The 57,671-nt window shown below is 35.9% G+C and carries 63 protein-coding genes and 2 tRNA genes (2 of these 65 running past the window's edge); 24 read left to right on the top strand and 41 right to left on the bottom strand.

Annotated elements, in window-relative coordinates:
• A protein-coding gene (locus tag PK943_03660) for a hypothetical protein (protein ID HRN78310.1) crosses the window boundary here: on the bottom strand, positions 1–329 show its start. The gene continues 952 nt to the left of window position 1, outside the view; only the first 329 of its 1,281 coding nucleotides appear in the window; its start codon is at positions 327–329; its stop codon lies beyond the left edge, outside the window.
• A 283-nt stretch (positions 330–612) separates the two neighbouring features.
• Here PK943_03660 and PK943_03655 point away from each other — a divergent pair, with 283 nt between their 5' ends.
• The gene (locus PK943_03655; GenBank protein ID HRN78309.1) at positions 613–1,626 is read left to right on the top strand and encodes a hypothetical protein; all 1,014 of its coding nucleotides are present in this window, start codon (positions 613–615) and stop codon (positions 1,624–1,626) included.
• A 60-nt stretch (positions 1,627–1,686) separates the two neighbouring features.
• On the opposite strand, the gene PK943_03650 is transcribed toward PK943_03655, so the two are convergent.
• Both PK943_03650 and PK943_03645 read right to left on the bottom strand, forming a co-directional pair.
• A complete protein-coding gene (locus PK943_03650) occupies positions 1,687–2,679 on the bottom strand; it encodes a hypothetical protein (protein HRN78308.1) in 993 nt (330 codons plus the stop codon).
• A 32-nt stretch (positions 2,680–2,711) separates the two neighbouring features.
• Entirely contained in the window at positions 2,712–4,250 is a 1,539-nt protein-coding gene (locus PK943_03645; protein HRN78307.1) for a hypothetical protein, read from the bottom strand.
• Between the two features lie 204 nt (positions 4,251–4,454).
• Between PK943_03645 and hisS the strand changes: the two genes are divergently transcribed.
• The gene (gene hisS, locus PK943_03640; protein ID HRN78306.1) at positions 4,455–5,711 is read left to right on the top strand and encodes a histidine--tRNA ligase; all 1,257 of its coding nucleotides are present in this window, start codon (positions 4,455–4,457) and stop codon (positions 5,709–5,711) included.
• Here the strand turns inward: hisS and PK943_03635 are convergent, their stop codons facing one another.
• The 3 genes from PK943_03635 to bamD are packed head-to-tail and all read right to left on the bottom strand — an operon-like array spanning position 5,712 to position 7,629.
• Positions 5,712–6,371, bottom strand: coding sequence for a phosphatidate cytidylyltransferase (locus tag PK943_03635; protein ID HRN78305.1), 660 nt, complete (start codon positions 6,369–6,371; stop codon positions 5,712–5,714).
• Between the two features lie 2 nt (positions 6,372–6,373).
• Positions 6,374–6,724 (bottom strand): YraN family protein, encoded by a 351-nt coding sequence (locus tag PK943_03630; protein HRN78304.1) that lies wholly within the window; start codon positions 6,722–6,724, stop codon positions 6,374–6,376.
• Positions 6,724–7,629 (bottom strand): outer membrane protein assembly factor BamD, encoded by a 906-nt coding sequence (bamD, locus tag PK943_03625; protein HRN78303.1) that lies wholly within the window; start codon positions 7,627–7,629, stop codon positions 6,724–6,726. The genes PK943_03630 and bamD overlap by 1 nt, the downstream gene beginning before the upstream one ends.
• 127 nt (positions 7,630–7,756) lie before the next feature.
• Here bamD and gspE point away from each other — a divergent pair, with 127 nt between their 5' ends.
• Positions 7,757–9,463 (top strand): type II secretion system ATPase GspE, encoded by a 1,707-nt coding sequence (gspE, locus tag PK943_03620; protein HRN78302.1) that lies wholly within the window; start codon positions 7,757–7,759, stop codon positions 9,461–9,463.
• Positions 9,417–9,950: a prepilin-type N-terminal cleavage/methylation domain-containing protein gene (locus PK943_03615; GenBank protein ID HRN78301.1), complete on the top strand. Its 534-nt coding sequence runs from the start codon at positions 9,417–9,419 to the stop codon at positions 9,948–9,950. Before gspE ends, PK943_03615 begins: the two co-directional genes overlap by 47 nt.
• A 4-nt stretch (positions 9,951–9,954) precedes the next feature.
• Here PK943_03615 and PK943_03610 read toward each other — a convergent pair whose 3' ends face one another.
• Both PK943_03610 and PK943_03605 read right to left on the bottom strand, forming a co-directional pair.
• A complete protein-coding gene (locus PK943_03610) occupies positions 9,955–10,665 on the bottom strand; it encodes an ankyrin repeat domain-containing protein (GenBank protein HRN78300.1) in 711 nt (236 codons plus the stop codon).
• On the bottom strand, positions 10,640–11,470 hold the full coding sequence (locus tag PK943_03605; protein HRN78299.1) for an ankyrin repeat domain-containing protein: 831 nt from the start codon (positions 11,468–11,470) through the stop codon (positions 10,640–10,642). Before PK943_03605 ends, PK943_03610 begins: the two co-directional genes overlap by 26 nt.
• A 79-nt stretch (positions 11,471–11,549) precedes the next feature.
• Here PK943_03605 and PK943_03600 point away from each other — a divergent pair, with 79 nt between their 5' ends.
• On the top strand, positions 11,550–12,281 hold the full coding sequence (locus PK943_03600) for a phospholipase D-like domain-containing protein (protein HRN78298.1): 732 nt from the start codon (positions 11,550–11,552) through the stop codon (positions 12,279–12,281).
• Positions 12,282–12,411: 130 nt separating this feature from the next.
• On the opposite strand, the gene PK943_03595 is transcribed toward PK943_03600, so the two are convergent.
• From PK943_03595 to PK943_03585, 3 genes are all read right to left on the bottom strand, one after another.
• Positions 12,412–13,152 (bottom strand): ankyrin repeat domain-containing protein, encoded by a 741-nt coding sequence (locus tag PK943_03595; GenBank protein HRN78297.1) that lies wholly within the window; start codon positions 13,150–13,152, stop codon positions 12,412–12,414.
• Between the two features lie 33 nt (positions 13,153–13,185).
• The gene (locus PK943_03590) at positions 13,186–14,058 is read right to left on the bottom strand and encodes an ankyrin repeat domain-containing protein (protein ID HRN78296.1); all 873 of its coding nucleotides are present in this window, start codon (positions 14,056–14,058) and stop codon (positions 13,186–13,188) included.
• 66 nt (positions 14,059–14,124) lie between these two features.
• Positions 14,125–15,108, bottom strand: coding sequence for an RluA family pseudouridine synthase (locus PK943_03585; GenBank protein HRN78295.1), 984 nt, complete (start codon positions 15,106–15,108; stop codon positions 14,125–14,127).
• 214 nt (positions 15,109–15,322) lie between these two features.
• Between PK943_03585 and mgtE the strand changes: the two genes are divergently transcribed.
• The 6 genes from mgtE (at position 15,323) to PK943_03555 (ending at position 18,832) form a co-directional block, all read left to right on the top strand.
• Positions 15,323–16,684: a magnesium transporter gene (gene mgtE, locus PK943_03580; protein ID HRN78294.1), complete on the top strand. Its 1,362-nt coding sequence runs from the start codon at positions 15,323–15,325 to the stop codon at positions 16,682–16,684.
• A 119-nt stretch (positions 16,685–16,803) separates the two neighbouring features.
• Positions 16,804–16,879: transfer RNA gene (locus PK943_03575), tRNA-Lys, on the top strand.
• A 110-nt stretch (positions 16,880–16,989) separates the two neighbouring features.
• Positions 16,990–17,066, top strand: a tRNA-Glu gene (locus PK943_03570).
• 170 nt (positions 17,067–17,236) lie between these two features.
• On the top strand, positions 17,237–17,647 hold the full coding sequence (locus PK943_03565) for a hypothetical protein (protein HRN78293.1): 411 nt from the start codon (positions 17,237–17,239) through the stop codon (positions 17,645–17,647).
• A gap of 53 nt (positions 17,648–17,700) precedes the next feature.
• A complete protein-coding gene (locus PK943_03560; protein HRN78292.1) occupies positions 17,701–18,057 on the top strand; it encodes a hypothetical protein in 357 nt (118 codons plus the stop codon).
• A gap of 169 nt (positions 18,058–18,226) precedes the next feature.
• Positions 18,227–18,832 carry an OmpW family outer membrane protein gene (locus PK943_03555; protein ID HRN78291.1) on the top strand — a complete coding sequence of 202 codons (606 nt, stop codon included), beginning with the start codon at positions 18,227–18,229 and terminating at the stop codon, positions 18,830–18,832.
• A 4-nt stretch (positions 18,833–18,836) separates the two neighbouring features.
• Here PK943_03555 and PK943_03550 read toward each other — a convergent pair whose 3' ends face one another.
• Together PK943_03550 and PK943_03545 are read right to left on the bottom strand one after the other, a co-directional pair.
• Positions 18,837–20,243: a hypothetical protein gene (locus PK943_03550; protein HRN78290.1), complete on the bottom strand. Its 1,407-nt coding sequence runs from the start codon at positions 20,241–20,243 to the stop codon at positions 18,837–18,839.
• Between the two features lie 8 nt (positions 20,244–20,251).
• Positions 20,252–21,262, bottom strand: a complete 1,011-nt coding sequence (locus PK943_03545) for a hypothetical protein (protein ID HRN78289.1) — start codon at positions 21,260–21,262, stop codon at positions 20,252–20,254.
• Positions 21,263–21,441: 179 nt separating this feature from the next.
• On the opposite strand from PK943_03545, the gene PK943_03540 reads away from it, so the two are divergent.
• From PK943_03540 to PK943_03530, 3 genes are read left to right on the top strand one after another with little or no spacing between them, the layout of a single operon-like run.
• Entirely contained in the window at positions 21,442–22,830 is a 1,389-nt protein-coding gene (locus tag PK943_03540; protein HRN78288.1) for a YncE family protein, read from the top strand.
• A 20-nt stretch (positions 22,831–22,850) separates the two neighbouring features.
• The gene (locus PK943_03535) at positions 22,851–23,447 is read left to right on the top strand and encodes an outer membrane beta-barrel protein (GenBank protein HRN78287.1); all 597 of its coding nucleotides are present in this window, start codon (positions 22,851–22,853) and stop codon (positions 23,445–23,447) included.
• A gap of 22 nt (positions 23,448–23,469) precedes the next feature.
• The gene (locus PK943_03530; GenBank protein HRN78286.1) at positions 23,470–24,405 is read left to right on the top strand and encodes a hypothetical protein; all 936 of its coding nucleotides are present in this window, start codon (positions 23,470–23,472) and stop codon (positions 24,403–24,405) included.
• Between the two features lie 11 nt (positions 24,406–24,416).
• Here the strand turns inward: PK943_03530 and PK943_03525 are convergent, their stop codons facing one another.
• Genes PK943_03525 through PK943_03510 form a run of 4 tightly spaced genes read right to left on the bottom strand, consistent with a single transcriptional unit; the run spans position 24,417 to position 27,069 of the window.
• On the bottom strand, positions 24,417–25,130 hold the full coding sequence (locus PK943_03525; protein ID HRN78285.1) for an ATP-binding cassette domain-containing protein: 714 nt from the start codon (positions 25,128–25,130) through the stop codon (positions 24,417–24,419).
• Positions 25,117–25,773, bottom strand: coding sequence for an amino acid ABC transporter permease (locus PK943_03520; protein ID HRN78284.1), 657 nt, complete (start codon positions 25,771–25,773; stop codon positions 25,117–25,119). Before PK943_03520 ends, PK943_03525 begins: the two co-directional genes overlap by 14 nt.
• On the bottom strand, positions 25,773–26,609 hold the full coding sequence (locus PK943_03515) for a transporter substrate-binding domain-containing protein (GenBank protein HRN78283.1): 837 nt from the start codon (positions 26,607–26,609) through the stop codon (positions 25,773–25,775). Before PK943_03515 ends, PK943_03520 begins: the two co-directional genes overlap by 1 nt.
• A gap of 1 nt (position 26,610) precedes the next feature.
• On the bottom strand, positions 26,611–27,069 hold the full coding sequence (locus PK943_03510; GenBank protein ID HRN78282.1) for a hypothetical protein: 459 nt from the start codon (positions 27,067–27,069) through the stop codon (positions 26,611–26,613).
• A gap of 667 nt (positions 27,070–27,736) precedes the next feature.
• Here PK943_03510 and PK943_03505 point away from each other — a divergent pair.
• Entirely contained in the window at positions 27,737–28,267 is a 531-nt protein-coding gene (locus PK943_03505; protein HRN78281.1) for a phosphoribosyltransferase family protein, read from the top strand.
• Between the two features lie 44 nt (positions 28,268–28,311).
• A complete protein-coding gene (locus tag PK943_03500) occupies positions 28,312–28,833 on the top strand; it encodes a methylated-DNA--[protein]-cysteine S-methyltransferase (protein ID HRN78280.1) in 522 nt (173 codons plus the stop codon).
• On the opposite strand, the gene PK943_03495 is transcribed toward PK943_03500, so the two are convergent.
• The 15 genes from PK943_03495 to PK943_03425 all read right to left on the bottom strand — a co-directional run bounded on the left by PK943_03495 (position 28,830) and on the right by PK943_03425 (position 38,927).
• Complete coding sequence (locus PK943_03495; GenBank protein ID HRN78279.1) at positions 28,830–29,000, bottom strand: DUF1328 domain-containing protein; 171 nt, start codon at positions 28,998–29,000, stop codon at positions 28,830–28,832. The two genes, PK943_03500 and PK943_03495, sit on opposite strands and share 4 nt — an antisense overlap.
• 85 nt (positions 29,001–29,085) lie before the next feature.
• A complete protein-coding gene (locus tag PK943_03490) occupies positions 29,086–29,529 on the bottom strand; it encodes a DUF305 domain-containing protein (protein HRN78278.1) in 444 nt (147 codons plus the stop codon).
• Between the two features lie 38 nt (positions 29,530–29,567).
• The gene (locus tag PK943_03485) at positions 29,568–30,863 is read right to left on the bottom strand and encodes a hypothetical protein (protein ID HRN78277.1); all 1,296 of its coding nucleotides are present in this window, start codon (positions 30,861–30,863) and stop codon (positions 29,568–29,570) included.
• Entirely contained in the window at positions 30,860–31,552 is a 693-nt protein-coding gene (locus PK943_03480) for an MBL fold metallo-hydrolase (GenBank protein ID HRN78276.1), read from the bottom strand. The genes PK943_03485 and PK943_03480 overlap by 4 nt, the downstream gene beginning before the upstream one ends.
• Positions 31,549–32,574 (bottom strand): non-homologous end-joining DNA ligase, encoded by a 1,026-nt coding sequence (gene ligD, locus PK943_03475; protein HRN78275.1) that lies wholly within the window; start codon positions 32,572–32,574, stop codon positions 31,549–31,551. Before ligD ends, PK943_03480 begins: the two co-directional genes overlap by 4 nt.
• Positions 32,571–33,404, bottom strand: a complete 834-nt coding sequence (locus PK943_03470) for a DNA-formamidopyrimidine glycosylase family protein (protein HRN78274.1) — start codon at positions 33,402–33,404, stop codon at positions 32,571–32,573. The genes ligD and PK943_03470 overlap by 4 nt, the downstream gene beginning before the upstream one ends.
• Positions 33,405–33,427: 23 nt before the next feature.
• On the bottom strand, positions 33,428–33,637 hold the full coding sequence (locus PK943_03465) for a hypothetical protein (GenBank protein HRN78273.1): 210 nt from the start codon (positions 33,635–33,637) through the stop codon (positions 33,428–33,430).
• Between the two features lie 133 nt (positions 33,638–33,770).
• Complete coding sequence (locus tag PK943_03460; GenBank protein HRN78272.1) at positions 33,771–33,968, bottom strand: ChaB family protein; 198 nt, start codon at positions 33,966–33,968, stop codon at positions 33,771–33,773.
• Positions 33,969–34,174: 206 nt separating this feature from the next.
• Positions 34,175–34,423 carry a glutaredoxin family protein gene (locus PK943_03455; GenBank protein HRN78271.1) on the bottom strand — a complete coding sequence of 83 codons (249 nt, stop codon included), beginning with the start codon at positions 34,421–34,423 and terminating at the stop codon, positions 34,175–34,177.
• Between the two features lie 12 nt (positions 34,424–34,435).
• A complete protein-coding gene (locus PK943_03450; GenBank protein ID HRN78270.1) occupies positions 34,436–34,984 on the bottom strand; it encodes a superoxide dismutase family protein in 549 nt (182 codons plus the stop codon).
• A complete protein-coding gene (pip, locus tag PK943_03445) occupies positions 34,981–35,997 on the bottom strand; it encodes a prolyl aminopeptidase (GenBank protein HRN78269.1) in 1,017 nt (338 codons plus the stop codon). Before pip ends, PK943_03450 begins: the two co-directional genes overlap by 4 nt.
• Positions 35,998–36,014: 17 nt before the next feature.
• On the bottom strand, positions 36,015–36,440 hold the full coding sequence (gene arfB / locus PK943_03440) for an alternative ribosome rescue aminoacyl-tRNA hydrolase ArfB (protein HRN78268.1): 426 nt from the start codon (positions 36,438–36,440) through the stop codon (positions 36,015–36,017).
• Positions 36,441–36,443: 3 nt separating this feature from the next.
• Positions 36,444–37,727, bottom strand: coding sequence for an FAD-binding oxidoreductase (locus PK943_03435; protein HRN78267.1), 1,284 nt, complete (start codon positions 37,725–37,727; stop codon positions 36,444–36,446).
• A gap of 37 nt (positions 37,728–37,764) precedes the next feature.
• Complete coding sequence (locus PK943_03430; GenBank protein ID HRN78266.1) at positions 37,765–38,286, bottom strand: cytidine deaminase; 522 nt, start codon at positions 38,284–38,286, stop codon at positions 37,765–37,767.
• 8 nt (positions 38,287–38,294) lie between these two features.
• The gene (locus PK943_03425; protein HRN78265.1) at positions 38,295–38,927 is read right to left on the bottom strand and encodes a hypothetical protein; all 633 of its coding nucleotides are present in this window, start codon (positions 38,925–38,927) and stop codon (positions 38,295–38,297) included.
• A gap of 231 nt (positions 38,928–39,158) precedes the next feature.
• Here PK943_03425 and recJ point away from each other — a divergent pair, with 231 nt between their 5' ends.
• Complete coding sequence (recJ, locus tag PK943_03420) at positions 39,159–41,435, top strand: single-stranded-DNA-specific exonuclease RecJ (GenBank protein HRN78264.1); 2,277 nt, start codon at positions 39,159–39,161, stop codon at positions 41,433–41,435.
• Between the two features lie 65 nt (positions 41,436–41,500).
• On the opposite strand, the gene PK943_03415 is transcribed toward recJ, so the two are convergent.
• Positions 41,501–41,704: a hypothetical protein gene (locus PK943_03415; GenBank protein ID HRN78263.1), complete on the bottom strand. Its 204-nt coding sequence runs from the start codon at positions 41,702–41,704 to the stop codon at positions 41,501–41,503.
• Positions 41,705–41,963: 259 nt separating this feature from the next.
• On the opposite strand from PK943_03415, the gene PK943_03410 reads away from it, so the two are divergent.
• Positions 41,964–43,223 carry an urea ABC transporter substrate-binding protein gene (locus tag PK943_03410; GenBank protein ID HRN78262.1) on the top strand — a complete coding sequence of 420 codons (1,260 nt, stop codon included), beginning with the start codon at positions 41,964–41,966 and terminating at the stop codon, positions 43,221–43,223.
• Complete coding sequence (locus tag PK943_03405) at positions 43,208–46,327, top strand: cache domain-containing protein (protein ID HRN78261.1); 3,120 nt, start codon at positions 43,208–43,210, stop codon at positions 46,325–46,327. Before PK943_03410 ends, PK943_03405 begins: the two co-directional genes overlap by 16 nt.
• A 5-nt stretch (positions 46,328–46,332) precedes the next feature.
• Here the strand turns inward: PK943_03405 and PK943_03400 are convergent, their stop codons facing one another.
• A complete protein-coding gene (locus PK943_03400) occupies positions 46,333–46,554 on the bottom strand; it encodes a hypothetical protein (protein HRN78260.1) in 222 nt (73 codons plus the stop codon).
• Positions 46,555–46,628: 74 nt separating this feature from the next.
• Complete coding sequence (rnhB, locus tag PK943_03395) at positions 46,629–47,378, bottom strand: ribonuclease HII (GenBank protein ID HRN78259.1); 750 nt, start codon at positions 47,376–47,378, stop codon at positions 46,629–46,631.
• A gap of 459 nt (positions 47,379–47,837) precedes the next feature.
• Between rnhB and PK943_03390 the strand changes: the two genes are divergently transcribed.
• Genes PK943_03390 through PK943_03375 form a run of 4 tightly spaced genes read left to right on the top strand, consistent with a single transcriptional unit; the run spans position 47,838 to position 51,571 of the window.
• Entirely contained in the window at positions 47,838–48,041 is a 204-nt protein-coding gene (locus PK943_03390; GenBank protein ID HRN78258.1) for a hypothetical protein, read from the top strand.
• A 4-nt stretch (positions 48,042–48,045) separates the two neighbouring features.
• Entirely contained in the window at positions 48,046–48,837 is a 792-nt protein-coding gene (locus tag PK943_03385; GenBank protein ID HRN78257.1) for a mechanosensitive ion channel family protein, read from the top strand.
• Between the two features lie 11 nt (positions 48,838–48,848).
• Entirely contained in the window at positions 48,849–50,705 is a 1,857-nt protein-coding gene (locus tag PK943_03380) for an ABC-F family ATP-binding cassette domain-containing protein (GenBank protein HRN78256.1), read from the top strand.
• 26 nt (positions 50,706–50,731) lie between these two features.
• Positions 50,732–51,571, top strand: a complete 840-nt coding sequence (locus PK943_03375; protein HRN78255.1) for a hypothetical protein — start codon at positions 50,732–50,734, stop codon at positions 51,569–51,571.
• Between the two features lie 64 nt (positions 51,572–51,635).
• Here PK943_03375 and mutL read toward each other — a convergent pair whose 3' ends face one another.
• The 5 genes from mutL to PK943_03350 are packed head-to-tail and all read right to left on the bottom strand — an operon-like array spanning position 51,636 to position 56,480.
• A complete protein-coding gene (gene mutL / locus PK943_03370) occupies positions 51,636–53,456 on the bottom strand; it encodes a DNA mismatch repair endonuclease MutL (protein HRN78254.1) in 1,821 nt (606 codons plus the stop codon).
• 45 nt (positions 53,457–53,501) lie between these two features.
• Positions 53,502–54,032, bottom strand: a complete 531-nt coding sequence (locus PK943_03365; protein HRN78253.1) for a hypothetical protein — start codon at positions 54,030–54,032, stop codon at positions 53,502–53,504.
• Positions 54,019–54,738, bottom strand: a complete 720-nt coding sequence (locus PK943_03360; GenBank protein HRN78252.1) for a hypothetical protein — start codon at positions 54,736–54,738, stop codon at positions 54,019–54,021. Before PK943_03360 ends, PK943_03365 begins: the two co-directional genes overlap by 14 nt.
• Positions 54,713–55,630 (bottom strand): peptide chain release factor N(5)-glutamine methyltransferase, encoded by a 918-nt coding sequence (gene prmC, locus PK943_03355; GenBank protein HRN78251.1) that lies wholly within the window; start codon positions 55,628–55,630, stop codon positions 54,713–54,715. The genes PK943_03360 and prmC overlap by 26 nt, the downstream gene beginning before the upstream one ends.
• Positions 55,593–56,480, bottom strand: a complete 888-nt coding sequence (locus PK943_03350; protein HRN78250.1) for a DUF2608 domain-containing protein — start codon at positions 56,478–56,480, stop codon at positions 55,593–55,595. The genes prmC and PK943_03350 overlap by 38 nt, the downstream gene beginning before the upstream one ends.
• Before the next feature lie 82 nt (positions 56,481–56,562).
• Here PK943_03350 and PK943_03345 point away from each other — a divergent pair, with 82 nt between their 5' ends.
• A complete protein-coding gene (locus tag PK943_03345; protein HRN78249.1) occupies positions 56,563–57,351 on the top strand; it encodes an ankyrin repeat domain-containing protein in 789 nt (262 codons plus the stop codon).
• Here PK943_03345 and ftsY read toward each other — a convergent pair.
• A protein-coding gene (ftsY, locus tag PK943_03340; protein ID HRN78248.1) for a signal recognition particle-docking protein FtsY crosses the window boundary here: on the bottom strand, positions 57,334–57,671 show its end. Its footprint extends 562 nt past the window's final position; the window shows 338 of its 900 coding nt (coding positions 563–900); its start codon lies beyond the right edge, outside the window — the gene reads right to left on this strand; the stop codon is at positions 57,334–57,336. The genes PK943_03345 and ftsY overlap by 18 nt on opposite strands.

Here is a 57,671-nt window from a genome sequence, read left to right as displayed (position 1 = left end):
TTATTGTCACGACCATAGCTATCTATAATAGCAAGCATAGTATTGTATATTGAGGTGGCATGTTCACGTGATTTATGGCCCACATCTAGATTTCTGAATGGGTCAATAGAACAGCTATATGATCCTAAATTAGTAAGACCATTTTGCAATACTTCTTGCGGATTATCAGTAGTTTTAAGCGCATTATCTACATCGACCAAGACATCTGCTACATGATTAAGTGTGTTTATTAGCTCTTGCTTAGTGGATACAGATAGCGCATAAGTTTGAGGTACCATAGTACCTATAGTAATAGACAATATAATTAGAGTGATTTTCTTGATATTCATAAGAATAACCCCCTTTATAACCTTCATTTTTAACCTGAAAAACACCTTAAAAGTAGGTATTTCTCTTCTTATCTATAACTATACCAGAAGAGTTTCAGATTGCAAATGGGGGTAGGGTTCCAGGTGTGGTGTATTTTCTATGTGAAATTCCCACGCAGAAGAGAAAGAATAAGCTACAGGTTGAATATAGGTAAAAATAGCATATAGTATTACAATTATTGCAATTTGTAATCATGGTTTGTTATAACTATGAATAGAGACAATCGTTAAGAAGGGGAAAATAATGAAAAAAATGATATTAATACTAGTATTCGGATTGGGTGGATCAGTGCTGGCTATGGAAAAAGACATAATAAAACTTGCTACTAGTGATGGGCAAGAAGTGGAAATATCGTATGATATGGCACTTAAAATACCAATGATAAAGGGTATTACTGAGGAATTTTCAGGATTTCTTCAAAAAGATGTTATTCCTGTGCATGTAAAACAACAAACATTGCTATCTATTCTTGGATTTATTGACCAGGTATATACTCAGGCACCGGTACTTAAATTGGACCCACAATTCTTTGAACAAACTGATAAACACCCTGCATATACAGCTTCTGATATTCCTGCTCAAGTTAGAAGTATGATTACTGAACAGGGATTGCAAAATGATAAAAAATTCATACAAGCAGCTAAATATCTACTTATTGATTGGATAGATATAGCTTTACAAGACAGATTTAGTATCGCAGATTTAGTGGTCCTAAATCAAATATCTCAATTCATCAAGCCAACTAGATTTAATTTACCGGGGCTCATGGAATTAGATCTTTATAATAGAAATATTACAAGTCTTGCAGGTGCGTATTTAATACCAATGCGTGATAAAATTGTTGGACTTTATTTGCACAATAATTATATTACCCAAATTCCTGGAAATGCTTTTTCGGGGTTTACTGGATTAATACAATTGATATTGTTTGATAATCAAATAAAATTTGTAGATGAACAAGCATTTAAAGGCATGAATCAAAATTTATTTAAGCTTGATCTTAGTGATAATCGTTTAGTTTCAGTTCCTGTGATCCCCATGGGCTTAAAGGAGCTTTGGCTTCAAAATAATAGAATTGATTATATTTCTAATGCCGATATCTCTAAACTTATGAATCTCCAGGTATTAAATTTACGAGGCAATCCACTTGATCAAGAGATGCTAAATCTTTTACAAAATATGAAAGATAAAGCTCCAGGTGTATCTATAGACGTGATTGGTGAAGATGAGGATGATTATCAATCGGATGAAGATTAACATCAAATAAATTGTACAAAAAAGAAGGGCATGATTTAGTTCATGCCCTTCTTTTGTTAACTATTCTCTGTGTGGTCGAGGTGTTCCATAATAATCTTTGTGAATCTTATCAGCTTCATCGTTAGCCCGCTTTATAGATGTTTCAAGTACCTTTCTTGCAGCTTCAGGCTGTAGGTTAGGGTATTTTTGTAGAACATCTTTATCTATTTGATTAATACGGTTCTCATATGCTGTTTTGGCTGCAAAGAATGCTTCTTCAGCACGTGTTTTTTGTAAGTTTGCATTGTCTAAATCTGTTTTAAGCTTAGCAATTTGTTCTTTGAGATTTTTAATTTCTGCGGTTTGGTCTTGAGGAGCATCTGCAAGTTGTTGCTTAAGGTTTTCAATTTGTTTAACCAAATCTTTTTGTACTAAATCGCCTTTGAGCATTGCTTGTTTTAATTCTTTAATTTCTTGTTTATCATCTGCTGATTCTGCTTGTGCCTTTTTGAGGCTTTGCTCTAAATCAGAAATTCTATTTTTCAAACTGTTAATATCTGGCATTGCCGGTGATGGCACCTGAGCAGTTGCAAGGTCATCTTCGAGTTCAGCAATGTGTTCTTTGAGATTTTTAATTTCTTGAGATTGATCTTGTGCTTGAGCGGCTTCTTGTTTCAATTTATTGATTTCTTTTTGGAGTTTATTTAATTCTTGCTCATTTTGTTTGTTTGTTTGAGCTTGTTTTTGTGCTTCCTCTAGTTGTGCACGTAACTGATCAAGCTCTTGTTGATTTGCTTGTATGCCACGTATCTGACGTTGTTGATAGCCCATTTGATTTCTTAAATTATCGAGCTCTGCAGTAAATATCCTTGATTGTGTTGGATCACCTTTTTTTAATGTGTTAATTTTTTGTTCAATTTGGTTAATATGTTGTTGATTCCAGTCAGCCAATGGTGTGTTGAGTAAATTTCTAACCTCTGCGGTTAACTGTGCTTTTTCCCGTGCGCCCATAGTGTATGATTGTGCTGGCACGAGTATACATGCCATTGCTAATATATAATACTTGCGTAACATTTTTTAATCTCCTCGGTTAATCTTTATATTCTTTAAAAACTGAAGCCAAATTTGCCCCAAGCTACCCAGCGATCTAATGCGCCATTACTATTTTGTGTCCATTCATACGAGCCACCAAAGTTTATAAAGAATGGATAGCGCCAGTTATCCCAGCGGTTGCCAAGTGCAACATACAACGCATTAGTGTTCATGTCAGGTTGAGCTGCTGAATTAAGATCCAATTGATCTTCTTGTACTACGTTTGCAGCATAATCAGCAAGTGGTTGTGCAAGTGCGGCTGCATTAAGAAGTGGATTGTTGGTAATGTCACGCACTGGATTTTGTTGACCTAGGCCTTGTTCTGCCTTAAGGGCTATAGTTGTAGGGAATTTGCATGCAAGTTTTACACAATCTGCGCTGCGTGCAAAATAATTATAACCTGCTTCACCTTGGAAGCTTTTCCAATTGAGTACAAATGCGGTGTTATGTATATGTGCAATACCTGGTGTTACTTTTACATCACGTGTAAATACATTTATACCCGGTGTTGCCAAGTTCATACCAAGTGTACCACCAAGATCAGCGGCTTCTTGTGCTTGTTCTTGATCGATATATACCTCCATGTAGCGGCTCCATGGTTTGCCTTGTAAATCTATACCGCGTTTTTGTTTTCTATTGAATAAATATTCAGTGTGTACGTTGTATTCAACGCGCAAATGTCTGTCTTTTTCTTCTTCACTCCAAATTTGAAAACCGATACCGCTGCCAAATGTAACACCAAAGTGGTGACCGTTACCGACAATTGGCTCAAACAAATAGATACCTTTTGGCGTATTACCGGTTGGAATTATGACACCTATATATGTTTCCAAGTGATATGGTCTGTGTTGCAACCATTCATACCCAACTTTGAATTCAATATCAGATAACCCAGTTTTAGTTTGTGCACCACAAATTTTACCAAAACACCAGTCACTTTGTCTGAATGCTTGTGTCATGTTTGCAACAACTACATCATCGGCTTCTTCATCTGCGCCGCCACCATCATTGATAACTTTTTCACATAGCTCCATATTATTTTTTACCCGCACAATGGCTGTTGCTATGTCATAGAAAAATCCACGTTGTTTGTCCGGATTGCGCCAAAATCCTTGGCGGAATTCAAATCCAGCACCAATAGTGGTTTGACGAGGATTAAAACTTACTTTACTTTTAAAATCACCATCTACCGTATAAATATTAAAATGTTCTGCAAATAGCTCATTTGTAATGTTTGATTCAGATAATTCTTCATTTACAATAAAGCAAGGTGAACAATTTGGTGAGAAATACCGAGCAAGGGCTTCAGGATCGGTAGACCGTGCACCAAATAATACTACTTGTAGCGCTATGCCTTTACCATTTTCACGCGCATTAGCTCGCTCATCACGGAATGCGGCTACACGTTCGGGTGATGCTGACAAAAAATAAGGTTTCACGGCAAGGTAGCTGCGACTAAATGGATTGCAATCACAACTACTATTCTTGCTTGCATATACTTGTGAAACAGTGCTGATCAATAGTAGTGCAATAAATAGATTTTTGTTCTTCATGTCCACTCCCCTTTTTTAAATAATATTTCACCTATGATATGTACCATATTTACTCGGCAGACAGCAATGGTTTGCAATAATATTGTGAAATTCTTGCTTTAACTTTTTATAAAAAATATTCTTTTTGTATGATTTTGCGTGCATAGCATTGATGTGGTAGACTAACCATGTTGAGTAACAATATTTGGTTTATAAAGGGTTGATATGATTTCACGAGTCAAAGGAACGCAAGACTTTTTGGATCTGACATTATTTAACTTTATTGTTACCCAAGCAAAAAAACATTTAGCTACCTATCATTTTACTGAAATTTCTACTCCTATTATTGAACCACTCGATTTATTCAAGCGTTCATTGGGTGAATACACTGATGTAGTCAGTAAGGAAATGTTTCTTATCGATACGCGTGGTGAATCGCATGAAAAAATTTGTCTCAGGCCAGAGGCAACTGCACCAACTATTCGTGCATTTATAGAAAATGGTATTCAACAGACACCGTGGAAAGTCTATTCATATGGTCCCATGTTTCGATACGAGCGTCCACAGAAGGGTAGATTTCGTCAATTTAATCAAATCAGTATTGAAGCAATAGGTTCAAATTCAATTTTCCAAGATGTGCAACTGATCAAAATGTTGGATCGTTTTTTTCATGAAAATCTCAGACTTAATAATTATGCGTTACAGATCAATTTTTTGGGTTGTTTTGATGATCGTAAAGCGTATCGCTTAGTACTCAAAGAATTTTTAGAAAGCCCGCAAGCGCAAGCAGCAATGTGTGAGACATGTAAAATACGTAAAGATATAAATGCTATGCGTATATTTGATTGCAAAAGTGTTTCTTGCCAACAATTGTATAAAGAAGCCCCATTTATAGTGGATCATTTGTGTGACACCTGTGGATTTGAATGGGCATTATTACAAGAGCAATTACAGTTGCTTTCAGTCTCATGTACCTATAACCCTACATTGGTACGTGGTCTTGATTACTATAATAAAACGGTGTTTGAATTCACCAGTCAAGCTTTAGGAGCACAAAGTACCTTCTGCGGTGGTGGCAGATATGATCAACTGGTCAGCCAATTGGGCGGCAAGCATGATCAACCTTCCATTGGAGCTGGTATTGGTATTGAACGTGTTATGCTATTGCTTGAACCTTTTAGAGACACGTTACCACTGCCTCAAAAACCCAAACTACATATAGTTGTACCAATGGCAGAAGAACAAATTCCTCTCGCATTATTATTTGCAGACATGTTGCAAGCGGCAGATTTATGCACAGACATTATCCTCAAAATTGATTCTATGAAAGATATGATGCGTAAGGTGAATAAATTGGGAGCAACTTATGCACTTATTCTTGGTGAACAAGAGCAAACCGATAATACGGTAACGATAAAAAACATGGTTACTGGTGCGCAAGAGACAGTAAAACAGGTTGAGGCAATGAAATATTTGCAGTAATTACTCAAACAATCTTACTAGATAATCTCGTAAAAAATAGAAAAAAAATACGGCAAATAAAATACCGTCAAAGCGATCTAGAAATCCACCATGACCCGGCAGTATATCTCCCGAATTTTTGACTTGAGCCCGTCTTTTAAGCCAAGATTCAAATAAGTCGCCCAGTAATGCAAGGGTACAAACTATTACACTAAAGATGATAATAAACCACCATGGTTTTGGTATTTTTTGTTCCCATAAAAGAAGTGTTAAACCTATACATGCAGCTATGCAACCACCTGCAAACCCTTCCCATGTTTTACCTGGACTGATAGAGCATATTTTATGCGTGCCAATTAAGCTACCTACTATATATGAACCGGTATCGTGACTTGATACTAAAATAAATAAAATAAAAAGTAGGTCATGATACATAGGATTTTGGTTCATAACAATCAAAAGTGCGAATGGCAAAATGGGATAAAATGGAAGTGTAAGCCAAAAGAGCGGAGTGCTTACACTGAATAACCTATTCCATTCAAAAAAAATGATTTGTAATAAAATGATGACAAGTACATAAGAAAAATATATGGGTGGTAGATATAAAAATAAAATCCAAAAAGCTGCGCCCAGAATAAATCCAGTGGCAATACGTTTAATAAACTCAGATGATATGTGCATGATTAATAACCTTCATTAAAGGCATGAGGAATATACTGTATGTTATTATTTTTATCAACAAGAGCAACATCAAATTGGCATACCATATCAGTATAATGGTACTCAGATAAAAATGCGTGCGCAGTCATAATAATTTTACGTTGTTTAGTAGGAGTAATCACTTCTGCCGGATCCATATAACTAGAAGAACGTGTTTTGACTTCTACAAATACAAGCACATTATTTTTGCATGCAATAACATCAATTTCACCATAACGTTGGCGATAGTTACGTGCTACAATAGTAAACCCATTGCGATATAAATAATGTGCTACGGCATCTTCACCCTGTATGCCAAGTTGAATATGTTGCATTAGAACCTGTTTAAAAAACTTTTTTGAGGAGTATTTTGTGCTAATACTGTTGCATAATTTGGGAACTTGAGCTCGAGTTCTTCCTGTTTAATTTTAAAAGTTTCCATATCTTTTTGCAGTATGGCAAGATCTTTTTCAAACGCCAGTATTTGTGGTTCAACAATTGGTAATTTTATTGCCCAGTCAGTGCGTAATGCATCAAGACGGCGCTGTGCTTGTTTATATTTACCTGAATTTTTAAAATAGACACAGACATTAAGTTCGCTATTTACCAGATTTTTGTAGCAACGTTCACGAATAACCTCTACATCAGCAGCATGTTTTTGGAATATATCAGCACGGGTTAAAAATTTGTCCGCAAGTTCTAATGTTGCATAAGTAGCAGTCTGATCCCTGTCTGGCTCTAGTATGTCTTGTGCTGAGCATAAAATTGCACGATATAGGGCATATTCAGCATGTTCACTTCCGGGATATAAACTTGCAAATTCATGATACATAGTACCGGCTTTTTGATGTTTTCCATAGGTAAACAAGGTGTCTGCGTATTCGAGTAATAATTGTTCGCGCTCATTGAGGTTATCGCATAGGGCGATCATGCGTTCTTGATATTTGATAGCAACAAAATAGTTTTTTTTCTTGAGCAAGCCATCTTTTGCTTCTTGTATTTCTTCATAGGTCATATCACGTAATGTTTTTCCGCCGAACCATGAAGATTTTTTTTTCTTCTCTTGTTTTTTTTCTTTGTCATGTACCCATGTTTCTTGCGTGCGGCGCTCATCACGCATTTGATTAACTCTACCAGGAGTAAACATGGCAGGATGGTTCCCTGCACTGTTAATAGAGAGGGTTGATGCGAGTAATGTACAAAAAGATACTGTATAAAAATGACTTATGCTTGCCTTCATAGTCTTCCTTGCGATAATCTAGTGACCTAGTGTGATATTCTTTATAATACCTTGTTACACACAAAAATAAAACTGTCATTCATTATGCTATGCTTATGATACAGAACGGGACACATGGAGAAATGCTATGAAAAGAAATTTAGGTGATATATTAGTTACAGCCGGTGTCATCAATACGCAGCAATTGCACGAATGTACAGAGGCAATTACCGGTACAGGTATGTCGCTTGAACACTGTTTGCTGAGTAAAAAATATACAACAACACAAGACATAGCCAAAGCATATGCACAATATGCATCAATGGAGTATGTAGATGCCATTACTGAAAGTATGGCAGATCTTACTCTACTTGCAAAAGTTCCGCTTAAGTTTCTGCGTGAAAATACCGTGATGCCGGTCATGATTAATGGTCAGTTAACTATTCTTACGGCTAATCCTTTACATTTTCAGCCGCTTGATGAATTAAATATGTTGCTTGGTGGAGGTGCACAGTATGCGGTAGCGCCTCAAAATACTATCATAGATGCCATTAATCGGTATTACCCGCTTGAAGGTGCCAAGCAAATGATAGAAGAGCTCGAGGAAGAAGAAAAGGGGCTTGACGAAGTTGCATTCGAAGGCATAGAAGAAAAAGATATTCTTGCTATGGCAACTGAAGCGCCGATTATCAAGTTGGTCAATCACATTTTGTATCAAGCAGTCAAGCGAGATGCATCAGATATTCACATAGAGCCATTTGAAAAAGAGTTACGTGTACGCTATCGAATTGATGGGATTATGTATGACGTGATGACGCCACCTAAACGTATCCAAGCAGCGCTTGTATCGCGTATAAAAATTATGGCAAATCTTAATATCGCAGAAAAACGTATTCCACAAGATGGGCGTATAGCAATAAAGGTTGCCGACAAAGCATTTGATATCAGGGTATCTGTGCTACCCGTTGAGTATGGTGAGCGTATTGTTATGCGTTTACTTGATAAGTCAAAAAGTTTTACCAACCTTAAAGATTTAGATTTTAGCGAGCGTGATTATAGAGTGGTGGAAGATGCCATCAAAAAACCGAATGGTATTATTTATGTAACTGGTCCGACCGGTTCTGGTAAAACAACTACCTTGTATTCTGTTTTGACAGAATTAAACAAACCAGATGTTAATATTATTACGGTAGAAGATCCTGTTGAATATCAAATGGCGGGCATTGGTCAAGTACAAGTGAAGGATAAAGTTGGTCTAACTTTTGCAGCAGCTTTGCGCTCTATTTTACGTCAAGACCCTGACATTATCATGATTGGTGAGACTCGTGATCAAGAAACCGCACAAATAGCGGTACAAGCAGCATTAACCGGTCACTTGGTGTTGAGTACCTTGCATACCAATAGTGCGCCAGCATCTATTACTCGTTTAATTGATATGGGAGTTGAGCCATTCTTACTTGCATCATCAATAGAATTAATTATGGCACAACGACTGGTCAGAAAATTATGTGATTTCTGCAAAAAACCATATCAACCACAGCCTGAATTATTAGCGCGGATTGGTATTTCTGCAGAAGAAGCGAAAAAAATTACGTTCTATGAGCCGGTTGGGTGTACCGAATGTAATGAAACAGGATATCGTGGCAGGATTGCTATTTTTGAAGTCATGGACATGACTGAAGGCATAGCAGACTTGACTATGGTGCGAGCTGATACGGGTAAAATTCGTGAGCAAGCAATCAAGGATGGTATGACAACGCTTATTCAAGATGGTATACGTAAAATTAAACAAGGATTGACGACTATTGATGAAGTATTGTCGGTTGCGGCGATTGAGCATACGGTGGTTGAATAAGCCCGGTATCTCATTGCTTGAACTCATAGTGGTAGTTGCCATCATTGCGGTTTTGGTTACATTAAATACCGTACATAGTTCATTTTTGCAGCGCATATTGGTGCGCGCCGAGATTGAAAAATTATATACAACATGCCAACATGCTCGATGTCTTGCCATGGCTACTAATCAGATCCAGACAATATATTTTAATACACGGGATAATACATATAGTTTTGGCGATCGACATGAAAAACTTACGCAGGGTATACAATTTGGGTTTATAACTGGTTCTAAAGGTCCTCCTGCACAACCACAGCTGCCTCTCTACAAACCGATTACGTTTCAAGGTGATAAGATAATCTTTTATCCTGATGGTATTGTTACATCAGGGACAGTATATTTAATTGACGCTCAAGGTCATACCATGTATGCATTAAGTAATGCAGTTGCGCAGGTTTCATACTTACGTTTATATGTATATAGAACTGGCTGGAAAAAAATATAACTCTTTATTGGTCTGTTTTTAATAGCTTAGGCATATTTAGTAACGTAAGTATAGCTGTATTTGGATGATGTTTTGCGGTAAATGCATATGCGTTTTGACCTTTTCTATTCTCTAGTGAGATATTTGCATTTACTACTAATAGACATCGCACAATATCTTCAAACCCATTTGATGCGGCATAATGGAGTGGTGTATTACCGTATTTATCTTGTGCATTAATATCTGCTTTATGTAGGACCAGTAATCGTACAATTTCTAGTTGGCCATTGCCTGCAGCCCTATGTAAAGGGGTCATATGTGTGATTGGACATTGTATATTTGGATTTGCATGTTGTTCAAGCAACTGAGTGATTAATGATACATTATCTGTATGCGCATGTTCTAATAATTGTTGCGAAGCCATACAGATAGCAGCATCATGTTCTATTTTTTGTCTATTTACCTCTGCAGGTAATACAAATCGTACTTGTTGGTTACCATTATTGTTTTTGCGTTTTCGTGGTGAGTGTGGACGCTTCTTACTGCTGAATGGTGACACTATTAAAAAGTGTGTTGAGTTGGAGGTGGGTTTGCTCGTTTCAACATTTGTTGATTCGCTATATGAGCGGGGTCGTTTGCGTGGTGGTGTGCCTTTTCTTGTATCCCGCTCCATGCTGTATAGTGGCGGTGCAGCAAGCATACAAAATAAACTACTTAACATGATAATAACGTGCATTGTTTTCCTCTTGTATATGTTTTTCAAGTATTCCTGCAATTCTGAGCATGATTTTTTTATTAACGAGCTTGGTATGTTGGTTATAATAATAATAAGCTAATCCTAGGGCGTTGAGGCCTTGAAGAGGTTTACGATTTGTTTTGACCTTGTGATCTGCACCATAGTCAAGCAATACAGGAATAATGTTTTCTCTACCAAATTTTATTGCCCAATGGAGCGGGCTGAACACAAGTCCCCCGACGAAGGCAAGTTTGATTGTTTTTTTATTAGGATTGGCACGCCAGGTATATGAGGGATTATGAGGGTTTGGGCGTGGTGTAAGCAATAACTCTATTATTTCTTTATGGTTGTTAATAATTGCAAAAATTAATGGAGCTTCTTCTAAAATGCCACATGCTGTGTGAGGATTTGCTCCTGCTTGCAATAGCATGTGTGTTGCATTAGTAAAACCACCTATGCATGCATAGTGCAACAAGGTATAACCATGTTTATCAGGAGTATCGATAGAAATATCATGTTTTTCTCGTAATTGTAGCAAAATAGTGAGTGCGCGTGGGTTGCTCAAAACTTGTTTTTTTCTATGAGTTAGTATAGGCAACCGTGGAATGCCACCCATATTATTTTGGTTAAAATTAGGCTTTTTGGAATAGTTTTTTCTAGAATAGTTATAATTTTGTTCATAACTTCTAGCATATTGTTGATTTGGTGCATAATAGGTTTCTTTGAACATGGTGTATGTAGAACATACATGTATTATGCTTATTGCAATAACCCATGTATTAAATTTTATTTGCCATAATTGCATGAAAAACCTCTTATTGCATATTTTTTGCTGAATTGTTTAAGATGATATTATTGTCAGTGTAAAATAAAAAGGGGGAATCGTGAATAAAATATTATATATAAGCATTATATTGCATATGTATGTACCTATGTGGGCTACATCAGATGAATTAGGCAAAAAGCATTTTATTATTGGCTACCCCTATAAACAGTCAAAACCGGACATTGTACATGAGCAAGATCCCGTAACGATTGTGTCAACAACTACCGATATACCATTCAATTTAGTAACTGATAATCAGGTGAAGGCGATTTATTTTGCGCCCAGTGATGATGTGCGTAGTGTACTTACCTATTTGATTGAGCATGAAAAAGAAAAAATACAGGTTGCTATGTTTGCATTTACTGATCGTGAATTGGCGCAAGCTCTGGTTGAAGCACGCAAGCGTGGTGTGGTAATTGAGCTTATTACCGATGCAAACAACACGTATGGCAAATATAACAAAACGCATATGCTGCATACCAATAATATACAGGTATATATTTATAACCCTAAGTATACACAGCAGCCAACAGCTGGTGCAATGCACAATAAGTTTTTATTATTTAAGAACAATGTATTAAATAAATCACTGGTTTGGACAGGATCATTTAATATGACACGCTCAGCAAATGAACAAAATCAAGAAAATGTACTGGTATTGGATGATATGTTTATTGTGCAAAAATTTACCGACCAATTTGTGCACCTAAAAAAATGCTGCACGTACTATCGTGTACCAGTTCCAGTCATAGCAACAGATAATGTAGGACGAAATAAAGAAATAAATTAGCAGCAAAAACAAGTAAGAAACGTACCTAGAGCGCTTCATTACTACAATTCCTTCTTAGCTCGGACTCATGCTACCGCTCTTTAAAAAAAAATGCAAGGTAATTTTTGTAGTGTAATACTAGGTACGTATATTAGGCTGTCTCAAGCCGTTTACTCAGTGAGATTTGTTTAAATTTTTTTTCGTATGTTTGTATAGCATTTTTTAATAATTGGTAGTTGCCATGATACAGCATTAATAATTGCACGAGTATGTCTTTATTTTCTTGAGCCAGCACGGTCCATTTCTGCCATGTTTCAGATGATATACGTTTTACTGAATAATGATTATTCAACATATGCACAATGACGTTGAGTGGACTAAATCGCAACCCATACTCAAATGCTTCTTCAGTGGATAATACATCATACTGCAAAAAACATTCAACGCTTTCATGATCTCCGCGCGACAAACTATAATGAATTGGCAGGTGGTTATTATTATTTCGTGTATATAATGCATGCATATCTTGGTCAATTAAATAGCGTACCATCGTGAGTTTTCCTGAGGAAGCCCCGCAATGCAATATCGTTAATCCTGTGGTAGTTTTTTGCAATAATTGTTCTACATCATGCTCAAGAATAATTTTTGCTATGTCGACGTTTCCGATGCGAGCAGCAATATGCAGTGGTGTGGCATTTTCATTATAGCGTTCATTTATTACTTCAGGATGTTGATGCAGCAAATCCTTAATTTCTGTTATACATTGACTTTTGATAGCGTTAAAAAATTGTATGCCAATTGATTGTTGCCGTGGGCGAGTAAAAATCGGTTCCAAATCCATGGAAATTCCACAGGATGCATACAATCCAAATAAGAGCATATAGCGCTTCATATAACTCCTTGTTTGTTATCGGTTGGCTCGTGATTATTTTGAAGCAAATTTAAAAGTAAGAAAGTCTTCTTCAGATAATTTTGTTTTCAGGGCTAGGTCTAATAATTCTTTTTTATGTACAGGCCATAGACTTAGTTGATTTTTACAGGGTTCATTCAGAAATCGGTGAACATTAAAACTTGTTTTTATAATATATACAAATGCTGCTATAGAAATACATTTTTTATAATGGGTATGGATATCGAGTGCGTTAAATAATTCTTGATAGGAATAATGTTGTAGGTATAAATATTCAAGGATATCCACAAATTTTGTTTGCATTACTTCTACAATCGGTTCATGTACAGCTGGCCTATCACTAATACTAAATCCTAAAATATGTGGTCGTGTAGCACGTGGATTTGCGCCGGCATGCTCAAGTAAATATTTTACTGTAGGCAGATGCCCCTTAGTACAGGCAATAGTTAAAGGGGTATGGTGATCACGATCTTCTTGATCAATCCACTTTGATGCAGGAGAAAATAATGTTGCGCGATTTTTATATTGCTCAACCAAAAATTGTACACCGTATCCTGTTTCTGCTGCAGTGTGAAGTGGCGTAATATAAGGAGGATAATCCCCCAAGGTAACATTTTTGTATATTATGTCGGGATTTTGTTCAATGATGTGTTGTACTTTTTCTATATTATGTTCATTTAATGCATCAATTAGATTTGTAAAAGGTAACTTATTGAATCTATCAGTAAATTCCTGATCTGGATCTATATTGATACGCGTGTCTGTATCCAAGGGTTCGTCTATGTCTATGTCTAAGATCCGTTGATAAATTGGTTCTAGTTCATTGGGCTTCATACCATAGATTGATGGCATGCATAATAATATACTAGTAATGATATAATTTTTCATGATATATGATCTCCGTTGTTAGTGTGTACTAGCAAGAAGTATATCGTGTGTATTAAAAAAGAAGAATTATTTTGCCGTGTGTGTACGCAATGTTGTGATCAATTCCTGCATGTCTTGCGGCATATCAGACTTGAATTCAAAGTCTTTGCCATCAAAACTAAAACTCAACCCACCTGCATGCAGTGCATGTCGATCAAACAATGATGAAGCTGTGCCATACAAATGATCACCCACTAATGGATGGCTGATAGCAGCCATATGTACACGAATTTGGTGTGTGCGTCCGGTGACTGGTTTAACTTCAACCAAACTATGATTAGGAAAATATTCAAGAACTTTGTAGTGTGAAAGTGCATTACGGATCTTAATGCCATGTTTTTGTTCAAGGTAAGGATCTGCAATTTTGAATGTTTTCATTTTTTTGCGATGTACCGGGTCGCGACCAATAGCAAGATCTATGGTGCCTTCGCGGTGGGGGTGGCCTTCTACAATAGCATAATATGTTTTATGAATGTCTCGTTCGCGAAATAGTGAGCCAAAGTATGCGTGTGCATAATTGGTGCGGGGAATAATAAGTAGCCCTGAAGTATCTTTGTCCAAACGGTGGACTATGCCTGGACGATCAACTGCGCCAATGTTGGCAACATCTTTATAATTATGCTTTATCCAATCGACCAACGTTGGTTCAGTACTTGTTAGGTTTGGCGCATGTACGATCAAACCAGATGGTTTATTTACAATTAAAAAGTGTTCATGTTCAAAAATAATATCCACTGATAATGTATCAGCCGCGAGTTCTTGAGCAGACAGAGTGCGTTCAGCAGGAAATTGTATGATTATAGTGTCTGGGGCTGATACCAAAAGGCTGTATTTATCAATAATTTTACCATTCACTGATACATGCCCATGCTTGATCAAGTGTTGGAAGTAGCTGCGAGAATAATATGGAAACTGATCGGCAATAAAGCGATCAAGGCGTGTTTTTTCATCACTTTCAGGCACGTGGAACGTAAATGTGCTGTTTGGTGCTACAAGACCGATATGCTTCATGGTATGCCTTATTTTTATTATTCTAATAGTATACTATATATATATAATAACCCTCTAAATTCAGAATATCCTGCTATGGTTTAAAGTCAAATTGGAAATCATAGTTGCGCCTGGAGAGGGAAATAGTTAAACTGAAAGATGTCACCTCAGAATACCTCCACGGATAGATATACCATTACTAGTTATAATCGGTTATACCCAGAGGGAGCAGGCCATGGAAAGAAATAATATAATTAATGAAATTAGAGAAAATCTTATTGCCGTTATTGAGCAAAGCTCGCCCCTAGGTATTTCTTTGTGGCAGGCATTGGTTGAGATGCACCCGGTAGATATAGTTGACTTTTTAAGTGCAATAGACCGCGATTATGCCGAACAAATATTCAAAAAATTACCTGAAAAACTAAGCCTAGAAGTTTTTTCTGGTTTATCTGATTCCATGAAAGTGTTTATACTTTCTCGTCTCGATGATCATGAACGTGTTGATCTTTTGAATGAATTACCAACCGATGAATTAACCGACTTGTTTGATGAACTGTCGGATGAAGAGCTCAAGCACTATCTAAATCTTTTGCATAAACGTGAGCGTGAAAAAGTACTTTCATTGCTCAAGTTCGATGCTGACTCTGCTGGTGGTATCATGGATATTGACGTGGTGACATTGACAGAAGATTTTACCGTAGCAAAAAGTATTCAATTATTACAACGCCTGCAGCCAAGTAAAGAAATTCATCATAATATTTATGTTACCGATCGCACACATCGCCTTGTGGGGTATATTAATTTAGAAGATTTGGTACTACAAAAACCTACTGAGCGCATCAGTTCATTTATGCAAGACCCGGAACTTGTAGTACACGCCGATGAAGATCAAGAAAAAGTTGCAAAGGCCATGGTCCGGTATGATGTGATGACCGTGCCGGTAGTGGATGAAGCAAATCGCTTTTTGGGCTCTATTCCAACAAGTACCTTGGTAGATGTTCTTGTTGAAGAGGCCGCAGAAGACGTAGAAAAAATGTCTGCGCTTGCACCTATGAGGCACTCATACTTTGAAACACCCTTTTTTCAGCAATTGTGGGAACGGAGCTATATTTTGATTGCGCTATTATTGGCTGAATCATTCTCTGGTGTAATTTTACGTTCGTATGAGGCTACGCTTGGTTATTTATTGCTTGCCTTTGTTCCGACATTAATTAGCACCGGTGGCAACACGAGTACGCAAACTTCAGCAATCGTCATGCGTGGTATGGGGTCGGGAGAGATTCTGGGAGCAAATGTCTGGCGATTTTTACGTCGTGAATTCATGATGGCTGTTATGTTAGCAATTATTTTGGGGACTACGGCATTTATTCGTCTGACTGTGATTTCTCAGGCTACTATGTTGCAAGGGATTGCCGTGAGTACTTCTCTGGGATTACTGGTTATGCTTTCAATTTCTCTAGGCAGTAGCATACCTTTTATTTTACGTCGCTTTAATATTGACCCGGCATTTTCTGCAGGGCCGTTTTTATCTACGCTTATGGACATTTTAGGGGTACTTATTTATTGTTATATTGCCAAGCTTATTATGGTCCAATAGTATAATTAAAAAAACCCCGTAAATTGCTTGACAAAACACTTGTGAGCAGATACATTCTATTATGAATTAACGGTTTTTAGCCGTTTTTTCTTCTTTGAACTATATTTGAATAAGGTAAAGAGCCGCTAGCTCAGTCGGTAGAGCAACAGCCTTTTAAGCTGTGGGTCGCTGGTTCGAATCCAGCGCGGCTCACCAGTCTTCGTTTATCCGGGCCTTCCGGCTTGGCAAGCTACGACTGGCAGGCCACACTAAAGGTCAACCTTAATTTCCCTTATTTTATTTATCAAAGAACAGATCTTTCATATGTCCCCATCGTCTAGCCGGTCTAGGACAGCGCCCTTTCACGGCGCAAACAGGGGTTCGAATCCCCTTGGGGACGCCAAATTTCATATATTAATTCTATGTAACGGCGAATGGTAAGTATATTGCTGTTCTAGCAAATCGAGATATTAAGTCAGATAAATGGTTATGATAGTTTTAGGGATAACTGTTTAAAAAATGGCAATAAAATGATATATTTATTACTAGAGCTGTGCTTAAAAATGGTATTATATGATTAATTCATATTTCTTCAAACGTATTGTATTGTTTTTCCTATCATTATTTTTATTGCTAGATAGTGCATCTATTGTTTCGGCAATCTCTTTGCCTGCATATCAAAAAATTTCTTTGGCTCAGCAATTTCACCTGTATTGCAAAGATATTACTGCACCAACATTACAAAAGGGAAGCAACAGCAGTGATTTTGATTTAAAAAAATCAATTTTACAGCGCAATAAAACACTTGATTATTTGCTCGAATTTGCTGCTTTACGGACTGCCGTACTCATAATTGCTCCTTATGATGCTAAGATTTTTGATCCTCTTCCTGAACTTCAAGATAATAATACTTTTCACAAAGATTATATCCATAGTCTTTTGCCCCAAAAAAAGCCTGAAGATAGTTACCAGACCATTGTTTAAAATCTCAAAAAATGTGATTTAACTTTGTCGATGTAATTATATGAAGGTTATGTATGAAAAAATGGTACATTTTTGTAGCTATTTTCTCTTTCTGTGGAGAAATAGTTAGTATGGCAAATGGACAGCCAGTAGATGTTGTTGTGCATAGTTCAGAAGGCTATGGTTCTGATGATTCTGGTCAGGAGAATAATATTCCGCAGGAATCTGTTATGTATACAGAATATAAGGAAGTTATTATATACATGGAAGATCTACTGAAAAAACTTGAACTACGAGAACAAGAGCGCAAACAAGAAAAACATAAACGTTGTTTTGGCAAATATTGGCTGATCAGGCATGTTCCAGCTGCCATTCAAATAGTAGGTTCTATAGCTTCAGTATTGGGTGTAATATTGATCTATTATAGTTGATGTAACAAGAGTAGCGGAATTATTTTAAAAAATCTGCTACTCTTCTGCTCTGCATGAATAGCGAATATTGGCAAGATTAATAAATATAGTTCGCATAATTGTATCATTGCTATTTAGTTTTTGATTAATTATTAATAGAGACTATGAGCCTAAAAAAGGAGAAAAAGTCATGTTGCAACGTCAAGGTTTTCTATTTTTTTTAATATCAATAATGTTGAGTAATATTTCTCTTGTTTGCAGAGATGTAATTCTAGAGTTCAAAGGCGCCAATTTTTTGCCCACCAATCCCACATTTAAAGATGCATATGGTGGGGGTGCTTTGTATGGGCCAGAGCTAAGTGTGCAGCTATATGAAGATGCAAAATGGTATGTTTTTACGAGTGCTGATTATTTTAAACGAGATGGAAAATGTCTGAGTGTTGCTGATGCTAAAACACTTAGATTAGTTCCATTGGCACTTGGTATAAAATATATTACACCTGTGCGTGATTGGGCAGATTTTTATCTTGGGCTTGGATTCCAGCCAGAGTATATCAACATAAAAAGTCACCGAAGATGTGTTACTACAAAAAATACCCAATGGGCATTTGGTGGTATTGGCAAATCAGGTATATACATACAACTACCGCATCACTTGTTGATTGATTTATTTATTGATTTTAGTTTTGTAAAAACACACCACACCAATGCCCTTTATGGACATACCATGATATGCTCAAAGGCAAAATTAAATGGTGCTATCTTTGGTGGTGGTCTTGGTTATCGTTTTAACTAATGGCTTAGCGCAAAGGAATCAGTGTTACCTTGAAAATATATGGTGATGCTGCTGAATCAGTTATTACATTGGTGTTAATCAATGTGCTTTGAATGCCGCCAACAATGTGCCCAATGACAGTCGATTGTTTAATTTTAGATAAGTCTAATACGCCATTAGAGAATGCAGGTATATTTGGTGCCGGAATAAATTTAGCTCCGGTTCCAAAGAATAATCTATTGCCCGGATTTGATTGTTTTGAAGTGAGTACGGGATATTCTTCAGGTAATATATATTGAGTATAATTACCTTCTTTACTACGTCGTATGACACCAATTTGATTGGTGAATGGAATGCCTTCATCTAGCATCATTTGTCCATTTTTATAATATATGTAAGTCAGGCCGCCAAATAATATTGAATACATGTCGCCATTACATGCTAACAACTCAGCATGTGCGCTTGCATAATTATTTATGCCTTGTTTAAAAGTGCTTGCACTATTGGGGTTTGCCATAGAAGTAGTACCATCAGTATTAATTTCAACGGGTACCGTCCAGATGCCGCTATTAAGCGTAAATACGCCTGAAAATGCTACAAAAGCAGGAATTTTTTTATTTGAATTGTTGATCTTTATGATAGGAACAACATTGAGATCTCTGCGTCGATAGTTGGGACTTGGTTGTGTGGGTGGTAGCACTTTTACCCCAAGACATGTGCCATCATCAACGATATTAAATCTTCTGACTTGTTGTGTATATATACCATTTGAATTGGTATTATAAAAGCCTTGGAAATTTTGACCAAAGATTAATAATGTTGGACATTGCCCTACTTGTGACATATGTCCTCCGGTAACTTGAAATACTGGATTTGAAATTTGTCTAATATATTGAAAGGCGACGAGCGGAGATTCCGGATGCATAACCCAATTGATAAGTCCGGAAACATCAATGGCTGTTAGTGTGTCTTTGGTAGAAAAATTTCCGGTACCTGTATCCACACCATAACCACCCGTTATGTAAAGGGTGTTGCCTGACTGATAAAACTGTGGGCTGGTAACAGACAGTGTGTCAATTTGTGCTGATGTTAATCCTGCACGTGCATCATATAAAGAACGTACGTACACACTTTTTGTACAGATATTTATGACAAAGATATTAGTATTTTGCTGTTGTATCGGAAAGTTGTCATCATTATTATCAAAACCATGCAAACCATTTGTGCGACCAGCCATAAATAAATAGTATTGACCGCATTGTGCGCTTACCCCGGATTGTATACCACCAGGTATAAAAAAATCTTCAACTTCAATCTTAACGGTGAATGGTAGTGATGGATTGACTCCAATCGGAGAAATATCATTTGTTTGATTAACCATAGCATAGGTAGCACTTGTGCTGATCAATACGAGTAATAATATTTTTTTCATAAATTACCTTATGGATTGTTGGGTGTATATAATTCCGCAGGCATAATAAAATCTGCTACAAAAATCTGACATGTGTTATCAGGACCTCTTTTAGATGTCCAAGTAATTTTTGTACCCTCTTTATTGAAGCTTGCTAAACCATCAAAGCTTGGATTATAGGTCAAACGATACGAAATATTTGTTTTAATATTCAATAAATATAATTCATATTGATGATGACCGTGCAGTGATGTAGTAAATACTATTATTTCATTATTGGGGTGCCAATATGGCGCCCAATTGATACTATTATTAGCAGTCAATTGTGTGCAGTTATTAGTACAAGTATCGATATAATAAATCTGCAAATAATCTTTTTTTTCAGGATCTGCACGATATACAATCTTAGACATATCAGGAGAAAAAAAGGGACCACCATTGTATGTATTATTGGTATAGGTAATTTGTTGTACATTCGTACCATCTGATTGCATGGTATATAAATTCATATGCCCTGACCTATTGCTTGCAAATACAATGTGGGAGCCATCAGCACCGTATGCACACTCTGCGCTATAAGCCGGCCCCATTGTCAAAGCTTTTAAATCCGAACCATCGGGGTTTGCTTCATAAATGTTCATATAGGGAGTGAATTCCCATGCATAATTGTTAGAATCTCGTTGATATCCCGGTGTATTAATAGTGGTATTTTCTAAGGCATCATGACTTGAAGCAAATATAATTTTTTTACCATCAGGTCTAAAAAATGCACACGTACAAGCGCCTTGGCCTGTACTGACCATGCGCGGGATTCTTTCTTCAAGATTGATAGTATAAATCTGATATGTTTGTTTTCCCGCAGGAACAGCTTGGAAAATTAATGTATTACCATCTGGTGAAAAATAAGATTCTCCTGCTTTTTCAAAGCCCATAGCAGGGAACGTAATTTGTTTGATATTACGCAAAACATGGTGTTCACTTGTGTAAGTATTTATAAACACACATATAAAGATTATAAAATAACAATTGGGTTTATACATTTCTTGGTTTCTCTCATTTTAATTTTAAAATTATTTCTTAGTAATATAGTACTCAATCGTAGATGTAAAATTTTATAGTGTTGTTGTAAAAGTTTATTGATCATTGACTCTATAGAGATCACGATTTTAGAATATTATTTTGATTACAAGATAGTAGTATTGTTAAAAAGAGGGTCAGGATGATACATAACATAAAATCATTTTATTTCTTTATATTTTTATGGTTATACGTGCCTTTGCAAATATATGCAGCACCAGTTAACAGCGTTATTGCGACTATTCCGACTGGAGTTACTCCTGCTGGCATAGCGCTTACGCCAGATAATTTATTTGCCTATGTTGCAAACAATAATAACTACTCGGTGATTGATGGTGATACGGTAAGTGTATTGAATCTGACAAATAATATGTTGGAATGTACTATTACGAGTACTACGTTTAATGAGCCATATACAATAACAATTAATACTGCCGGAACAATTGCATATGTAACTAATAGTAATCAGACTGGTATAAGCATTATAGATATAGAAACAAAAACGGTAGTAGGACTTATTGATGGGTTTGATGGACCATCAGGCATGGTTATAACCCCAGATGGTCAAACAGCATATGTTAATAATTATGGGGGGCCAGAAGGAGTTATGAGTGGTAATGGGACAACGGTTGATGTGGTAGACTTAAATACGAATACTATTGATTTTAGCATTACTGTCAGTCAAGCACCGGCTGCATTGGCAATAACACCAGATGGTGAATATGTATATGTAGTTTGCTATGTAGATGGTAATCCCGGTACGGGTGTTACGAATGTAATTCGTACAAGCGACAATACCGTAATTGACACGATACATGGATTTTCAGGACCATTCGCCATAGCAATAACACCAGATGGTAAGTATGCATATGTAACTAATTTTGGCAGTAATAATTTTGAGCCAATAGGTACCACGGTGAGTGTAATTGATACTAATACTAATACTATTATTGCAACTATTGATCTTGCTATCATGCCTGCAGGTATTGCTATATCACCGGATGGACGCTTTGCGTATGCTACCAATTATAATACATTGTATTCAGATTATGATAATTTTACCGGTTTGACCGCTGGCCAGGGTACGGTAAATATTATAGATATTGCTACTAATATGGTAATTCCGCCAGTAATACCGGTAGGAAATTCTCCTGCTAATATTGCTATATCGTCAACCGGTGAATTTGCGTATGTTTCTAATTACTCATCTAACAGTGTATCAGTCATTGCATTACCAACATTTGAAATTACTGCACAAGGATGCAGAACTCAAAATATATTTCTGACGCAACGTGATTTGATAAACAGGCTAACCTGGAGCACAACAGGGACATCCTTGCCAGTTAGTTATTCTATTTATCGTGATGCAGAATTAACTGACCTAGTTGCTATCATTCCGGCTAATAGACCATTACAATTTTTGGATCATAATAGATTGCCCAATGTAATATATACCTACTACTTAGTAGGCATTAATGCAGCTGGTACAACTTCAGATCCGATTGCTATAACGGTCACCCAAAATTGTTAAAAAATTAGGAAAGTAAAAACATGATGTCATTAAAAACAATTTGCTTGGTTTCATTATTTTTTGTATTACCGCTTGTCGGGAGAAACATTATTTTAGAGTTTAAAGGGGCTTATTTTTTATCAACTGATTCTATGTTTAAAAAAATCTATGGTAAAGGGAGTGCGTTGTATGGTCCAGAGCTTACCGTACAATTGTGTGAAAATAAAAATTTGTGTCTGTTTGCAAGTGTGGATTATTTGCAGAAAGAGGGACACTCTCTTGGCCTTTGTAATCGTACAAAAATAAAAATGATTCCTGTAGCACTTGGATTGAAGTACGTTGAACCGGTATTTAATCACACTGATCTTTATGTTGGTCTAGGTGTTGAGGCAGTGAATGTTCGTACAAAAAATTGTTCTGATTTTGTTATATTTGAGCAATCGCAGTGGGGAATTGGTGGTATAGCAAAAGCTGGTGCATATTATTATTTACCATGTAACTTCTTATTAGATTTTTTTATTGATTATAGTTTTGTAAAAGTGGGAAGTAATGATTGTGGGTGTGTGCCAGGCCTGCAATTAGCAAAGGCCAATCTAAGTGGGGCGATTTTTGGTATAGGACTTGGTTACAATTTCTAAGGTATATAAAAAAAGAGATGTAATGACGCGTTATCTTTTCGTTGTATTGTTGTTTTGTGTCCAGCCACTATATGCAGTGACTCTTGTATACAACCTACGAGTACGCAGAACGTTTAGTGCTCCTCAGGTACTTGAGCACTTAAAAAAACCACGTACTATATTTTCTCTTGTACCCATCTATTTTTCTCGTGCAAGTCATATTACTGAAGAGCGGACCATGCTTGATACATGTGAGACACGCCGTGCAGGAGGATCTTTATTAAACATGCGGTATGTACCGTCCAAATATTGGTGGCTTGAAGTAACTACGGGTATTGAGACAGATCAGGCACAATACAAAGGCACTGATACCTTTAATGCCTCGCGTTCGGGATTTGATGATATAGTTGGTTCAGGAGGCTATAGATTTTTCTTTGGTAAGCATTGCCAAGTAGTTGGATATGGATTGGTTGGATTACCGACTACGCGTAAAATTACTCGATGTGATCGGCTTGGCCCACTCTTGGGTACGCGGGTATATAATCTTGGCTTTGGGTTTGAAGGATCATATAGTTTTATTGATGAAATAAAAACATCATTGTCTTGTATAGTGCAGTATCGCCTTATACATGGTTTTAATCGTGATTGGTTTCCTATTCTACCTGAAGGCTCAACAATTCAGCCAGGCAACGTGAGTGATGTATTATTGACAATACAATACCGTAAGCGGCGTACGCTTGTTGAAGGCGGATATAATGCTACTATTTTTACTAATCAAGCAGCTATTGTACCTACGCTTGGCAAAATAAAAACAGATCCCTTTGTGCGTAATGGTGGTTATATATCAATATCACACGGGTGGTTCAAAGCGTTTTTTGATAAGCCCTTTATTTGTGGTGTTGGTTGCAACTTTAACCACACAAAGCGATTTGATGCAAAAACAACTATCGTATGGACGTATGGTGCAATTGTTTTCTGATATTCCTATCATTATGCGCCGGTAACAAATGCTGCAATATGTGGATATTTATTTTTTTCTGCAAAAAACTCCTGAGAATTTGCAGATTCAATAATACTACCATTATGCATGAGATGAATGGTGCAGGAAAGCTTCTCTAATAAATGTATATCGTGAGTTGCAACAAGCACCAAATACCCTTGTTGTGCTAATTCTTGAATAGTTGTAGCAACATTAGTTGTCAATAAAGGATCTAAAGCAGAAGTTGGTTCATCCAAGCATATGATTCGTGGCTTGAGAGCAAGTGTACGAGCAAGAGCAAGCCTTTGTTTCTGACCTCCAGATAGCTGTGATACCATATGCTGTGCTTTATCTGCTAAGTTGTATGTATGTAGTAGCTCTAGCGCTATAGTATGTGCTTCCTGTTTATTCTTATGTGCTACGTGTTCAAGGGCAAGTGCTATGTTTTGTTCCACCGTCAGATGTTCAAATAAATTAAAATGTTGAAATACCATGCCAATAGTATGATTTTGATTTACCGTATTCAAATCAAGTACTTTACCATCTAACTCTATAGTACCTGTATCAATAGTTTCTAAATTGTTTAATATGCGTAATAATGTAGACTTGCCGACACCTGATGATCCTAAAAGGACAGCAATTTCTCCAGAATTGATAGAGAGTGATAAATGGTTAAGTATATTTTTGTCATGAATTTTTTTAGTGAGATCTTTAATATTTAGCATAGTGTAGTCGTTGCTCCATAATATGTAAGAATAATGAAATAATAGATGTTATACATAAATAAATAAGCCCAACACCGGCATAGGTAGTTAATGCATCATAGGTCTTGCTCATAATGATAGAACCTTGGTGAGTAAGTTCAGCTACGCCAATTACAGAGGCAAGGCTTGAATCTTTAATCAGTGTTATACATTCATTGCCAAGTGCAGGGAAAATGGTACGAAATGCCTGTGGTAAAACAATATACCTAATTATTTGATAAGTAGAAAATCCTAATGTTTGTGCAGCTTCGAGTTGTCCATGTCCTACTGCTTGTATGCCGGTACGCATAATCTGACTTACATAAGCAATACTATTGCATCCAATAGTAATAGTTGCAGACCAAAATGCTGATAGCATAATGCCCATGGACGGTAATACATAAAATAATGCGATAATTTGTACGAGCATAGGCGTACCTCTGACAATAGTTATATATATATGACCAAGAGTTCGTATGAAGGTATTGCCATAGGAAAGGAGTAATGCAAGGAGTGTTCCTCCCATGATGCCAATAATCAGAGCAAAAAGAGTTATCTGTATTGAAATAGTGGCGCCATACAATAAATTAAACAAAGTATGTTTGAGTACTATGATATTAATCATTATAATCCCCATTTAGTTTTGAGCATTTCTATAAACCCATCTTTTTTCATTTCATTCAAAGCATGTTGTATTTGTGTGAGTAACTCAGGATATTGAGGGGCTATTGCAAGAGAAGTGTTTTCCTGCGTGTGAGTAATAGGAGTAACATAAAAATCATGTGATCCATGTTGATCAAAGAAAGGCTTTACTGTATTCTCAGCTGTCACATATGCAAAAGCTCGACCACTTTTTAATGCAAGGAACGCCTCTGCAGGAGTTTTCAATCGTATTATTATTGGGCCAGTAGTTTGTGATAGATATATATCTGCCGTATAACCTTCATTAACAATGACCAGATTGTTATGAAGATCCTCTACAGTTTTTGCAGAATTTTCTTTTAAACTAATAATAACTAAATGATTGTCTTCAAGGTAGGGCTCAGTAAAAAGCACCTGATGAGCACGTTCTGGTGTTGCAGTTAATCCAGCTGCAACAACCTGTAGTGTTCCTAGTTGTAAATTGGGCAATAGAGTGATGAATGGCATATTTTTTATTTCAATTTTTTTGTCTAATCGTTTCCCTATTTCTTCTATTAGATCAATGTCAAATCCAACTATTGTATTATCTTCAATATAAGTGAAAGGAGGAAAGTCAGCACTTGTACCAACTGATAAAACATTCTCATGCTGCAGATTGGTATGATGCATAGTAAAAAATAATATAGTACTTGTTGTTAATCCTGTGGCTATTGCAATAATCAGATATGAAAAAGGTAATTTTACATTTATATACTGGCACAATACGTAGCTTATACACGCTGCGATTAAGCTATATATCAAGAGAAACAAATATGACATATCATTCCTTTAATTTTATAAATTGAGTAAGTTGTTGTTCCAAAGATTCTATGTGCTTAGTGCTTTGTGGGATAACAAGTACGACATTTTCCCCTGCTAATGTTCCTAAAATGGGAAGATTATGCTGTGCATCTAGAAAATCTCCCACAAATGCAGCTGTACCAGGTACTGTATTTATTACGATCAGGGTCTCATTGTGGCGTATTGATTTGACTGCATAATAAAGAATTTCATTGACTACATTGATAGTTGGTAATTCATAGACCATTCGATCTCCGCGTAGCCTCTTGGCAATACCGAGTTTGCGTAAATCGCGTGAAATAGCAGCTTGATTTGTCTCAATATTGTATTTTGTTTTTAAAAACTCTAGCAATTCGGTTTGGTCTTCGATGGCATACGTTTTTATCAACTCTTGGATGGCATTTTTTCTTGTATTAAATTTTGGTTTTTTATTTTTCATAATAACTTCTTTTTTTATAGGCTTTAATTTTTGAATAAATATTCAATATAATATTAATAATTATACATCGAAAGCTGTTTGTCAAGGGTTGATTTTGTAGCAGTTCATCCTGAATATAGTTTGATTATCATAAAAAATGAGTACTTATTCACTTTTTATTCTAAAAACAGAATAAATATACAAAAATAGTTGCAAAGTTATCATGATTACAAAAATTACACATAATGTTATTTGTTCATAATCAAGATGATGCATTACATTTTTACCCAAAATTAGGTGTTACGGTACATGCCAATACCTTATTTGGGACTATGCGTTGATTGACGTTACGGCTTCCGGAGCAAAAGGACATGGAGCATGTATTGATGTTGGCTGAAATATCGGCAAAAAAAATATTGATTGGCAAGCAAGATGAAGATAAACTATTGATTTCTTTTTGAAACGGCTATAAAGACTGTGAAACGTTGCAAGCAGCAGGCATACAATTTGATGAAGCTGCTGCTCAAAAAACCATGGAACATAGCAGTAGGTTTTAAATATTTATATGGCAATGCATGATACATGGCATAGGTTACCGAATAATAAACGTAATTTTAGGTTGCTAAGTTTATAAATAAGATTTATCATGCAACTTCAATATAATAATCAACACAACAAAGGGATGCCCATGTATAAAGCAGTATTAGCAGGAACATTGTTAACAATTTTTCCTATGATGAGTATGGAACATACATCTAATATTACAAAAACATATGTCGATTTAGCACAAATAAAATCTATGTGCAGTCAGTTGCATACACAGGTATTACAAGGCAACTTTAATCCCGATGTATTGGTAGGCATAACACGTGGTGGTATAGTCCCACTAGGCTTGCTTGCGGGGGAGCACATGTTTAATAATCGTAATATAAGAATGATATCTATTGCATCGTATGAAGGTATGGATAAACAAAAAGAACTCAAATTACTTACGTCGATACATATAGACGATTATAAAGGTTTCAAAAAAATATTAGTCATAGATGATATTGTAGATACGGGTGATACTATTAAGCATGTTTTGGGATTACTTAATGAGTATTTGCCACAGGCTATTATTAAGAGTGCAGCATTATTCTATAAAAAGAAATCATGTATGGAGCCAAATTATTATGTCCAAGAGACGAGTGATTGGATAGTGTTTCCATGGGAAGAATAGAATTAAACAAAGCTAACAGTATCTGATTATCGCAGAAATTATGTATGAATATACTCAAATTATCGTATTTAGAAACACCTATAGGCAATATGGTTGCTATTGCAAATGATGATGTTTTATACATGTTGGAATTTGCAGACAGTAAAAGGCTTGAGCAAAAAGTTAATTTAGTACGATCTAGAATATCATCTGAGATTATTGTAGGGCGTACAAATCCCATTGCTTCTATTGAGCATGAATTGCAAGGGTATTTCGCCGGAAATGTGCAGCAGTTTACTACACCATTATTTGTATGGGGATCGCATTTCCAACAGATGGTTTGGCAAGAACTACAAAAGATACCTTATGGGCAAACAAAATCATATGCGCATGTAGCATCTAGTATAGGTAGACCAACGGCCTATCGTGCTGTTGCACAAGCAAATGGTGCTAATATGTTTTGTATTGCTATTGCATGCCATCGTGTAATCAATGCAGATGGTGGTTTGGGAGGTTATGCGGGTGGGGTCAAGCAGAAAAAATGGCTTTTAGCGCACGAAAAAAATATTAATACATACATATCTTAGGGTCTATTGCCCGGGACGCCAAAGAATAAAAATGCAAGATAAATTATTATAAAAACAAAGAATAAAATTTTTGCAATTTGTGCGCTTTCTCGTGCAATACCAGTGAATCCTAATGCGCCAGCTATGATTGCTAGTATCAAAAATATAAGTGTCCAATTTAATAACATAGTTTCTCCTTATTAGTTTTGCATGTATGGTACAAAAGATTGTTGTGTAAAGTCAATAAAACTATTCATAACTTGGGGCAAAATATTAATTTTTTAGACTTATCAATTTTGATTTCATAAAATCAATTTCAGCTTGTTGAGTAATCATAATATTTTTGCATAGATCTTTAATTTCAGGATCCTGTATGTGGGATTGCTCACACATCAATATTGCTGCAGCATGGTGTGGAATCATCGATTTGAGAAATTCTTTATCATCGATAGCTGTTTGTTTTCTAATAAAAAATATTAATGTGATAAGTATTGCTATACTGCCAATGCTAATTACAGTGTTAAATTTTTTATTGGTATACATTGATTTCATCATAAATAACTCTATTAGTATCATTGGCATAGTCATAATGCCGGCCATGTAAAATTGATTCAAATTTGGATATACATGAGTAAATCGATCAACCATGATGTACATGAGTATATACATCGAAATAAATGATAATACTGCCATTATGAATAAATTTATATATCTCATGGTTTATTCCTACTAATATTAAAACTTGTATCTCTTATTTATATTAATCTCATCTGGAAACATGCCATACCTGATATAGTATTACCATAGAACCTTTTTATTCTATGTGGAACTATGGGAAAATCAATAAGTCCACCGATGCCCCACTTTAGGTGTGGGATCGGTATGAATTCATATATGTATCCTAATGTTAATTTTTCTATCGTGAATATTTCTCCTGCTAATGGGCTTGGTTCATCAAATAAATCATCATTTCTGAGTATTTCAAATCTTGAGAATATAATATGCTTGGTGCGTAGCTCTGTGGTAGCTTCAATAAGAAATGCAGGAAGTGTATTACCTGGTATATTTTTATTAATTCCCAAAACAGCAGTAGCCTGTACATTGCTGTTCTTATCAAAATGTTTGTTATATATCGCGCTTAAAGTAACACGTTTTGTATTTGTATCAGGATGGAGTTGTTCAGGGCTTTTTAAAAATCCATAACTGAGTTGGAGTGCAATATTATCAGTTGGATTAAATGATATTCGAAAAGAATAGGAATCAAGTTTTGGTTTTTCAATATCATAGCGATGCTCATCGGGTTCTCGGCCCTTGAATGATGATGCTTCTAGTTTGAAATTTTTATATACAAAACCTGCCGTTAACACGCCAAAAGTAATGTGCGTAGAATCCATCCAATGGTGGCCAAGTGGTGTTTCTGGTATATATTCACTGGAAAATCGCATAAAGTACGTAGGTGGCCCTAACGCTGGTTCACCTGGAAGTGCAGTATATAAAAAGCATGACATGTTGTCTGAAGGTGCATAGGTAAAAACTAGAGCAAGCTCATCAATCAGATCATGTGGGTGTTGTCTATCGACCAAAGGGGTTTTACCATCGCATGTTTCACCTGTTTGTAGGAGCAAGGGATAGCCACATTTTCCAACAGTAAATGGTTCAGCAGAAAACATAGTGCGAAAACCTATGATTCCTGAATCAAAATTTTTCTGGGCCATGATCATGAGCATATTTTCATCAAATAATTTTTTGCCACCACGCTTGCCTCCTTGTGCATCAGCAACAAGATATGAGAATCCACTTATCATAAGATTCCAATGATGGCTACGCATGAGATGGATCCCTTCTGGTGGGCTTGAATCGGGCACCCAACTGGTGCCTGAAGCTTCACGTGTCATTGGATATCTGCCATACATACCATGCATCATATTTTTTTCTGATATATTAGTTGTTACATGTGGAGCCATTAGGGAACGGTTATTTTCTGGATGCAGTGCCATGAAGCTGCTCATAATCAATATGCTATATATGTATAATTTTTTGTTTGTATTCATACTTTGACTTCTAATCCATCATAACCAACTATAATGTGTATATTGTTTTCTTGCGCGAGTTTATGGAATTCTTGTCTAGCTTTTTTGATATCTTTGTAGAACCAGGTACCAAAATGCATAAACAATATAGTATCAGTATGTTTTTTAAAAAGATTGATTAAATTAGGTACGCCGGTATGGCCATAAATTTTACCTGTATCTTTTTGTCGCCTGACCATACCACCCTTGCGCATAAAACTTGCTTCTGTAATAACTAAATCAAGCTTGCCTATTTTTTTTTGGTATTTTTTTTCTATCCAAATCATATCACCGGTGTAAAGTATACGCTTGCCATTATGCTCAATAATATATGCATTAGATTTTACATATATACTGTGAATAGTGGGAATAGGTGTAATGGTATAGGTACCAATTTTGAATTTTTTATTGGTAACTTGTATATCAGCTTGATCATACTTTTCTGGAGCATATATAGATGCATGAGTGTCCGGCACCTCATGTTTTCTGACAAAGTATGCATGATCCGGATGCAAATGAGTAATCAAGATATATGTGGGGTTATACTGCAAAAAGCGTTTGTCTCCACAGTCAATTAAAATCTTATTGTCAATAAGCACACCAGATCTTTTTGAGTGATATGGTGCGGATGCTTTTATTTCACCACGGGTACCTAATATTATTATTTTCATGATTTGGGAATAATATTTTTTGGTGTTTCTTTTACTACTTTTTTTGGATTCTTATCATAGCGCATACCTAAAAAACGTGGGTGCCTGAGTTTATTATCTTTGGTCCATTCTTCAAAACCAAATTCACCCACAAACTTAGGAGACACAAAGTGGGCTTTTTTATCCTTAATTGCATGTTTATTGGCAAAAGGATTTGTTTTTATTTCAGCACGTTGTAATTTTTTTATAAACGTTGTTAAAAAATCGTCATTGTATCCGGTTCCTACTTTCCCTGCATACATCAACTTATTGCCTTTATAGTAGCCCACTAATAATGCTCCAAAGCCAATACGGGATCTTTCAGGTTCCGTATATCCGGCAATCACGAGTTCTTGCTCTTGTACACACTTAAATTTGAGCCAATTTTGTGAGCGTTTGTGTATGTATGCACTCTCTTTGTGTTTGGCAATAACACCTTCCCATCCTTTTTTACATGCGTGTTTAAAGAGTGAGATGCCGTGTGTACTTTTATGCACCGTATAACGCAAAGGAGGTTTGAATGTGATCGCACGTTTTAATATACGTTTTCTTTCAAGTAGAGGTAGTTTTGTCAGATCATATCCGTCAAGATAGAGAATATCAAAAATATAGATATAAATTTTTATTTTTTTCATTAATGCTGCAGAAGGATTCTTAACACCAATACGTTGTTGTAATTTCTCAAAACTACTGGCCTTGCGACCAAATGTTACAATTTCACCGTCTAGTATAATTTGATCAACCTTTAATTGTTTTAATGCATCAATGAGCTCTGGATACGTGTTGTTTAATATATTGTTATTACGTGATTTTGCGGTATAGCTGTTTTTATTTTTAAATAATAGACATCGTACACCATCAAATTTATGTTCATAAATCCAATTTTTATCTGAAAAATAGTTTTTTGTGAGTGTAGCAAGCATGGGTTGTTCAAACGATGGCATACGTTTTTTTCTAATATTCTTTTTTAATGCGGGCGGTAATGTTGCAAGTAACTTATTCATGTTTGGTCCTTAGGACAATAATAAGCAGATCTGCCGCCAATGGTTACTTTTTTGAGTTTATGATTTTTATTTTTAGGGCACAGATTATCCATATGACGATGTGCAATTAGATACGAATTTTTAAATTCTTTGCGATATTCTGGTGCAAAGAAGTCATTACCATCAAGTTTATTAACCTGCTTTTTGCGGAGTTTGATTGCATAGCGTAGTACCGTTTCCATTTTGGTATATATTTTTTTAATCGTGCTTACCGTAAGGTCTCTCGCTTTGTGATGTGGATCTACACCAGCTTGAAACAATATTTCATCAGAATATTCATTACCTATGCCGGCTATTATTTTTTGATCCATTAATAATATTTTGATGTTTTTAGTTGCATGATTTTCGATTATATCGAGAAATTGTTTTTGAGAAATTTTTAATGGATTTGGGCCAAGCGTTCTTAACGCAGGGATGCTTTGAACATCTTCAACAAACCAAATTTTGCCAAACTTCCTACGGTCGATCCAATGCAGCACTTGTTTGCCAAATATAAAGCTCACTTGGGAGTATTTTACTTTTTGTGCAATGTTTTTTATATAGAATAGCGTACCCGTCAGACCAAAATGCATAACTACTTTTTTGATTGTGCCACTAGCGTGGATGATGAGATATTTGCCGTCACTTTCAACTGAGGTGAATGCTTTGCCTACAAGTGTTTTTTTGAAAGTAGAAAAACTGGTTTTTTTAACCAGTGTTTTTGTATGAGCGGTAACATCGGTTATTTTTTTGTGCAAGCAAGTATGTTCTAGATAACTTTTAAAGGCCGCGAGCTCTGGCAACTCTGGCATAATAGTGCTCCCTGGGTATCAGGTTACTTTTTCATAGTTTGTGCCCACCAGAGTAAGCCTACGGTGATTATTGCATTTATGATCAAGGCAAACATATTCAATTGTGGTGTGATTGTTATACCGCCAAACTGTATTGGTAAAGTACCTACTAATGCTATATATAAGTGAGCTAAGGTATGAAAAGCTTCAGCACCGGCAAGAAAAATAATAAATTCTTTTTGTGTCCATTTCATGATATTTCTCCTTATTATATTAATGTAATTATATTGATGTCTAACATATTGTTAGATCTATAAGCAATGATGCGTATAAGAAGATAGGAATGACGTGTTATGAATGATATAGAAGGTAGGCAGGTGGTTGTATTTATTTTTTTACCCACTCGCCTTTATCATTTTTTTCATATTCTTTTTTGACCGCTGCCCAAGCGACTTTGTATGCTTGATCTTCATTACCATAATGTTTATGAGCATTATTAAATGCTTCACGGTATATAGTTTGTGCATGTTCAGGCAGATTATTTTTTACTGCAGCAGGTAAATCTGCATTGGATTTATAAGGCATCTTTTTACCTCTATTTTATGTTAAAAAAGAGGAGATGAGGATTCACAGGGTTTAACCTATGCCTTTCTTATACACTTACGCCTATAAGAAAGTGAGTTCATCACTACCTCCTCACCTCTTAATGTTACAATAGCAAATAAACCCTTTTAAATTCAATACTTTTTTGCATAAATTTCAAAAAAAGATAAAAAACAGGTTTGGCAGTATTAGAGGGTATCGAGTTCATTTCTCAGTTGTTGTTCAGTGACTGGTCCTGAGGAGAAAAGCTCGCCGTTTATAAGTATACCTGGCGCAGCAGTTATGTAATGAGTCTTGGCAAGTTTTTGACCTTGGTCTGAAGTAATGTCAATTTCTTCTATTTCTAAATTATATTCAGGTTCTAAATCATTAAGAATGTCTTTTGTAGTTTCGCAGGTGTGGCATCCTGGGGATGTCAAAATAGTAATTTTTGTCATTATTTTCCTTTTTTATTGTTTAATACCAATAACCCCGCAACCGAGTCGTGCACCTGCATTACCGGTTGGCTGGGATATATAATCATCTTTTTGTGCATGTACAATAACCGTACGGCCAATAATACTATGTGGACCGTTGAGCGTGATATGTTGATCAGTGTAGCTATAGATAGCATTACCATGTTCATCTGCAGTGATATTGCCTAAATCACCCATGTGTCTTTTTTGGTCAGCCGGGTTGCCATGACGTTGTCCGGTTGGATTAAAGTGATCACCAGCACATACGGCATCATCACATGCGCAATCACCGAACTCATGAATATGGAACCCGTGTTCACCTGGAGTCAGACCACTGATATTGGCAGTAATAAGTACGCCTTGTTTGTTTTGTACAAATGTTACCAATCCTGAAGCAGTGTTACCTTTGGTTGGATGTATTACTGCGGTTGCTATAGTAATTGGTTGGTAGAGTGGTGAATAATAATAGTAAGTGCTGCCATAATATAATGGCACCGCTATAATAATAGTTAGTGCTGCTATTGTTGTTAAGATGTGCTTCATATAAAAATCCCTTTTAATGTATTCATAGCGGTTGTTAGTGCAGATGCAAGAATTTTTTCTTCTGATGAATGACCTGCGTTTTCAATAAACCACAATTCTGTATTTGGCCATACATTATATAAATCATATGCATTTTGCGGTGGACAAATCAAATCATAGCGACCATGTACGATAATTGCAGGGAGATGTTTGATTTTTTCTATGTTATTAAGTAACTGGTTTTCTTCTAAGAAAAAATGATGTGCTGCGTAATGAATAAATGCTCGTGCAACAGAAAGATCTACTATTTGATCTCCTTTGTCATCAAAGTCAGGGTTTAATACAGAACATAAGCCATCATAATACATAAAAGCATCTGCAATCGGTTGACTAATACTGCTATCAGAATTCATAATTCGTTTATGAAGTGATGTTATTAAATCTGATTGTTCTTCAGCAGATAGCAGGTTAAGCATTGATTGGTATGATTCAGGAAAAAATTTATTCATTCCATAAAATAAATGTTCATAGTCTTGTTTCCTACCTAAAAAGATACCTCGTAAAACAAAATACAAGACACGATCTGGATGAGTCTCACCATATAAAATTGACAATAAACTGCCATATGAGCCTCCAAAAAGAATCCATTTATCAATGTTCAGATGTTCTCGTAATAATTCCATATCATGTACAGATGCTTGTGGCGTATTATCATACATATCTGCGCATGGTATTGATTTAAGGGCTCCTCGTTGGTCAAACATTATTATATGAAAATAGCTTGGATCAAAAAATTTACTACAAGAATCAATACATCCATAACCAGGGCCCCCATGTACTACTACGACTGGTATTCCATTTGGATTACCATATTCTGCATAAAAAATGCGATGATAAGGACTTACTTGTAGATAGTCTTCATAGTAGGGCTTGATAGTTGTATAGCATGTATCTGTTTCGAATGAAAAATTTTGAATATCACAGATACTTGAAAATACTGGACTAAATAAAAGTAGAAAAATAAACATACTCATTTATATTCCTTTTTATATTAATACTCAACTTTACGACGCATTTTTTTAACTTCACTATGTTTCTTTTTTTTCTCTAGGCGTGCTTCTTTTGCTTGTTGTGGCAGCTTGGATTTCATACGTTTTTTGGGCACATGCAAAGCGTTGCGTATTTTTTGTGCAAGTATATCAAATGCGCTTTTTTTGTTTTGTTGCTGGCTGCGATATGTACTGCTGTGAATAATCAGATCACCTTCGGTAGTCAGCTCTGATTGTAGTTTTATGAGTACTCGTTGTTTTTGTTGTTCATCAAGCGCTTGTGTGCGTGGGATGTTCCAACGGAGCGTAATGCGCGTGCTTGTCTTATTAACATGTTGACCACCAGCACCGCCGGACCTACTTGCGGTAATTTCTAGTTCATGCGCAGGAATTATTATGCCATTTTTTACTACTATATCTTCTTTCATATGTTATAACCTTGAAGAAATAAAGGTTGATAGAGCAAAAGAGAGTCGAGTACCAAGTAGTGATTGCACTGGGCCGTGTATAAGGAATTTTCTATACGGAGAGAAGAATTGGTCTAAGTCTGTTCTGCCATCAATAATATGTTCTGCGCTATAACGACCTAAGGCAGCAGCTATAGGCAATCCGGCTGAAGCAGTAATGTAATATATGTGCGGATTTTTTTGATCTGGACCTGCGATAGGTACAATATCTTTTGAAATACCGATCAATCCTGGCCATATGTGCTCAAATTGTATATGTACGTCTGGAAATTTTTTATTAAAATATCGTGTTAGTTGCTGAATGATCGGGTGATAATTATGTTTTTCTTGAGTTGCAAATGTAGTCCATAGATTGCCGCCACCCAACAGAAGTCGTTTGTCGGCAGTTATTCTAAAGTAGGTGTAAATGAGATCAGTGTCCCACACTAAATAGTTGTTTTCGGGAAATAACTGAGCTATTTCTGTATTGGTCAGAACTTGTGATACCATCAAGAATGTTTGAACATGGTACACCTTGTTCTCAAGTAGCCCAAGTTGAGGCGTGAAGCGATCGGTGCATACAATAATGTGTTTGGCTTGTATGCGAGCGTGCATGGTATGTATAGTATGGTTGTCTATGCGGGTAACTGGTGTTTGTTCGTAGATATCTACCCCTAGTTGTTGTAATAATTGTTTCATTGCTTGGCAGTACAAGTATGAGTTAATGCCAAAAGAACCTGCATATTCCATACCGCCAACGTAATTAGCAGAATTAATGTATTTTTGTAATGCATCTTTTGAATACATTGCTGTTTTATATCCATAAGCCGCTAAATTATCACATTCTATTTGGAGTGTTTTTAAATTATGGTGATGATTAGCTGCTATAAGTGTATTTTGTTCTACATAATCGCAGGCGAATTTATGCTGTAAGATATTGGTACGAATATCTTCCGAACCAGAAGTAATAAAATCCCAAATATGATGGGCACTATCTTTGGAATATTTTTTTGCAAAATCAGTGAATGAAAGTTCTGCATTGGGTGTAATAAATCCAGAGCTTTTGCCCGAAGCTCCTGCGCCACAGTAGTATTGTTCGAGTAAAATAACTTTTTTTCCACGTTTTTGAAACGCGTGAGCTGCAGAAAGGCCTGCCATGCCACCGCCTATAATAGCGACATCAGTAGTAATATTTTCTCTGCATGTTGAAGTGGGTTTATCATACAGATACCAAAATACTTGATCTTGGGGTGGCCATTGTTTTTTCACGACTACTCTCTAAGTGAATTACCAAGCTTATAAAAAATTACGTTCTTTCATTATGTTCAAAAACAGTTGAAGATGTAAATGAATTTTGATGCGTATACGTAATACCTAAGTTACTTGGGCCAAATGGAAATGGTAACAATGTGCCAATGGTAGTTGTATATAATTTGTTGTCTCCAAAGAAAAAGTACATAGGTATATCAGGGTTGTCTCCTGCATTTTCCCAAATAATTTGTAAACAATGACCACAACAAGCACTTTGCGGTGGTGTGTTAATGACAGATGCATCTTGTATGTTTTGTAAAGTAATAATTTTGCGTTGTGGTGCAGCAATAATGGCAATGTGTGTTATGCATGCAGGTCCTTCTGCAGCAATCATACTGTCAATAGCATTTTGTTCAGCATGGGTAGTTTGGGTATAGCTACAACGCTCTACGTTGCATCCGGCATATATGTTGCCTTGTGCACTGCGAATAGCAGAACCGACATGATAGGTAGAGTATGGAGCTTGTGCATTGTTGCGTGCTTTAATAGCTGCATGCATGAGTTGAGATATAATCATAATAATACTTATTGGTTAATTTGATTTGGTTTTTTACAAAGTAATGCAAGTATATAATGCATAGGTAAAATCACAAGTGCTAAAGATGCAACCATCATAAATAGTAACCATGCAACAGGATGTATAGTTAAGTTATGCTGCTGAGGGACAAATACCCAATTAATATTGTATGCAGGATTTGTACACATAAATGTTGCAACCAATACGCTCCAAATAAGTACAATAGCCCATATTAATGCACGCTTGTCATACCCCCATTTCAATAGGTACCAAATCCACATCATGGGAACCACTATATGGAATAATGATAAGCTTCTGAGGAACAAACCATATTGTGGGTCAAACATGTAATCAGTACTGCCAAAGATATTAAATCCAGTTATAGTCTGTACAAAAAAATCTATGTACCACATAAGCTCAATAGGAAATATGCTAATCATGCAGATGCTATTAAGCAGTGGTGACCCAAGCCATACAATAAAAAAAGTGGTGAATAACCCAACATCAGAAAGCCATAAAAAATTTTGTGGTCCATAGTGTTTTAAATATGTTGGGATCAAAATGATGAGAAACATAGTGAATAATAATCGTGTTGCACGAGATACTGAATGAGTTTGCAGTGTTTTGATTATTATGCGCAAGTTTGATTCCTTTTTTTATGCACCATACCATGCAACACGTATTAAAAATCAAGAAAATTTTTGATAGCCATATCTCCTCTCTCTTTGTGCGAACATTTTTATATTTTGTTGACAATCACTAATGAAGTTTTTCTATTTTCATTCCAGAATAAATTAATTTTCTGATCTAGTTATATTTGTAATTTTTGCGAAGTGTATTTGACGCATATTATTTAAAAAAAAGGAGTAACGATGAAGCATTGTATGAGAGTGCTTACCCTCTGTTTATGTACGGTATATGCATGGGGTATGGAGATTAATCTGCAAGACTTTCCTTCTGATAATTCTGCTGTAAGTAGTGCATCTTCGAATGAATCATCTTTTGATGCATCTTCTGTATCAAGTGTAGATTTAGAGTCAGAAAATATAGAGTATGAATCAGATATAGATATAGAAAGTGAAGAAGTATATTCTGATTCTGAGTATTCTGATGAAGAACCACCTGCAACATCCAGACAAACAACACATAGTGCAGGCATGACAACTCGTATTCCGGTATTAAAACGTACACATGATGAGATAGAAGGTGATTGCCAACAAAAGCGTATTACTGATTTTTTCAGTCCAGGAAATACAGATTTATTTGCGGCACATGATGCTGCATTAGCACAGCAAGCAGCTAGGCCGTCAATAAAGCGTCGTAAAACTAGTCAAGGGGCTGTTGTAACGCAACTGGCCACCCAGACGGTAGCTAGATCCATTGTTGGCTATACAAAAGGTAAATGGAAGTTGCCACAACAGGATGATGTGCAGATACATCATGTTATGCAAAAATATAAGGTTAGCCGCCCAGTAGCGCAAACACTCATTAATCGTGGTCATATTACTGATGATCAGATAGAAGATTTTATACACACCTCATATGAAAAAAATGTACTGTGCCCTTCTTTGCTTAAAAATGCAAATAAAGTAGTGGCACGGCTCAAGCTTGCTATTACCCGTAAAGAAAAAATATTAATTTGTGGTGATTATGATGTTGATGGTATGACTTCATCTGCATTATTAATAACATGCCTACGGCCACTTGGAGCACTTATAGATTATCATATTCCTCATCGTATTCGTGATGGTTATGGACTCAAGACAGAAACAATTGAACGTGCTGCGCGAGAAGGATACAAGGTTGTCATTACCGTAGATAATGGTATTACATCATTTGGTCCAGCCACAAAAGCAAAAGAACTAGGTATTGATCTTATTATTACTGATCATCACTTGGCGCATGATGGTATACCAGATGCATATGCGGTAGTGAACCCTAATCAGCCAGAATGTACATATCCGTATAAATCACTTGCAGGGGTTGGGGTAGCATTTAAGTTAATGTGTTTGCTTTATGAGCAAAAAAAACTTGAATTACCTAATAAAGCATATGAGCTTATGATGTTGGGGACTATCGCAGATGTAGTACCGCTTGAGGATGAAAATCGTTATTGGGTACGCCGTGGGCTTACGTTGGTTAATCACGGACTTGGTAGTGATTCCTATAAAAAATTATTACAAAATTCTAAGAAACAAGGCCGTATAAATTCTATTGATATAGCATTTAGCTTGACGCCACAATTGAATGCACTTGGTCGCCTTGATGATGCAAATAAGGGGGTCAAGTTCTTACTTGGGGACTCAATAAATGATATCGAGCAAATAGGTGTAGAATTATTAACATATAATCTTGCACGCAAAAAACTGCAGCTTGATATGACACGTGCAGCCATTAATCGCATTAAATATAAAAAAGAAATTGATATGCAAAAAGATCAAGTCATTATTCTTGCAGATTCAAATTGGCACCAAGGAGTTAATGGATTAGTTGCGTCAAAAATATCAGAACGATTTTTCAAACCAACGATTATTGCGACTGAAACGCGAGAGAATGATGGTGCCATAGTATTAAAAGGATCTGCACGATCTGGATATAGTGCTGTTAATTTGTTTGAGTGCTTGAAGCATTGTAAAGATTTATTAGTAGGGTTTGGTGGGCATAAAGTTGCTGCTGGGCTTGTATTAAAAAAAGAAAATCTAGAGTTGCTTAAGATGCGGTTGAATGCAGTATGTGTACAAGAAAAAAGAGAATTGCCACCATATGAAGGTTTTCCTATTGATTCACAGGCATCTTTTACTGACATAAAGCCACAATTATTTGAAGATTTGCATATGCTTGAGCCATTTGGTAATCAAAATCCCCAGCCTACTTTTTTATTTAATAATGTACAGGTAGCGCTTATGCCGCAATGGCTTGGTAAAACACAGGAACATGTAAAGTGTACATTAGTTGATGAGAGTGGTGAGCGGTGTGATGTTAAGTTTTTCTTTCATGGTGACATGTATGGTAAGTTAAGAACGTTACGAGAAAAACGTGCTAGATTTGCGCTTATTGGTCATCCAGATGAAAATCACTGGAATGGTACAGTAAAGCTGGAAATCAATGGCATTGATATTGAAAATATAGAAAAAAGTATACTTAAATAGCTAATAATAAGCATAAGAAAAGAGCCCGTTACACACACGGGCTCTTTTTTGTGATTTGATAATGTTTATTTTTTCTTGCGTAACATTGGCAAGCCGGTACGTTTGTTTTCCATTACCTCATAACCTGCTGGCAATGCATCAAGAACATTTGATTTTTGTTCGCCAGCAAAATAATAGATTCTTTGTTTACGGCCACCGGCAAGTTTTACTTCTTTTGAGTGAAGATAGTACATTTTGCCACTTTTTTTGGACTTAACGCTATATGCCATGGTAAATACTCCTTTTTAATTGGCATTTGTTTTTATCTATACTACTCAATTGATTGAAAAAAAATCTAGAAAATATCTATACAGGATAAAATGGTATGTTTTTATGCCTAATAATTCTTGCGATTAAAGGCTTAATCTTTTAGCACAATATTGAAGTTGTCTCTATGATTCTTAGTAGTGCCGTCAAGTATTGAATTTAACTTTTTTATCTTGTTATTCTTCATGAAGAAGTTATTAAATTTTGTGCCTGGGGTATGTAATGAAAAAAATTCTTATCTTACTTTTCATAAGTTTTTTAATCATTGGTGGTAGCGTTGGTATATGGTATTACCTTGAGCCAGAACATAAAGAAGAAGAATTTATTCCAGTAGGGATTCTTCATTCATTAACTGGTTATTTAGCAGGAACCGAACAGAATGTGGTTGATGCTACCCTACTTGCAATAGAAGAGATTAATGAAAAAGGTGGTGTATTAGGCAAGAAACTTAAGCCATTGATTGTTGATGGTAAGTCTGATTGGCAGACATTTGCTGCAGGAGCTGAAAAGCTACTAGCAGAGGACAAAGTTCCCGTTATATTTGGTGGCTGGGCGAGTGCAAGTAGAAAATCAATCATACCGGTTCTTGAAAAATATAATGGTTTACTTTTTTATCCTACACAATATGAAGGGATGGAAATGTCCCCTTACATTATTTATACCGGTGCTACGCCAAATCAACAAGTCATCCCTGGAGTTACCTGGAGTTTGTATAATCTTGGCAAAAAATTTTTTTTAGTTGGATCTGATTATATTTATCCTCGTGCAATATTTGAAATTGCTAAAAAAGTGATTAATTCCATGGGAGGGGTAGTAGTAGGTGAAGAGTATATTAAGATAGGAAGCCAGCAGGTCGGTGATGTTGTTAAAAAAATTGTTGCAGCTCAGCCAGAAGTAATTCTAAATGCACTGGTGGGTGATGTGAATATTACATTTTTTAAAGCATTACGTGCTGCGGGGGTTACTCCAGAAAAAATTCCGACTATGTCATTTAACTTTACTGAACAAGAATTACAGCAAGCCGATATTAATAGCATGATTGGTGACTATGCATCATTTAATTATTTTCAGTCGCTTGATACACAAGCAAATCGAGAATTTGTAAAAAATTTTCAGGCAAGGTTTGGTAAAGACCGTATTACCAATGATTATATGGAAGCAGCTTACTTTGGCGTACATTTATGGGTTCAAACATTAAAAGATACGGGGACTACAGACCCTGATACGGTTAAAAAGTATATCAAAACGCAGACATATGATGCTCCTGAAGGAGTAGTAAGTATTGATGCAGATAATCAACATACATGGAAAATAGCACGTATTGGCAAAATACAATCAAACGGACAATTTTATGTAGTGTGGGATTCTGTTGATGGCATACAACCAGTACCATATTTGACTTCATATAAATCAGAAGAAGAATGGAATAATTTTATAACGAGCTTATATAAGATGTGGGGGAATAAATGGTCAGCAGAATAAAGCAATTAAGATTAATCAGTATTGCTCTCTTGATTGTATCTATAAATGCGGCAATTGGAGCATATATATATTATTATACATATTCAAAAACGATTATAGCTAATACCGAAAAACGTTTTACTGAAATTTTGATAGATCAGACATTGCGCATTGGTGATTATTTAGCTGAAAAAATTACTGCACTTGAACAACTGGCACAAAGCAAAGAAATTCAACAGGCGTTTAAAGAAAAAAATATTATAGACAACCAACAGTTAAAAGCATATGTTTCATCATATCTGAATGAGCATAATTTTAAGAATTTGTTACTTATACGTCTTGATGGATCTATTATTTTCTCTAATAGATCTTATGAAGAATTTGCTTCGGTGAACTTGCTTAAAAGCCCATATGATAAAATTAATTTAGGGCAGTTTTTTAGTAAAGCAAGAATGACATTGTCAACAGCGGTTACCACATATCTTGAAATAGATTATGTGTTGCAGGAACCATCTTTATATAGCATTACGCCAGTTTTTGCATCGGGACAATTAGAAGGATTTGTTGCCGTACATATTAATCCGGATCATATATTTGCAATTACCAATAATTACTTTGGTCTTGGTCAAAGTGGTGAAATTGTTATTGGCTATTTGATTCATGATGGAGCCCAGATTGTTTCTAGATTGCGCAATGATCCTGAAAAATCATTTGGTCGCATTGAATTTATTCCAGGAGGCAGACCTTCTTTATTAGAAAAAGCTGTATTAGGTCAAGAAGGATTTGGTGTTCAGTTTGATTATCGATCTGTTGAAGTGGTTAGTGCGTGGGGATATGAACCGGTCCTTGGGTGGGGAATAGTAATTAAAATGGATAAAACCGAGGTTCTGGAACCGGCAAGAAAATTTCTTATCTTGTTTTACGCATTATCTATTTTTAGTTTTATATTACTTATTATTACCTGCGCTCTTTGGAAGCATAGTATTTTGTCACGTACAAAGCATGGCGCAATATATACAATTTTTGCATGGTTATTGCGTTTGCGCATACTCATAGGGCTTTTGCTTATCGCAAATATATGCTTTATTGGTATGTTGATGTGGCGCTATATGCAGTTACGAGAAAACGCAATGCAGCAAGCGCATAATCTGTCACAATCAAAAATACAAAATGCTGCTGATATTATAACGCGTGAATTAGAAAAAGTTGCACAACGAGCACAATCGTTGTCCGATGATTTGAGTGCTGGTAGATTAAAAAAAGAAGATATATTGATTCGTCTACGCAGAGATGTACAAGAGAATCCAATACTATCTGGTTTTGGTATAGCATATGCACCATATGCCTATGATACAGGTAAAAAATTGTATGCGCCATTTGTAGTGAGGGCATCTGATAGATCACTCGAAGAAAAATCTATAGAGTCATTGTATGATTATACCGCAGAAAGACAAGATACTCATTGGTTTACCAAGCCATTTACTCAAGGTGCCATGTGGTTTCAGCCAGATCGCTATGCATTTAATACCAATTTTGTTGCGCGGTATGTGGTACCGTTTTATAAGCAAAATGACAAGTCAGAATTGGCTGGGGTAGTAATTGCTGATTATGATGTAGAACGTATTAACACGCTGGGCCAAAAATTGGCAGTCGGGGAAACGGGTTATGCATTTATTATCAACCAAACAGGAAGATACATTTATAGCCCCGATAAAGACTTGGTAACTAAAGAAAAAACTATATTTAATCAAGCTCAAGAACAAGTTAATCAAGAATTGTACAATATTGGTACTGCCATGGTCAAAACAACTGCCGGCATAACATCGTATACCGATTCAATCACTAATAACACGGTATGGATTCACTTTAATAAAATACCACTTCTCAATTGGACGCTTGGCCTTGTGTTTCTTGAAAAAGAGGTTGACCTTGCTTCTAATGTTATTCGGCACATGTTGATTTGGGTATTAGTCAGTATACTCAGTGCTATTATATTATTTTTATTTTTGTTCTATGAATTACCATCTCGTAATATATACACGTTAAGAAAATTTGCGATAGCACTAACAATGTTATTTTTTGCAGCTCTTATTGCGATGTTTTTTATTATTCAAGGTACTTTAGAACAAAAAAAAGATTCCCGAGAAGTAATTATTACGAGTGAAGTAGGGTTGCAAGCATATTTTGCAGCGCAACAAGCACGTGCATCCATTGAATACAAAAAGATAATAGCTATTCCTACCGGTATTTTACTTGATTCATTAACCTTTCCTGATGCAGAACATGTATCCTTTGCGGGTATTATGTGGCAAAAGTACCCAAAGGATAACAAAGATATAGAACGAGGATTTTATATTCCAGGAACTACAGAACTTTCTGTGCAGGAAGAGTCTCGAAAAATAGAAGGTGATTACGAGGTAATCAGTTGGAAAATTAGGGGATTATTGTACCATGACTATGCTTTTGAAAAATACCCTTTTGATCAACATACGATATCTATTCCTATATTCCCAAAAACAAATAGGAATACCATTTTATTGGTACCGGCATTAATGGACTATAGGATAATGGGTAATTCAATTGGTATAGCAAGAGGGCTTACATTACCAGATTTTAGTATAGAAAGAACATTCTTTAGCTTTTTAACATCTGCTCGTGAAATTGTGTCTGGTAATGGAGAACAGGAAATCATGCAAAGTATTCCACAGTTACAATTTAATATAATTATTTACCGTCGTATTATTAATGCATTTATTGTGTACTTTATTCCTATGATGATTGTATTGTTTTCTTTGTTTGCCATTTTTGTCAAAACATCAGTTGCAGATATGGCAACTATGGTATCACGTATGATTAGTGCGTATTCCGGCTTATTATTTGCACTTATTGTATTGCATGCTGGCTTGCGCGGTACCTACAAAGAGAGTAGCTTTTTATATATAGAATATCTATTTTTTCTTTCTTACATCACTATTTTATTATTTATTATTCAAGTATTGTTTATATCTAAAAATAAAAAAGTGCAGGAGTTTTTTGAAAAATTAATGGTATTTATTCGGTTGTTTTTTTGGCCGGTTCAGCTTGCTTGTTGGTTTATAGCTACAATTGTAGTGTTCTATCGTTAACTATATTAAACCACATGTAAAATATAATGTTTGGTGATCCATAAAATGAACAGGCCTATTATAACAGCTATTAAAAAGCCGTATACTTCATGCTTTGATAACCAATGGTCTAATAATTTTTCAGTGCCCCATGTTACGGTGATAAGTGCAAACGCAATAACAAGTGCAATTAACGTTTGGTGATGGTCCGCGAAGGTACTAAATTTGTTAAAGAGCTGAGAAAACATACCTATCCTTTTTTTTAGAGTATTGCTATCTATGTTCTATATCTTAGAAGATTTAAAAAAAAGATTAAGCATTACTATTTTGTATGTGGTTTATTTTTTACTCGTGCATAAATAGGATCATATTCAATAGCATCAAGTTGAGATAATGTTTTATAAGTATTCCAGCTGGTGCGTATTATAGGGGGTGGGTTGTGACGGTGTTGCCAAACATATAATCGTGTTTGCGGATCTGCAGGGCTGCCACTTCCAAAATTACCATATTTTTTGGCCAGGCGTTTGTATTGAGCATCTGATGCTACTTTAGCAAGTATTGATGCGGCGCCTACAATAGTGTGGTTTTCATCAGCCTTGTGTTCAGGGATAAGATTAGTTGATAGAATTTTTTTACGATTAATGCGTATTTTATGTGTAGTGAGTGTGCTGCGTAATGCTATATGAGTAAGGGTTTGAAGGCGTTGATTGAAACGCAAGGTGCTTACTTCCCAGTTATCTATATACACATCACCAAGATTGGTATGCCGGTATAGATTCTGTATAATTTTGAATACGGTTAACATTTCCCATTCATTCAAATTAAAGCATTTATTATCAATCATAGCTGGATTCATGTGATGAATGGAAAAGGCGTGGGCTGTTTTTTTGATGATTTTTGCAAGTTTAGTTCTTTTCTTGGCAGTCAATAATTTGCTATCGGTTACACCCAATTGTTTCCATGTTTCAATGGTTTGACTGTCTGCAGTAACCCCGGCAACAAAGATACTACCTATGCAAGGGCATTTTGTGGCATCGTCAATGCCAGTCATAATTTTGTTATGATTTTGCATAAAATGGATTGAAAGTAATTATGAAAAGTTATTGTATGTCTATATTATAGCATATATGTAGGTTTTTTAAAAGAATGAGCGGGTATATTCCTATAAAACATGCAACATAAAATGCCTGGTAAGCCATAACAAAAATAATCCAAGAAAAATACTTCCTAGGTAGGCATATATTTCAAATTGGGCAAAGTACATTTCTATTAAATGCTCGATACCCCATGTAATGCATATTAAAGCGAAAATAATAGTCAGAGTAATAAGTGCTTGGTGTCGGCCTGCAAATGAGTTAAATTTATCAAATAATTTTTTAAACATAATGAACCTTATTTTTTGATATTGTCATAGTCATTTGTATAGGTCTATCATATGGGGTTTATATATTAAAAGGCTTAGATGTTATTTGTCAAAAAAGCACATCTCATTTATATTGAAATTATATATTTATAATTTTTAAGGATATCTATGTATATTCGTCAAAATAAACCACTTGGATTATTGTTTATTATTTTGGGATTAGTAGTTTTACTTGTTGCAGCAGGGGATCTTTTGCTACGTATTGCAGTAGCTGTTGTTGCCTTGATGATTATTAATTATGGTATGCAGTTATATGGTATGCCACTGGGTGCTGCGTTGACTCGTATGTGGGTTTATAGGTCTTGGAGATAATATAATGGATTTTGCTATATTAGGTTATTCAATTCCCGCATTTGTAATTTGGAAAGTAATAAGTGTTGCAATTATTCTTGGTCTAGGGTTTCCTCTTGTTAGATTAGTTACGCGTTTGACTGAAAAGACTCTAAGTGCATATGGTACACCCCATGTACAGCTATTGGTTGGTAAGATAGTATATTATCTTGGCGTTTTATTGATTACTATTACCTTCTTGAATGAATTTGGCTTTAATTTAACTGCATTACTTGGTGCAGCTGGTATCTTTGGTGTAGCTATTGGTTTTGCGGCGCGTACGAGCATGTCTAACTTAATTAGTGGATTGTTTTTACTTTCAGAAAAATTTTTATCCATAGGTGATACCATTTCATTTGGTGGTGTTACGGGCAAGATTGAGTCAATGGATTTATTTTCAGTGAAAGTACGTACTCCTGCAGGAACACTCGTGCGTATGGCTAATGAACAATTGATCAAAAATGATTTGGTTAATATTACTTTTTACCCTACCCAACGCATAGAAGTAGCTATAGGTATTCCGGCTGATGTGCCATTGAACCGTGTATTGCAAATTATCATGGCAGTGGTGAGCGAACATGATACTATAGCCGTAGACCCTAAGCCCTACCTTATCTTGAATTCACTGTCGACTCATGCACAACACGTTACGCTGCGTGCGTGGACAGAATATAAACATTTTGTTGCACTTAAAACTATTTTAGCAGAACAACTATATAATCGTTTAAAGCAGGAAGGGATAGAAGTTATTTTTGTTTCTCCTGTACACAACTTATAATATAATACCATATGATTAACGCACATAATCTTTCTTTACACGTGGGTGAACGACCCCTATTTAATAATATTTCCTTTGTCTTTAATCAAGATCAACGTATTGGTTTGGTTGGTCGAAATGGATCTGGCAAATCTACCCTGCTCAAAGTGATTGCTGGTATACAAGAACTAGATGGTGGATCACTTGCGTTTGCAAAAGGTCAGACAATTGCTTATTTGCCTCAGGAAGTGGTTTTACAATCTGATAAAACAATTTTGGCAGAAGCTAGTAGTGCATTTGGTGATATTATGGCATTGCAAAAACAGCAATCTCAGCTAGAGCACCAAATACATGAATATCCGGATGATTATGCGATTATAGAAAAATATGCTGAGGTGTGTGAGCAACTTATGCATTTTGATCCAGCAGCAGCACAAGCAGAAACCAAAAAGGTATTGATGGGTCTTGGATTTAAAGAGGCTCAGTTTGATCAACCGGTCAGTTCATTGAGTGTAGGTTGGAAAATGCGTATTGTGCTTGCAAAGCTGTTATTGCAAAAAGCTGACTTTTACTTATTTGATGAACCTACCAATCACTTGGATATAGTAGCCCAAGAATGGTTTTTACATTTTTTAAAGCATGCTGATTTTGGATTTATGATAGTATGCCATGATCGATATTTTTTAAACCAATTGTGTGACTATATTTTTGAGTTAGAACGTGGTAATGGTACTTTGTATGTTGGTAATTATACAAAATATGAAACACAAAAAGCACATGATATTGCCATGCAAGAAGTGGCATTCAAAAGCCAGCAACGAGAAATAGAAGAAAAAAAGCGTTTTGTTGAGCGATTCCGTGCCAAAGCAAGTACAGCAAAGCGAGCGCAGAGTGTACTCAAATCTTTGGAAAAAATTGAAATTATTGAGGCTCCTGAGCAGAATCCTGAGGTGCGCATTACATTCCCGCCAATCAAGCAGCCAGGCAAGATTGTATTAACCGTTAAAAATGTTGCCTATGCATTTGGTGATAAGCAGGTGTTCAAGGATGTAACCTTTGAAGTTGAACGAGGCAAAAAAATTGCCATAATAGCACCAAACGGTGTAGGTAAAACAACGTTATTTAATCTGATTGCGCATAAGTTACCGCTACAAACAGGATCTATTGAACTCGGTCATAATGTGCATTATGCAGTTTTTGATCAGGATCAAACTGCTTCATTAAACTTGAAAAAAACAATTTTGGAAAATATTAATGATGCATGTCCGAACGTTTCTGAGCAAAAAATAAGAAGTTTTGCCGGAAGTTTTTTATTTACCAATGATGATATTCATAAAAAAGTTAGTGTGTTGAGTGGTGGGGAAAAAAATCGCGTTGGTATGATTAAGGTTTTGTTGCAAAATGCAAATTTATTACTTCTGGATGAACCAACTAACCACTTGGATATTCAAACCAAAGATATTTTGCTCAATGCGCTGAATACGTACGAAGGAACTATATTATTTGTTTCTCATGACCATGATTTTGTGCAACGTCTTGCGTCTGACATTATTGAGCTACGTGCTGATGGTGCTGATGTGTATCCGGGTAATTATGAGTTATATTTATATCGTAAAAAACAAGAGCAGCATGAAGAGCAGCAGCAATCGGAATCTAGAAAAAATACAAAAAAATCTTCACCGCCAGCTTATAGCCCACGAGTGGATGAAAAGCATCAGCGGACTCTAGAACGCAAAATAGAAAAATTAGAAAAAGAAATACATGCGCTTGAGTTTCAATTTACCAATTTGACGTATGGTACCAAGGCATTTAATGAAGCACAGCAAAAATTGGATACCTTAAAAAAAGAACTTGCAGTATGTGTTGCTGAATGGGAAGCATACGTATAATACTATCACCAAGGAGGAGTACATTAATGAAGTATGTATGGTATTTTTGGTTGCTATGCATAATTGCTATGCAATATGTGTACACTATGCAGTCTATTATTAAACGGCCCTCAGCAGAAATTCTTTATGATGAAATCAAAGTTGGCAATACCGATGTATATGTACGCATTGATAATTTTTTGTTGTACCAGTTGGAAAAGGTAGAGCAAGAAGATATCAAGCTTATGTGTTCCATTGTAGATTTATTTCAATTATCGCGTAATACGCTTATCAATATGAGTAAAAAGCCGCGCACAGGAGTTGCGCATATTTCTATGGTGTATTTGAAAGATCAAACATATTTACCAATTATACATATATGTAAATCCGAATGGCTTGCCATGACGCAAGCAGAAAAAGCTTTTTTACTGGGGCATGAAGCATCTCATTATGTATTGGGTCATCTGTATAAAAGAAGGGTGAATGAGGGATGGTTTAATGCTTGTCGTACCAAGTTTGGTAGTGATAATTTATCTGCAGCTGGAATTGTTGGGTTATGTATGAGTGGATTATGTACTATTCAAACATACAAAAATTCATCGCTTATGAAAAAATTGAAATGGTTTCTTACCGGTAGTGTCGGTTTTTACGGTTATTATGTGATTTCAGCAGAGTTTGATGTATTACAACAACAAGAAAAAGAAGCAGATAGTTATGCAGTACAAAGACTACAATCTATAGAAGGTGCTTTAGATTTCTTTGATACAGAAACAGATTGGCTTGAATATATACTTACTGATGTTGCAAAGCTAAGAGTGCATCCGAGTGATGAACATCGTGCATATTGTTTGCATGAATGGTGGCATGAGCGAACCATTGCGGCATGATTCTTGGCCGTTCATCCTGAATTAGTTGAAGGGTTACGTGCATAAGTATAGATAGCTAAGGATCTTATAATTTCCGCTTAAATTTTTTCTCAATATCATATAATGATAAGAGCCAACCGGTTGGCCTACCATGGGGACAGGTAAGGCGATTATTTGTTTTTTGTAAGTCATCAAGTAATTGTGTCATTTGTTCTTGCGTTAATACATCACCAGCTTTGACTGCTGCTTTGCATGCCATTTGTGCACGTATTTTCTCATGTAAAGTTTTTGTGAATGCTTCGTTATCAAGATTTTGTGACTCATTAATCCAACTAATTACTTGTTTAATTAATTCGTGCATAGAAATATTTTTTATATGCACCGGGGTGGCATGTATTTTCAGTTGATTGTGGCCAAACGGTTCTACCGAAATTCCATTATTTTGCAGAATACACAAATGTGGTTCGATGCTCCGCATATCATCTGCAGATAGAGTAATATGCTCAGGAAATAGTAAGTTTACTGTAGCTATATCTTCAAATCGGGTGGCAAATTGTTCATATAAAATACGTTCATGTGCGGCATGTTGATCGACTACAAATAACCCTTCTTCATGTTGGATCAAGATATATGTTTTATGTAATTGGCCAATAATCTCATAATGCTCAGCAGATGTATCTGGTAACGTAATATTTTGTTCGAGCTGTGAATGAGTGCTCAGTTGTGCTAAGGGTTCAGATATGCTTGCAGCAGATGATTGATGTGCAGATATAACTTGGTGTTGTGGCTTCCAATTAGCGGGTTCAGTAAATGTATCAAAATTAAATGGCGTATATGATGGAGGCGTATATGGCGCAGAAGGTGCAGGTATAGCAGGTGCAAATTGTACCGTACGTTTAATGCTTGCAGATAGATGTTGTTCAAGTGCAGTTTTTACCGTTGATTGAATCAGTTGTTCAATAATTTGCGGATGCATGAATTTTACTTCTTCTTTGCGTGGGTGCATGTTGACATCAACTAAGGTAGGGTCCACGGTAATTGAGATGCATGCATTGGGATATCGTCCAGTGGGTGCCACATTCATGTACCCTTTGATCAGTGCATTACTAAGTTTGAAATCTTTGACCCAGCGATTGTTTACAAAAAAGAAGATGTTATTGCGATCATATCTGAACGTTTGATGGTCAGATATGATGCCAGATATTTTTATACCTTTGGCTTTGTTTTCTGCTTGTATATTGAGTATATGTTGTACATTTGCTTGGTCCCATAATTGTGCAAAGCGCTGTTTTAATTCTGCTACAGGTGGGCAGTTAAGAACTTTTTTTTGTTCAGAAAATAATGTGAAATGTACCTGTGGATAATCTAAACAACATGCTTGGAATAATTGCAGAATATGGCGCCATTCGGTTTCACGTTGTTTTAAAAATTTTTGGCGTGCTGGTACATTATAAAAAAGATCATGAATGGTAATATCGGTGCCGGTTGGAGCCGAAGTAGTTTCTATATTATGTACTATTCCATCATGTACAGTAAGTTGTATTGCTGCATGTGCATCATGCTCTTTGGTAATTAATATAATTTTTGCAACAGCTGCAATACTTGCCAGTGCTTCTCCACGAAATCCGAACGTTGCAATGGAGCTCAGCTCATCCATGCTAGAAATTTTACTGGTAGCATGTTTTACAAAACACAGTTGCGCATCCGCTGTATCCATGCCGCACCCATTGTCTACAATACGAATCAATTTTTTACCGCCATCTTCTATATAAATAGTAATAGCAGTGGCTCCGGCATCAATAGAATTTTCTACCAATTCTTTGACAATATTTGCCGGGCGCTCGACTACTTGGCCGGCGGCAATTTTTTGTGCTTCATGTGGGGGGAGTTGTTTTATTTTAGGCATGTATTCTAGTGTACGGGAGAAATCTTGTTGGGTAAAGAGGGAATGTTATATAAGGTTTCCTCGAATAGTAACCAATAGGTGTTCACTATTCCCATATGATTCTAGTGATACTAATTCAACTTGCTTAAATGAAGGATAGTCTTCTAATTGTTGTATTGTGGCTAAGGCATCTTGTACCTGACCGCAAGTGGCAGTAATTTCAAAATGCTTTTTATCAAGTTTACAGGTTTGCAGACTGAGTGGGGCATGTATATAATCGCGAATAGCACGCAAATGACTTTGTGTTTGTTTCAATTTATGCATACTCGTAGTGAGTTTTCTTTTTTTTGTTTCCAACAAACTCTTTTCTGAATCAAACTGTGTTTGTGTATTAATCGCAGTTTGTAACCCATTGAGTGTACATTGAGCTGAAGTACAAGTAGTATATGTGGTATATAGTTCATACAGTTGTATGCTTTGCAATACAATAATACTAACCAGAACAAGAGTAGTTGATATAAGGGTAAATTGTGTCCAGCGGCGTAAACTTTTCTGCTGAAAATGATTTAAAGTTTGTAAAAAATTAATAGGTTTCATGAAAGATCCTTTCTGCTACATATAATCCACATGCATTCAATAGGTGCGCAGTAGCTTGTGCACGCTGATGTATAAGTCGCGGTGGAATATATAACAAGCGCCCTAAAGTATCTGCGCAGAATAATTGTTCGGGCATGTTGTGATGGTGCAACATATCAATAGCAAGCTTGCTAGTGCGGAATGCTTTGCCTTGTTGGAATTTATATAAAGATAATAATGCGGAGCGTTGTGTCGTAATAGTGGTGATGTTTAAGTTGCCGGCAATTGCAAGTAGTTTGTATTGAAACAAAAGATCTTTTTTAATACCACTAACATAGAACATCCAGCGGCCATGATCAATTGGGTACACATAGCGATATTCCCAGGTATACGTTTGTTTTTCTGGCAATAAGAAATCATCTAACTGTGGGTTAGCTGTATGCATAGGAATAAAGCGTTCATAAATACCAGGACCATTAAGCATACACGTAATAAACGCATTGCGTACTTGATGTATATCAAGAAAGTTGATGATATAATTTTGCAGTAACGTTGGGTTAAAGATTTTTAATTGTTCTAATTCAAGCTGTTGTAATGGTATTTCAGTATAGGCATGTAATGCAAATGGAGCGGTATGTTGAGATGTTGTAATGATGCTACAACTCAGTAAATGAGGTTGAAAGGTAATGGTGACTAATGTATCATCCAGCTTTGGCAGACGCCACATATTTTACTCTCCCGCAAACTACACGATCTTTTTCTTCAAGATCTTTGTGTACTTCAATTGCAGTATAGTGTGCCTGCTTCATCAATGCAACTACTGAGATAGCTTGTTGATAACCAATTTCTATAACTACTTGTGGGATGTTGTGTTGTGCCATTTGATCATTTGATCGTAACCATTGTGGAGCTTGCTCAATTATCTTTTGTATGATGGCAAGACCTTCATGATTAGCAACTAATGCTTGTTTGTCTTCCCATTTGGTAACTGAGGTATCCAGTGTTTGCCATTCATACTCAGCAATATAAGGTGGATTAGCTACGATAATATCCGCTTTAATGGATGGTAACTTGGCAAACAAATCTGACAGAATAAAAGTGACATTTTTAATGTTATTATGTTGCGCATTTTTTTGTGCAAGTGTAATCGCATCAGGAGAGATATCAGTAGCATAGATTTGAGCTTGGGGGAATGCATGGCCAAGCGCTAATGCAATGCAGCCACTTCCGGTACACAGATCAATAATAACAAAGTTTTTATGGTCCAATGTTTGTAACTGTTTAATTAATTGCAACGTCCATTCTTCTGTTTCTGGTCGTGGGATAAGGGTGGGTGGTTGTACTAGAATTTCAACATCATTAAATGGTACAAAACCAATTAAATATTGGATTGGTATATGTTGTGTTGTTATTTTATCAATCCAGCTTGCAAGTTTGATCTGTTCTTTTTGAGAAAAAGAAATAATATTTTGCGCAATTAACTGTGCTTGTGTTTTGTTCGTGATAGCCTCCACCATCCACCAAGCATATTGTCTGCACAATGTGGGATCATCAAAAGTAACAGATAATTTTGATGCTATATCAGTTATGACTTGGTTGATTGTTGCTTGGGTTTTCACGTTTTGGAACCTTAGTGTGTACTGATTTATGCGGTTGTTTCATATTATTAGTAGAATTAGTTACATAGTGTTCATACGCTTTTTTAACATCAGGATATTGATTAACCAATGATAATAAAAGAGGTTCAGTAGCTGCAAGGTCAAAGGCATGTGCTTTTTCATCGCAGAAACGGTATTGTATGCTCACATGATTCATGCCTTTTTGTTGCAAACTTCCTTCAACAGCATGTACGTTATAATCTTTATCATCAACGAATATAATTAATTTAGGGTTAAATTTGGTTGCTTTTAAAAACTTTAATAATAATTCACCCTTGTTGCCGCCATCAGCAAATATAATGTTGCATTGGTATACAAATGAAGGATCTTTAATAGATTTTTTTGTAACAGCGCTTTTGGTAAAATCAATGTGCAAATCGCTTAATTGTTTGCAAGTAGTAGCTGCAAGATTGTTCCCTGTGCGTGCAGTTAGCACTACACTTTTATAGCCAGCATCTTGTAATAGATTAATTAAGTTAACCGTTGTATCTTCTATTGGTCGGATTGGCGTATATTGTGCAATAAGAGTATATAGAGGTAATGTTTGTTCGATTGCTTCTTCTTTGGTTATTCCATATAGTGCCATTCTTTTGCGTAACAAAGCACTGAATTGTTGTGGGGATCCCATTTCATTCACCGATTCTATAAGGGTATTATCTAAATCGTAAACAATGAGCGTATCTTTTGGTGCAATGGTAGGGTCAAGATATTTAATAATATCGGTAATGGCATAGCTATCTACAATTTTTGCACCTAAGCACATATGCATAGCTGAAACAATAAATATTATCTGTGCATAAAGTTTTTTCATCGAATAACCTTTTATTTAAGCATTAAAATTGATACCCTTACTATAATTTATCTTTCATGTAAGTCAATTAAGGAAATATTGTATGCACATACACTTAAGGCATATATTTGCCGTTGTTTTATTTATTTTTTTACCTGCTTGTTGTATGGACACTCAAATAGATATACAAAACCAGCTTGTTCAAGCAGTGCAAAAGGGTGACATACCGTCTGTACAACATTGGATTGCCCAAGGTGCCGATATTCATGCAGGTAGTTATATTGGTGATCCATTAATCCATCGTGCAGCGTTAGCAGGCCATACTCATATGGTAAGATTTTTACAAAGTCGTGGTCTTACGTTGCAAGGGTATGATGCATGCGGTTTGACCATAGTGCATAAAGCTGCAGTGGTCGATAACACTGAATTGCTTGATTATCTGATACATGAAAATCAGTTAAATAAAAATGTTATTACGTGGGATGACCAATATTTATGCACACCATTACATTTAGCTATTTTTAATAATAAAAAACGTGCTGTGCAGTATCTCGTATGTGCAGGTGCTAGTATTGATGCGGTTTGCCAACATAATACAACCCCATTGCATCTTGCAGCATCACTTGGTCTGACAGATATAATAGATTACTTGATACAATCTGGAGCAGATGTAGAAAAAATAAATGCGTATGGACGCACGGTGCTCGATTTAGCGGCAATCCATAATCGTCCAAAGGTGATTAAATTATTAGTAGAGAAATATTGTTTTGATCCAGCTGCATGTGATTGTAGGGCATATAAATTAGCACAAGAATATGATGCACAAGAAGCAATTGCAGAATTTGAGTATCAGATCCAGAGGATAATAAATAATCTAAGTAATATCCAATAATTCATGTACATAATTGTGTGGGTCAAACAACTTGATCTGATCCAGTTGTTCGCCAAACGTGATATAAGCAATAGGGACATGTAATTGATCGGCAATGGCAAATACAATGCCACCTTTGCCGGTGCCATCCATTTTAGTCAATACTATACCATCTATACTGGTACATTCTTTAAATAATTTTGCTTGTTCAAACGAATTCTGTCCGAGCATAGAATCTATAGTAAGCAAGGTAGTTATCTGTTGATCAGGTAACTGTTTGGTAATAATACGTTTTATTTTTGCAAGTTCATTCATTAAATTTGTTTTGGTGTGTAGGCGAC

The organism is Candidatus Dependentiae bacterium (genome assembly GCA_035445995.1).
Lineage (GTDB): Bacteria > Babelota > Babeliae > Babelales > Vermiphilaceae > DAOMRS01.
The sequence above is the reverse complement of the archived record's forward strand: the minus strand, read 5'-3'. Positions and strand labels throughout refer to the sequence as shown.

Excerpts from the sequence above, each read along its gene's own strand:
- PK943_03655 (HRN78309.1), top strand. The coding sequence starts at position 613 with ATGAAAAAAATGATATTAATACTAGTATTCGGATTGGGTGGATCAGTG.
- PK943_03650 (HRN78308.1), bottom strand. The coding sequence starts at position 2,679 with ATGTTACGCAAGTATTATATATTAGCAATGGCATGTATACTCGTGCCA.
- PK943_03645 (HRN78307.1), bottom strand. The coding sequence starts at position 4,250 with ATGAAGAACAAAAATCTATTTATTGCACTACTATTGATCAGCACTGTT.
- hisS (HRN78306.1), top strand. The coding sequence starts at position 4,455 with ATGATTTCACGAGTCAAAGGAACGCAAGACTTTTTGGATCTGACATTA.
- PK943_03635 (HRN78305.1), bottom strand. The coding sequence starts at position 6,371 with ATGCACATATCATCTGAGTTTATTAAACGTATTGCCACTGGATTTATT.
- PK943_03630 (HRN78304.1), bottom strand. The coding sequence starts at position 6,724 with ATGCAACATATTCAACTTGGCATACAGGGTGAAGATGCCGTAGCACAT.
- bamD (HRN78303.1), bottom strand. The coding sequence starts at position 7,629 with ATGAAGGCAAGCATAAGTCATTTTTATACAGTATCTTTTTGTACATTA.
- gspE (HRN78302.1), top strand. The coding sequence starts at position 7,757 with ATGAAAAGAAATTTAGGTGATATATTAGTTACAGCCGGTGTCATCAAT.
- PK943_03615 (HRN78301.1), top strand. The coding sequence starts at position 9,417 with ATGAAGTATTGTCGGTTGCGGCGATTGAGCATACGGTGGTTGAATAAG.
- PK943_03610 (HRN78300.1), bottom strand. The coding sequence starts at position 10,665 with ATGCACGTTATTATCATGTTAAGTAGTTTATTTTGTATGCTTGCTGCA.
- PK943_03605 (HRN78299.1), bottom strand. The coding sequence starts at position 11,470 with ATGCAATTATGGCAAATAAAATTTAATACATGGGTTATTGCAATAAGC.
- PK943_03595 (HRN78297.1), bottom strand. The coding sequence starts at position 13,152 with ATGAAGCGCTATATGCTCTTATTTGGATTGTATGCATCCTGTGGAATT.
- PK943_03590 (HRN78296.1), bottom strand. The coding sequence starts at position 14,058 with ATGAAAAATTATATCATTACTAGTATATTATTATGCATGCCATCAATC.
- PK943_03585 (HRN78295.1), bottom strand. The coding sequence starts at position 15,108 with ATGAAGCATATCGGTCTTGTAGCACCAAACAGCACATTTACGTTCCAC.
- mgtE (HRN78294.1), top strand. The coding sequence starts at position 15,323 with ATGGAAAGAAATAATATAATTAATGAAATTAGAGAAAATCTTATTGCC.
- PK943_03565 (HRN78293.1), top strand. The coding sequence starts at position 17,237 with ATGATTAATTCATATTTCTTCAAACGTATTGTATTGTTTTTCCTATCA.
- PK943_03560 (HRN78292.1), top strand. The coding sequence starts at position 17,701 with ATGAAAAAATGGTACATTTTTGTAGCTATTTTCTCTTTCTGTGGAGAA.
- PK943_03555 (HRN78291.1), top strand. The coding sequence starts at position 18,227 with ATGTTGCAACGTCAAGGTTTTCTATTTTTTTTAATATCAATAATGTTG.
- PK943_03550 (HRN78290.1), bottom strand. The coding sequence starts at position 20,243 with ATGAAAAAAATATTATTACTCGTATTGATCAGCACAAGTGCTACCTAT.
- PK943_03545 (HRN78289.1), bottom strand. The coding sequence starts at position 21,262 with ATGTATAAACCCAATTGTTATTTTATAATCTTTATATGTGTGTTTATA.
- PK943_03540 (HRN78288.1), top strand. The coding sequence starts at position 21,442 with ATGATACATAACATAAAATCATTTTATTTCTTTATATTTTTATGGTTA.
- PK943_03535 (HRN78287.1), top strand. The coding sequence starts at position 22,851 with ATGATGTCATTAAAAACAATTTGCTTGGTTTCATTATTTTTTGTATTA.
- PK943_03530 (HRN78286.1), top strand. The coding sequence starts at position 23,470 with ATGACGCGTTATCTTTTCGTTGTATTGTTGTTTTGTGTCCAGCCACTA.
- PK943_03525 (HRN78285.1), bottom strand. The coding sequence starts at position 25,130 with ATGCTAAATATTAAAGATCTCACTAAAAAAATTCATGACAAAAATATA.
- PK943_03520 (HRN78284.1), bottom strand. The coding sequence starts at position 25,773 with ATGATTAATATCATAGTACTCAAACATACTTTGTTTAATTTATTGTAT.
- PK943_03515 (HRN78283.1), bottom strand. The coding sequence starts at position 26,609 with ATGTCATATTTGTTTCTCTTGATATATAGCTTAATCGCAGCGTGTATA.
- PK943_03510 (HRN78282.1), bottom strand. The coding sequence starts at position 27,069 with ATGAAAAATAAAAAACCAAAATTTAATACAAGAAAAAATGCCATCCAA.
- PK943_03505 (HRN78281.1), top strand. The coding sequence starts at position 27,737 with ATGTATAAAGCAGTATTAGCAGGAACATTGTTAACAATTTTTCCTATG.
- PK943_03500 (HRN78280.1), top strand. The coding sequence starts at position 28,312 with ATGAATATACTCAAATTATCGTATTTAGAAACACCTATAGGCAATATG.
- PK943_03495 (HRN78279.1), bottom strand. The coding sequence starts at position 29,000 with ATGTTATTAAATTGGACACTTATATTTTTGATACTAGCAATCATAGCT.
- PK943_03490 (HRN78278.1), bottom strand. The coding sequence starts at position 29,529 with ATGAGATATATAAATTTATTCATAATGGCAGTATTATCATTTATTTCG.
- PK943_03485 (HRN78277.1), bottom strand. The coding sequence starts at position 30,863 with ATGAATACAAACAAAAAATTATACATATATAGCATATTGATTATGAGC.
- PK943_03480 (HRN78276.1), bottom strand. The coding sequence starts at position 31,552 with ATGAAAATAATAATATTAGGTACCCGTGGTGAAATAAAAGCATCCGCA.
- ligD (HRN78275.1), bottom strand. The coding sequence starts at position 32,574 with ATGAATAAGTTACTTGCAACATTACCGCCCGCATTAAAAAAGAATATT.
- PK943_03470 (HRN78274.1), bottom strand. The coding sequence starts at position 33,404 with ATGCCAGAGTTGCCAGAGCTCGCGGCCTTTAAAAGTTATCTAGAACAT.
- PK943_03465 (HRN78273.1), bottom strand. The coding sequence starts at position 33,637 with ATGAAATGGACACAAAAAGAATTTATTATTTTTCTTGCCGGTGCTGAA.
- PK943_03460 (HRN78272.1), bottom strand. The coding sequence starts at position 33,968 with ATGCCTTATAAATCCAATGCAGATTTACCTGCTGCAGTAAAAAATAAT.
- PK943_03455 (HRN78271.1), bottom strand. The coding sequence starts at position 34,423 with ATGACAAAAATTACTATTTTGACATCCCCAGGATGCCACACCTGCGAA.
- PK943_03450 (HRN78270.1), bottom strand. The coding sequence starts at position 34,984 with ATGAAGCACATCTTAACAACAATAGCAGCACTAACTATTATTATAGCG.
- pip (HRN78269.1), bottom strand. The coding sequence starts at position 35,997 with ATGAGTATGTTTATTTTTCTACTTTTATTTAGTCCAGTATTTTCAAGT.
- arfB (HRN78268.1), bottom strand. The coding sequence starts at position 36,440 with ATGAAAGAAGATATAGTAGTAAAAAATGGCATAATAATTCCTGCGCAT.
- PK943_03430 (HRN78266.1), bottom strand. The coding sequence starts at position 38,286 with ATGATTATATCTCAACTCATGCATGCAGCTATTAAAGCACGCAACAAT.
- recJ (HRN78264.1), top strand. The coding sequence starts at position 39,159 with ATGAAGCATTGTATGAGAGTGCTTACCCTCTGTTTATGTACGGTATAT.
- PK943_03415 (HRN78263.1), bottom strand. The coding sequence starts at position 41,704 with ATGGCATATAGCGTTAAGTCCAAAAAAAGTGGCAAAATGTACTATCTT.
- PK943_03410 (HRN78262.1), top strand. The coding sequence starts at position 41,964 with ATGAAAAAAATTCTTATCTTACTTTTCATAAGTTTTTTAATCATTGGT.
- PK943_03405 (HRN78261.1), top strand. The coding sequence starts at position 43,208 with ATGGTCAGCAGAATAAAGCAATTAAGATTAATCAGTATTGCTCTCTTG.
- PK943_03400 (HRN78260.1), bottom strand. The coding sequence starts at position 46,554 with ATGTTTTCTCAGCTCTTTAACAAATTTAGTACCTTCGCGGACCATCAC.
- rnhB (HRN78259.1), bottom strand. The coding sequence starts at position 47,378 with ATGCAAAATCATAACAAAATTATGACTGGCATTGACGATGCCACAAAA.
- PK943_03390 (HRN78258.1), top strand. The coding sequence starts at position 47,838 with ATGTATATTCGTCAAAATAAACCACTTGGATTATTGTTTATTATTTTG.
- PK943_03385 (HRN78257.1), top strand. The coding sequence starts at position 48,046 with ATGGATTTTGCTATATTAGGTTATTCAATTCCCGCATTTGTAATTTGG.
- PK943_03380 (HRN78256.1), top strand. The coding sequence starts at position 48,849 with ATGATTAACGCACATAATCTTTCTTTACACGTGGGTGAACGACCCCTA.
- PK943_03375 (HRN78255.1), top strand. The coding sequence starts at position 50,732 with ATGAAGTATGTATGGTATTTTTGGTTGCTATGCATAATTGCTATGCAA.
- mutL (HRN78254.1), bottom strand. The coding sequence starts at position 53,456 with ATGCCTAAAATAAAACAACTCCCCCCACATGAAGCACAAAAAATTGCC.
- PK943_03365 (HRN78253.1), bottom strand. The coding sequence starts at position 54,032 with ATGAAACCTATTAATTTTTTACAAACTTTAAATCATTTTCAGCAGAAA.
- PK943_03360 (HRN78252.1), bottom strand. The coding sequence starts at position 54,738 with ATGTGGCGTCTGCCAAAGCTGGATGATACATTAGTCACCATTACCTTT.
- PK943_03350 (HRN78250.1), bottom strand. The coding sequence starts at position 56,480 with ATGAAAAAACTTTATGCACAGATAATATTTATTGTTTCAGCTATGCAT.
- PK943_03345 (HRN78249.1), top strand. The coding sequence starts at position 56,563 with ATGCACATACACTTAAGGCATATATTTGCCGTTGTTTTATTTATTTTT.